The organism is Enterococcus mundtii, from assembly GCF_013394305.1.
Lineage (GTDB): Bacteria > Bacillota > Bacilli > Lactobacillales > Enterococcaceae > Enterococcus_B > Enterococcus_B pernyi.
Window position 1 is genome coordinate 1,260,001 of record NZ_AP019810.1, and the last position, 57,671, is coordinate 1,317,671.

General features: G+C 39.0%; 45 protein-coding genes, 1 rRNA gene and 1 pseudogene (2 of these 47 only partly in view). 10 read left to right on the forward strand and 37 right to left on the reverse strand.

All coding sequences use genetic code 11. The features are described from left to right. The 11 genes from HZ311_RS06005 to HZ311_RS06050 form a co-directional block, all read right to left on the reverse strand. A 16S ribosomal RNA gene (locus HZ311_RS06005) occupies positions 1 to 756 on the reverse strand; it reaches 805 nt to the left of the window's first position. 595 nt (positions 757 to 1,351) lie between these two features. Beyond that, positions 1,352 to 2,914, reverse strand: a complete 1,563-nt coding sequence (locus HZ311_RS06010; RefSeq protein ID WP_137072889.1) for a glycoside hydrolase family 43 protein — start codon at positions 2,912 to 2,914, stop codon at positions 1,352 to 1,354. Next, positions 2,901 to 3,326, reverse strand: coding sequence for a DUF4064 domain-containing protein (locus tag HZ311_RS06015; protein WP_137072891.1), 426 nt, complete (start codon positions 3,324 to 3,326; stop codon positions 2,901 to 2,903). The genes HZ311_RS06010 and HZ311_RS06015 overlap by 14 nt, the downstream gene beginning before the upstream one ends. Then, positions 3,327 to 4,232: a pectinesterase family protein gene (locus HZ311_RS06020; RefSeq protein ID WP_137072893.1), complete on the reverse strand. Its 906-nt coding sequence runs from the start codon at positions 4,230 to 4,232 to the stop codon at positions 3,327 to 3,329. It lies immediately after the preceding gene. Further along, entirely contained in the window at positions 4,232 to 5,113 is an 882-nt protein-coding gene (locus tag HZ311_RS06025) for an alpha/beta hydrolase family protein (RefSeq protein ID WP_062806091.1), read from the reverse strand. Before HZ311_RS06025 ends, HZ311_RS06020 begins: the two co-directional genes overlap by 1 nt. A gap of 5 nt (positions 5,114 to 5,118) precedes the next feature. Beyond that, positions 5,119 to 6,438, reverse strand: coding sequence for a glycoside hydrolase family 28 protein (locus tag HZ311_RS06030; RefSeq protein WP_178946533.1), 1,320 nt, complete (start codon positions 6,436 to 6,438; stop codon positions 5,119 to 5,121). Beyond that, complete coding sequence (locus HZ311_RS06035; RefSeq protein ID WP_010734178.1) at positions 6,435 to 7,538, reverse strand: glycoside hydrolase family 88/105 protein; 1,104 nt, start codon at positions 7,536 to 7,538, stop codon at positions 6,435 to 6,437. Before HZ311_RS06035 ends, HZ311_RS06030 begins: the two co-directional genes overlap by 4 nt. A 78-nt stretch (positions 7,539 to 7,616) precedes the next feature. Further along, on the reverse strand, positions 7,617 to 9,125 hold the full coding sequence (locus HZ311_RS06040; RefSeq protein ID WP_137072897.1) for an extracellular solute-binding protein: 1,509 nt from the start codon (positions 9,123 to 9,125) through the stop codon (positions 7,617 to 7,619). Beyond that, positions 9,122 to 9,253: a hypothetical protein gene (locus HZ311_RS16040; protein ID WP_269153470.1), complete on the reverse strand. Its 132-nt coding sequence runs from the start codon at positions 9,251 to 9,253 to the stop codon at positions 9,122 to 9,124. Before HZ311_RS16040 ends, HZ311_RS06040 begins: the two co-directional genes overlap by 4 nt. Positions 9,254 to 9,280: 27 nt before the next feature. Then, positions 9,281 to 9,763: a YesL family protein gene (locus HZ311_RS06045; protein WP_232092504.1), complete on the reverse strand. Its 483-nt coding sequence runs from the start codon at positions 9,761 to 9,763 to the stop codon at positions 9,281 to 9,283. A 15-nt stretch (positions 9,764 to 9,778) separates the two neighbouring features. Beyond that, positions 9,779 to 10,750, reverse strand: a complete 972-nt coding sequence (locus HZ311_RS06050; RefSeq protein ID WP_178946534.1) for an ABC transporter permease — start codon at positions 10,748 to 10,750, stop codon at positions 9,779 to 9,781. A 285-nt stretch (positions 10,751 to 11,035) separates the two neighbouring features. Between HZ311_RS06050 and HZ311_RS06055 the strand changes: the two genes are divergently transcribed. After that, the gene (locus HZ311_RS06055; RefSeq protein WP_023520460.1) at positions 11,036 to 11,908 is read left to right on the forward strand and encodes a carbohydrate ABC transporter permease; all 873 of its coding nucleotides are present in this window, start codon (positions 11,036 to 11,038) and stop codon (positions 11,906 to 11,908) included. Positions 11,909 to 12,073: 165 nt separating this feature from the next. Here the strand turns inward: HZ311_RS06055 and HZ311_RS06060 are convergent, their stop codons facing one another. Continuing rightward, positions 12,074 to 14,263: a helix-turn-helix domain-containing protein gene (locus HZ311_RS06060; RefSeq protein WP_178946535.1), complete on the reverse strand. Its 2,190-nt coding sequence runs from the start codon at positions 14,261 to 14,263 to the stop codon at positions 12,074 to 12,076. Between the two features lie 372 nt (positions 14,264 to 14,635). Between HZ311_RS06060 and HZ311_RS06065 the strand changes: the two genes are divergently transcribed. From HZ311_RS06065 to HZ311_RS06080, 4 genes are read left to right on the forward strand one after another with little or no spacing between them, the layout of a single operon-like run. Continuing rightward, positions 14,636 to 16,048, forward strand: coding sequence for a tagaturonate reductase (locus tag HZ311_RS06065; protein WP_137072903.1), 1,413 nt, complete (start codon positions 14,636 to 14,638; stop codon positions 16,046 to 16,048). A gap of 5 nt (positions 16,049 to 16,053) precedes the next feature. Next, a complete protein-coding gene (locus HZ311_RS06070; RefSeq protein WP_137072905.1) occupies positions 16,054 to 17,559 on the forward strand; it encodes a UxaA family hydrolase in 1,506 nt (501 codons plus the stop codon). Between the two features lie 45 nt (positions 17,560 to 17,604). Further along, the gene (uxaC, locus tag HZ311_RS06075; protein ID WP_010734170.1) at positions 17,605 to 19,008 is read left to right on the forward strand and encodes a glucuronate isomerase; all 1,404 of its coding nucleotides are present in this window, start codon (positions 17,605 to 17,607) and stop codon (positions 19,006 to 19,008) included. Positions 19,009 to 19,010: 2 nt separating this feature from the next. After that, positions 19,011 to 19,697, forward strand: a complete 687-nt coding sequence (locus tag HZ311_RS06080) for a rhamnogalacturonan acetylesterase (protein WP_023520464.1) — start codon at positions 19,011 to 19,013, stop codon at positions 19,695 to 19,697. Between the two features lie 109 nt (positions 19,698 to 19,806). Here the strand turns inward: HZ311_RS06080 and HZ311_RS06085 are convergent, their stop codons facing one another. From HZ311_RS06085 to HZ311_RS06095, 3 genes are all read right to left on the reverse strand, one after another. Beyond that, a complete protein-coding gene (locus tag HZ311_RS06085) occupies positions 19,807 to 20,337 on the reverse strand; it encodes a hypothetical protein (RefSeq protein ID WP_023520465.1) in 531 nt (176 codons plus the stop codon). A gap of 172 nt (positions 20,338 to 20,509) precedes the next feature. Continuing rightward, entirely contained in the window at positions 20,510 to 20,851 is a 342-nt protein-coding gene (locus HZ311_RS06090) for a YlbF/YmcA family competence regulator (protein ID WP_010734167.1), read from the reverse strand. A 67-nt stretch (positions 20,852 to 20,918) separates the two neighbouring features. Continuing rightward, the gene (locus HZ311_RS06095; protein ID WP_023520466.1) at positions 20,919 to 23,093 is read right to left on the reverse strand and encodes a PBP1A family penicillin-binding protein; all 2,175 of its coding nucleotides are present in this window, start codon (positions 23,091 to 23,093) and stop codon (positions 20,919 to 20,921) included. Between the two features lie 209 nt (positions 23,094 to 23,302). Here HZ311_RS06095 and HZ311_RS06100 point away from each other — a divergent pair, with 209 nt between their 5' ends. Then, entirely contained in the window at positions 23,303 to 24,157 is an 855-nt protein-coding gene (locus HZ311_RS06100) for an RluA family pseudouridine synthase (protein ID WP_137072911.1), read from the forward strand. 164 nt (positions 24,158 to 24,321) lie between these two features. Further along, positions 24,322 to 24,783, forward strand: a complete 462-nt coding sequence (locus tag HZ311_RS06105) for a GyrI-like domain-containing protein (protein WP_023520468.1) — start codon at positions 24,322 to 24,324, stop codon at positions 24,781 to 24,783. A gap of 42 nt (positions 24,784 to 24,825) precedes the next feature. Here the strand turns inward: HZ311_RS06105 and HZ311_RS06110 are convergent. The 5 genes and pseudogenes from HZ311_RS06110 to HZ311_RS06130 all read right to left on the reverse strand — a co-directional run bounded on the left by HZ311_RS06110 (position 24,826) and on the right by HZ311_RS06130 (position 30,367). Continuing rightward, a pseudogene (locus HZ311_RS06110) lies at positions 24,826 to 25,096 on the reverse strand (type II toxin-antitoxin system RelE family toxin). Then, entirely contained in the window at positions 25,086 to 25,319 is a 234-nt protein-coding gene (gene relB, locus HZ311_RS06115) for a type II toxin-antitoxin system RelB family antitoxin (protein WP_010734162.1), read from the reverse strand. Before relB ends, HZ311_RS06110 begins: the two are co-directional and overlap by 11 nt. A gap of 186 nt (positions 25,320 to 25,505) precedes the next feature. Next, positions 25,506 to 26,378 (reverse strand): ROK family protein, encoded by an 873-nt coding sequence (locus HZ311_RS06120; protein ID WP_023520469.1) that lies wholly within the window; start codon positions 26,376 to 26,378, stop codon positions 25,506 to 25,508. Between the two features lie 3 nt (positions 26,379 to 26,381). Further along, positions 26,382 to 29,063, reverse strand: coding sequence for an alpha-mannosidase (locus HZ311_RS06125; protein WP_178946536.1), 2,682 nt, complete (start codon positions 29,061 to 29,063; stop codon positions 26,382 to 26,384). Positions 29,064 to 29,077: 14 nt separating this feature from the next. Beyond that, positions 29,078 to 30,367 carry a glycoside hydrolase family 125 protein gene (locus HZ311_RS06130; protein WP_178946537.1) on the reverse strand — a complete coding sequence of 430 codons (1,290 nt, stop codon included), beginning with the start codon at positions 30,365 to 30,367 and terminating at the stop codon, positions 29,078 to 29,080. Positions 30,368 to 30,517: 150 nt separating this feature from the next. Here HZ311_RS06130 and HZ311_RS06135 point away from each other — a divergent pair, with 150 nt between their 5' ends. Together HZ311_RS06135 and HZ311_RS06140 are read left to right on the forward strand one after the other, a co-directional pair. Then, positions 30,518 to 31,585, forward strand: coding sequence for a GntR family transcriptional regulator (locus HZ311_RS06135; RefSeq protein WP_137072917.1), 1,068 nt, complete (start codon positions 30,518 to 30,520; stop codon positions 31,583 to 31,585). Then, complete coding sequence (locus HZ311_RS06140) at positions 31,566 to 33,719, forward strand: GH92 family glycosyl hydrolase (protein ID WP_023520472.1); 2,154 nt, start codon at positions 31,566 to 31,568, stop codon at positions 33,717 to 33,719. The genes HZ311_RS06135 and HZ311_RS06140 overlap by 20 nt, the downstream gene beginning before the upstream one ends. Positions 33,720 to 34,004: 285 nt before the next feature. Here HZ311_RS06140 and HZ311_RS06145 read toward each other — a convergent pair whose 3' ends face one another. The 10 genes from HZ311_RS06145 to HZ311_RS06185 all read right to left on the reverse strand — a co-directional run bounded on the left by HZ311_RS06145 (position 34,005) and on the right by HZ311_RS06185 (position 44,846). Then, entirely contained in the window at positions 34,005 to 34,106 is a 102-nt protein-coding gene (locus HZ311_RS06145) for a putative holin-like toxin (protein WP_071867541.1), read from the reverse strand. Between the two features lie 360 nt (positions 34,107 to 34,466). Next, positions 34,467 to 34,568: a putative holin-like toxin gene (locus tag HZ311_RS15755; protein ID WP_226077204.1), complete on the reverse strand. Its 102-nt coding sequence runs from the start codon at positions 34,566 to 34,568 to the stop codon at positions 34,467 to 34,469. 208 nt (positions 34,569 to 34,776) lie between these two features. After that, complete coding sequence (locus HZ311_RS06150) at positions 34,777 to 36,231, reverse strand: response regulator transcription factor (RefSeq protein WP_010734156.1); 1,455 nt, start codon at positions 36,229 to 36,231, stop codon at positions 34,777 to 34,779. Beyond that, on the reverse strand, positions 36,221 to 37,966 hold the full coding sequence (locus tag HZ311_RS06155) for a sensor histidine kinase (protein ID WP_137072919.1): 1,746 nt from the start codon (positions 37,964 to 37,966) through the stop codon (positions 36,221 to 36,223). Before HZ311_RS06155 ends, HZ311_RS06150 begins: the two co-directional genes overlap by 11 nt. After that, positions 37,959 to 38,573 carry a YesL family protein gene (locus HZ311_RS06160; protein WP_137072921.1) on the reverse strand — a complete coding sequence of 205 codons (615 nt, stop codon included), beginning with the start codon at positions 38,571 to 38,573 and terminating at the stop codon, positions 37,959 to 37,961. Before HZ311_RS06160 ends, HZ311_RS06155 begins: the two co-directional genes overlap by 8 nt. A 253-nt stretch (positions 38,574 to 38,826) precedes the next feature. Beyond that, complete coding sequence (locus HZ311_RS06165) at positions 38,827 to 40,287, reverse strand: ABC transporter substrate-binding protein (RefSeq protein ID WP_010734153.1); 1,461 nt, start codon at positions 40,285 to 40,287, stop codon at positions 38,827 to 38,829. Between the two features lie 25 nt (positions 40,288 to 40,312). Beyond that, the gene (locus HZ311_RS06170; RefSeq protein WP_023520476.1) at positions 40,313 to 41,233 is read right to left on the reverse strand and encodes a carbohydrate ABC transporter permease; all 921 of its coding nucleotides are present in this window, start codon (positions 41,231 to 41,233) and stop codon (positions 40,313 to 40,315) included. 11 nt (positions 41,234 to 41,244) lie between these two features. Further along, positions 41,245 to 42,192, reverse strand: a complete 948-nt coding sequence (locus HZ311_RS06175; RefSeq protein ID WP_010734151.1) for an ABC transporter permease — start codon at positions 42,190 to 42,192, stop codon at positions 41,245 to 41,247. A 253-nt stretch (positions 42,193 to 42,445) separates the two neighbouring features. Further along, positions 42,446 to 43,165: a pseudouridine synthase gene (locus HZ311_RS06180; RefSeq protein ID WP_137072923.1), complete on the reverse strand. Its 720-nt coding sequence runs from the start codon at positions 43,163 to 43,165 to the stop codon at positions 42,446 to 42,448. A 31-nt stretch (positions 43,166 to 43,196) separates the two neighbouring features. Continuing rightward, positions 43,197 to 44,846: a putative polysaccharide biosynthesis protein gene (locus tag HZ311_RS06185; RefSeq protein ID WP_010734149.1), complete on the reverse strand. Its 1,650-nt coding sequence runs from the start codon at positions 44,844 to 44,846 to the stop codon at positions 43,197 to 43,199. A gap of 478 nt (positions 44,847 to 45,324) precedes the next feature. On the opposite strand from HZ311_RS06185, the gene HZ311_RS06190 reads away from it, so the two are divergent. Next, positions 45,325 to 46,827, forward strand: a complete 1,503-nt coding sequence (locus HZ311_RS06190) for a UDP-N-acetylmuramoyl-L-alanyl-D-glutamate--L-lysine ligase (RefSeq protein ID WP_137072925.1) — start codon at positions 45,325 to 45,327, stop codon at positions 46,825 to 46,827. A 792-nt stretch (positions 46,828 to 47,619) separates the two neighbouring features. Here HZ311_RS06190 and celB read toward each other — a convergent pair. The 7 genes from celB to leuS form a co-directional block, all read right to left on the reverse strand. Then, complete coding sequence (gene celB, locus HZ311_RS06195; RefSeq protein ID WP_023520478.1) at positions 47,620 to 48,975, reverse strand: PTS cellobiose transporter subunit IIC; 1,356 nt, start codon at positions 48,973 to 48,975, stop codon at positions 47,620 to 47,622. Next, a complete protein-coding gene (locus tag HZ311_RS06200) occupies positions 48,976 to 49,494 on the reverse strand; it encodes a hypothetical protein (RefSeq protein WP_019722565.1) in 519 nt (172 codons plus the stop codon). Between the two features lie 20 nt (positions 49,495 to 49,514). Continuing rightward, positions 49,515 to 49,835, reverse strand: coding sequence for a PTS cellobiose transporter subunit IIA (locus HZ311_RS06205; protein WP_137072931.1), 321 nt, complete (start codon positions 49,833 to 49,835; stop codon positions 49,515 to 49,517). Between the two features lie 12 nt (positions 49,836 to 49,847). Beyond that, positions 49,848 to 51,827 (reverse strand): BglG family transcription antiterminator, encoded by a 1,980-nt coding sequence (locus tag HZ311_RS06210; RefSeq protein ID WP_023520480.1) that lies wholly within the window; start codon positions 51,825 to 51,827, stop codon positions 49,848 to 49,850. Between the two features lie 20 nt (positions 51,828 to 51,847). Continuing rightward, the gene (locus HZ311_RS06215; RefSeq protein ID WP_010734143.1) at positions 51,848 to 52,162 is read right to left on the reverse strand and encodes a PTS cellobiose transporter subunit IIB; all 315 of its coding nucleotides are present in this window, start codon (positions 52,160 to 52,162) and stop codon (positions 51,848 to 51,850) included. 159 nt (positions 52,163 to 52,321) lie between these two features. Next, entirely contained in the window at positions 52,322 to 56,005 is a 3,684-nt protein-coding gene (locus tag HZ311_RS06220) for a hypothetical protein (RefSeq protein ID WP_137072933.1), read from the reverse strand. Between the two features lie 567 nt (positions 56,006 to 56,572). After that, on the reverse strand, positions 56,573 to 57,671 hold the final stretch of the coding sequence (gene leuS / locus HZ311_RS06225) for a leucine--tRNA ligase (RefSeq protein WP_178946538.1). 1,316 nt of this gene lie beyond the right edge of the window; 1,099 of the gene's 2,415 nt are visible here — the last part of the coding sequence; its start codon lies off the right edge, out of view; it ends in the stop codon at positions 56,573 to 56,575.

Sequence of the window (57,671 nt, forward strand, 5' to 3'; positions counted from 1 at the left end):
AGAGCCGCCTTCGCCACTGGTGTTCCTCCATATATCTACGCATTTCACCGCTACACATGGAATTCCACTCTCCTCTTCTGCACTCAAGTCTCCCAGTTTCCAATGACCCTCCCCGGTTGAGCCGGGGGCTTTCACATCAGACTTAAGAAACCGCCTGCGCTCGCTTTACGCCCAATAAATCCGGACAACGCTTGCCACCTACGTATTACCGCGGCTGCTGGCACGTAGTTAGCCGTGGCTTTCTGGTTAGATACCGTCAAGGGGTGAACAGTTACTCTCACCCTTGTTCTTCTCTAACAACAGAGTTTTACGATCCGAAAACCTTCTTCACTCACGCGGCGTTGCTCGGTCAGACTTTCGTCCATTGCCGAAGATTCCCTACTGCTGCCTCCCGTAGGAGTTTGGGCCGTGTCTCAGTCCCAATGTGGCCGATCACCCTCTCAGGTCGGCTATGCATCGTGGCCTTGGTGAGCCGTTACCTCACCAACTAGCTAATGCACCGCGGGTCCATCCATCAGCGGCACCGTAAAGCGCCTTTCAAAACGAAACCATGCGGTTTCGATTGTTATACGGTATTAGCACCTGTTTCCAAGTGTTATCCCCTTCTGATGGGCAGGTTACCCACGTGTTACTCACCCGTTCGCCACTCCTCTTTTCCCGGTGGAGCAAGCTCCGGTGGGAAAAGAGGCGTTCGACTTGCATGTATTAGGCACGCCGCCAGCGTTCGTCCTGAGCCAGGATCAAACTCTCATAATATGCTAGTTCCTCACAGCGAAAGCTGATGTGGAACTGTAGTTCGAAATTTACTTTCGAACATCATATAGTTCATTTGTTAAGCTCAATTGTTTGCTAGCATATTGCTTGCTTGTTAAAAATGTTTGTTGTCTTGAATTGAATCAAGACGCCCTACACATTTGGTTTGTCTTACTTTGTTCAGTTTTCAAAGGTCTACGTGATAATTGAAACACAACTGTCTCAGCTTATCATTTGTGATTGCCTTAGCAACTTTTATATCTTAGCAAACTCTCGAATGATCGTCAACTATTTTTTAAAAGTTTTTTGAACTCGTTTTTCACGAGATCGTTTTAGCAACTCACTTATCATAACTCACCGTTTGTTATTTGTCAACATGTTTTTTTGTTTATTTCTTAATAAAATCAACATCTAAAAACTCATCTCTCATAACCAACTTCGTTATATTATCACATGGAATTATGATTGTCAATAAAACTTTTAAACAAATTTCATGATTGTTTTCATGTTTCAGCAACGTTGACTATACTATCATTAAAAAAAAGATTGGTCAAGGTAAAATTTAACTTTCACTGCACCTAATCTTTTTTTATTTATTTCATTCCATTTCTATTTCCTGATAGTTGAAATAATCAAAATCAGCATAGCTCCCTCCTCTTACGTTTAAATCATGCACACCAATACCAACAAAGTTTCCTGTAAAACCACCTGTTAGTGTCTGCACATCAATTTCAGCACCGATTTTTTTCCAGTCTTGCGAACGTTTCACATAAAATTGTCCAAAAGTCTTTTCAACAACTACTTTAATCACTGTCTCTCTTCCTCTTAGCGGATAAATTTCAGGCCTAATCGTAACATGACCGTCAACTGCACTAAGTAATCGGAGACACTTCCCTATCTTTTCATCCCAGGTCATACAGCAATAATAATAATTTTCTTCATTTAAAAAAAGAAGCAGCCCAGCCATTTGGTTGAAGTGCTTTGGCTCATATTCCATCTTAGTTTGTGCAATAAATGAAAACGTTGTTTGCCGTATCGCTAATAAGTGTTGGTCAAACGTTGACTGCAGTGATTCTCCTGCGAGCATTCTTAGATAGCCATATCGGCTAGTCAAATCGCACCAAGTTATGTTTGGTAAACAACGACGAGCGTTCCAACTTTTTTTCATTTCACCTGCAAAATCATCAAAAAAACAAGCATTGATCTTTTGGATCACTTTCTCTTGTGTTGGAATGGTGACGATCTCTCTTGGTTCATTTCCTCCTTCTTTTATCCGCAACCAATAGTCTTCCGTCCAATACACTTCTTGAATAGCTGTTTCTCTACCTAAGATAGCAACACCTTCGATAGGGCGAGTACAAAGATGGACTATATACCATCTGTCGAATTCTGTTTGAACTAAACTTGCATGTCCCGCACATTGTAAACTTGAGCTTGGATAACCACTTGCTGTCAACATTGGATTTTGGGGATCGACTTTGTATGGTCCTAACAAATCACGACTACGACACACGGTAACAGCATGTCCACTACCAGTACCACCTTCAGCAGTCAGCAAATAATAGTAATCATTGACATAGTAAAGATGAGGTGCTTCGGTCTTTGCGAGTTCGGTTCCTGTAAAGATCGTGTGAATCGACCCGACTAGTTGTTTTTGTTTTGCATCATATTCTTGAATGACGATCCCTGCTGATTTATTAGGTGTAGTTAGTCGAAAATCCCAGATTTCATTCAAAAGCCATTTCCTACCTGTACGTGGATCATGAAAAAGCGAGGGATCAAAACCACTACTATTTAGATAGATTGGACTTTCCCAAGGTCCATTGATATCCTCTGCGATCATCATGTAATTGTGGGTGTCTTTAAAAGGACGTGTTACGCTTTTAACCTCTGTATAAATAAGATAAAATCGCCCAGCTGAGTAACTGATTTGTGGCGCCCAGATACTTCCATTGATTGGATGACCCTTTAACGATACTTGATCAGTTAAAATATCTGTTTTATGTTCCCAATTAATCAGATCTGTCGATTCATATACACGAATACCTGGTAACCACTCAAAAGAAGAAACGATCACATAATAAGAACTACCCACTTTCAAAATATTCGGGTCCGGATTAAATCCTCGAATGATTGGATTGACTACTTTACTTTGAAACATTTGATCTACACCTTTGCTCTATTTTTTGGCGATACATACTTGAACCCGCTGCTAATAGATAGAAAAAGACAAAAGGGTACGCAATGAATTGTGTACCGAACAACAGCAGGACTCCTGAAATCAAATAAATGAGTGCCGCCATCGGACTTGCTTTTCCCTTCAACGATAGATAAAGAGCCAGACACAGCCCAACCAATGAGAGGAATAGGCTAACGTTAAACACCCCCGTCATGCTCCGTAGTGACTCAAAGGTTTCTTTTACACTACCAAAGCCCTCTAATGAGAGAGCTTGGTATGTTTCTCGGAAATTTGAAAGAGACATTTGATTGAAGGTCACAGCAATCCCACCAAAAAACAACAAAGCGGTAGACCCACCGATCAAGCCAAAAGTTATTTCCCATTTTTTCGTCATCTAATCGACCTCCGTTTCCACAGTAACCCATGATTCGCGACAAATTCCCCTTTGATACCTATTATTTTTTTCATAAAAGCGTGCTGTTTGTCTGTATTGTTTCTCATCCCAGTCATGCCAGCCACTTTGGTAGACATGCGCTCCTACATCACACTCTTCAAATGTCACCTGAGCATACGGACGCCAAGGTCGACCTAAATAGATAGAAGGTGCCTCGTAATCTGCGATGATTGCACACCTAAAAAAAAGAAAACCTCGTTCTTGTTCTTTTACCGTTGAAGCGGCTGTGATATAACCATTAGAAGAACTAACCAAACTGTGGATGAAACAGCGGTAAAACAACGCATCTGCCCCACCGAAAATAAAGTCCACCGTCCCTTCGATCCAACATCGTTCATAAGATTGCCGACAATACTTACGCTCCTTTAACACTGGGGTAAAAAATGGGCGACCATCTTTTTGAATCGGAGGCAACGGTCCTGTGCATAATGTATCTTGTTGCCCGCACAACCGACAATTGATCAACTGGACTTGATGGGCATAATTGAATAGCGCGACTGCTTGACCTACTTGTTCTCCTGCACCAGCGTTATTGATGATTTGTATATTTTCGAGACGAATATTTTCTCCTTCAAGAAATAGTGTCGCGGTTCGAAATGTTTCTCTTGCTTCACCAGATGAAAGTGTTTGTTTCGCAAAACGGCATCCAACAATCTTTACTTCTCCTTGTCCAAACATTTGGAAATTTGACAGCCGACATTCGATATATTCATGATAGACCCCTTCTCGAATGATCATGGTCTTTTTTACGTAATTCGGCAATGAGCTAAGATGAGCAATTCCTGCTTGAATGGTCTGATAGTCTGCTTTTCTTGGAATCGGGTCGATCACGATTTCTGTCTTCATTATAGGTACTCCTTTAAAAATGCTTGCCACTTCATTCGCATATCACGTGTTTCAAAGTGTCCACCATTTAAAGAGTATCCTTGAAAATTCGTTGGCACTCCCAATTGTTGATAATACAAATCTAGCTGTTTATTCAAGCGACAGACGCCTTCTGTTGGACACATTCGATCGTTTTTCCCTACTATAGTGAGGCGTTTACGAGGAGCAATTTTTTGCTGAATAGCTAGGGTCGTATACTCCGTCAATAAATCAGGAACATAATAATAGTAACCGTGGTAGTCTAACATTTGATGTTTCAAGAGTGTTTCAACCTCTACTTGGCTAGCTAGGTCAATACATACTTTCACACGTTCATCCAATGCACTTGTCCACCAACTTAATAGTCCACCCATAGATAACCCGATCGTTGCGATACGTTGTGTGTCAATATCTTCTCGTGTTTCCAAGTAGTCGATCAAGCTTAGCACATCAAAGATCCGCATTCCCCAAAGTGTTCGTCCTGTTAATAAGAATCGCTTAAAAAGTTCACTTTCAGCAATTCCGCCGCGTTCTTCAAATCCCCAAGCATCAATCGCCCATATACCATACCCCATACTCGTCAAGGCCTTTGCAAACGAAGGTTCTACAAAATAGGATGCACCTGCTAGTAATTCACTTTTTCCTAGTGAAAAATCACCCCCATGTGAATGCAGATAGATCACAGCAGGCAAAGGTTCCTTCTTTTTTACTGGATAAACATAAATGGCAGAAACAGGTTCAAGATCATTTAATATCAATTGATAATACTCAATTACTTGATCATCGATGATTTTTTGTGATAAACAGCTACCACTCGGTCTCAAGCAACGTGCGTCTTTCCCTAAGTACTCGATCAACTCCATTTTATTTAAGTTCCTTCTATAACAGATACATTCTTTTTATCCAACTCTGTCGATCGCATACGTTTAATTTCGATATCTTCCGAATCTTCAATCATGATTGCTGGTCCTTCATGATGATCGATCGTGATCTGCTGGAAAGAAATATGCTTACCAAACCGCACATAAAATCCTTGTTGGCGCATGGGTTCTAAACCTGTCATCATAGCTGGCACGCCCGCTTTTGCATCTTTTGCCATTGATATATCGACATGATCGAAAGAAATGTCTTGAACCGCTTGTTCTGCTAGACCATAAATAAATCCCGCGGAAGCATGAACATTTCGAGCAGTGATCGATGAAAAATGAACACGTCGAACTTGTGGCGTTCGCTCATCGATTGGATACACTTCCTTGTCCCAGACATAAGGATCTTTGCCACGAGGCCCGCAAAAATAATAAAGATTGATGACAAACGGACACAGTACTTGATCCATGATCAAATTAGTTACTCGGACATCTTCGATCATTCCACCTCGACCTCGGCGTGTCTTTAATCGAATTCCACGATCGGTTTGTTGGAATACACAGTTCGAAATCGTTACATTCCGAATCCCGCCACTCATTTCACTGCCCAAAACTACGCCACCATGACCGTGTACCATCGTACAATTAGTGATCGTGATATTTTGACAAGGCACTTTATTAACGACATCCTCTGTCCCTGCTTTGATCGCAATACAGTCATCGCCCACATCAATATGGCAATTACTGATATGCACATTATGACAAGACTCTGGATCAATACCGTCTGTGTTCGGCGAATCAGCAGGATTACAAATGACTACGTGATCGATAGTCACATCTTGGCAATGATTCGGATGGATCGTCCAACTTGGTGAGTCGACCAACTGGATATCACGAATCGTTACTCGTCGACAATGATCAAAACCAAGCAATTTTGGTCGCGGGTACTCAAGTGTTTCATGCTCCTCTCGAAAAATGCGCCACCAGTTAGGACCACTACCATCTAATTTCCCTAAACCAGTGACAGCAATATTTTCTGCATGTTGCGCATAGATACATGAAGCATAGACCTTTTTAGGTACCCCCTCCCAGCTGGATAAAATGGCTGAATACTGGGCTGGGTCATCTGTAAATTTCAATACTGCTCCAGGAGAAAGATACAACTCCACATTACTTTTCAAGCACAATGGCCCCGTTAAAAACTGCCCACTTGGAATGGTTACTCTTCCCCCACCTGCTTCTACTACTTGATCAATGGCTTGTTGGATCACCGTCGTGTTGAGTATATCGACTGAGGCACCTAAGCTTAAAATATTTATCACCTAGATACACCTTCCACTTCTACTAAGGCTTGCAAAAAAGCCCCAACACCTTTTTGATCATTACATACGATTGGCTCACTAATATAGTAGGCATAAGAACCATCTCTTTGGTCCGCCCCGCCTAGACCTGCAACTTGGCAATTTTTATTCAGATTCAACCAGCCTTCTTTTGTTTCCAAAACAAATTCATCAAATAAGCCTTGATAAGATTTTTTCAACTGAGGAAACCACACTTCCTTCTCCAATATTCCTATGCGAATCCCCTTTGCCATCGCATAAACGAACATGCTGCTTCCTGAAGCTTCTAGATAATTACCTTTACGGTTCGTTTCGGTTGTTACTTGGTACCAGGTGCCAGTTTCTGATTGATAAGGTAACAATGCTTCTAATGTGGATGTCAGAATCCGCCCCAATAATCGACAATCCACTTCTTTATGCAACAACTCGTAAGTATCAACACACGCCATCAAATACCAACCAATTGAGCGGCTCCAAAAATGATGAGATAATCCAGTTTCTGTATCCGCCCAAGGTTGGACCTTTTTTTCATCCCACGCATGGAACAATAAATTCGTTTTTGAGTCGAACAATCGCTGATAACTGATCTCGAATTGACATAAAACATCTTGATAGTCTTTTTTCGACGTAAAGGTTTGGATATATTCCGCATAAAAAGGCGCTCCCATGTACAATCCATCTAACCATATTTGCCAAGGATAGATTGCCTTATGCCAAAATACACCTTCAGATGTTCGTGGGTGATTCAACAATTGTTTGGCGCAAGTTTCTGCTGCTTTGCGATATTTCTCATCTCCTGTTTCTTTATAGAGTATAAAGAACAGTTTTCCGGTATTGATATGGTCGATATTGTATTCTTCTAATTCATAGCCTTTGATCGATCCATCTTCTTGTACGAAGTAATCAATGTTTGTTTGGATGAAGTCTAAGTACTTCTTCTCCTTTGTTTTCAGCCATAACAACTGAAATCCTTTCAAAACAACGCCATAATCATAAGACCATTTTTGTTTATATCCTTTATCTAGATACAAATAGGGTGTACGCGCCATAATACTATCTGCTAATTTCTCTGACCAATTCAATCTTCTTCCTCCAATCAATCATTTTAAGAGAGAAAGGGTTGCGGTTGGAAAGGTTACAGCCCTTTCTTGATATATCTACTATTGCTGTGCAGCTTTATAAGCCTCTTCGTATTCTTCAGCAATTTGATCGCCACCTTGGGCACGCCAATTGCTGATTGCTTGTTTGAATCCATCTTCATCTATTTGTCCCATAATATATTGGACAGTTGCATCGATCATGATTTTTTCGATTTCTGAACCGACTTCATTGTTTTTCTCTGAATCTAATGGAACCGTTGGATCTAACACAACAAACTGTTCATTTTCCTTGACTAATTGATTGGATAATTCTTTCTCTGGATCAGCATCTTTAAACGAAAATGTGACTTCACTTGGTCTTGAACTAGACAATGGTTGCACTTCCTGTTGCCAAAGGTCCATGTCGATATATTCGATTGCGCCATCGTCTTGCAATTGGTAATGTGTTCCTTCAATACCACCTGTCATCAATTTATACATATCTTCTTCTAATAAATCATCGACAAACTGAAGTAATTTCTTCAATTGTGCTTCATCTTTGACCGAGGATTTAGGAAATGCCAATAATCCCCCTACGCCATTTCCTTCTGACCACACATGATAATCCCCATCTTCACCATCTGATATTTTATTTACTGGCACAAGCTCCATCTCTGGTTGAATATCTTTCCCCATATTTTTTAGGTTTTTGATATCGATCATCCCGGTATAGATCCCTGTCTTACCTTGTGCAAATTGTTCCTGTTGGTCTGTCTTTTGAGTCACTGCAAAGTCTTGCGCTAAGTAACCGTTTTCAAATAAATCTCTAGAAAAATCCATCGCTTTCTTATATTCAGCTGTATCAAATTCGGGAGTAAATTTCCCGTTGCTCTCTACTTTCCAACCATTTGGTGCGCCGTAATACGAAGTGAATAATTTGAAGCTTGTATAACGGATATCACTTGGCGCGCGATCGCCAAAACCAACCGTATCATCGACACCATTGCCGTCTGGATCATTTTCTGTGAATTGTTTTGCTACTTCATAAAGTTCATCCAATGTATCTGGTACTTCTAAGCCTAGATTATCTAACCAATCTTTCCGGATAACTAAACCTGCACGGGCATAGTCTTTTTGCATAGGTACGCCATACAATGCACCATCGATACTTGCCGCTTCGATTCGATCCTCTGATATTTTACTTAAATTTTTATAGTCAGCTAAATAATCAGACACATCCCAGAAAACACCGGACTTCAATGCATTTCGTACAGAGGAATTTTTTAGCATAGCAATTTGTAGTGTCACGATATCTCCCAGCTCATTTGAAGCTAATGCAGTGGTCAACCGTTCCTCTTTTGACGCATCAGGAATCCAGTTAAACGTCAATTCTGTATTGGTTTTCTCCTCGATTTTATCAACGATCGTATCATTAGGTGGTGAAGCTGTATGTAAAATGTTCAACCACGTGATTCGCGTTTTCCCATCCTCTGTATCTGCGGATGTGTCACTTGAATCATTGCCACAAGCTGACAAAGCAAGTATGCTGAGTAAACCGATCCCTGCTGTTACTAACGTTTTTTTCTTCATAATTGTTCTCCTTCACTGAATGTATTTTTATCTATTGCTACTTCTTTCTTTTTAAGACGATCAAATAGTTGCACCGCTGTCCAAGTGATGGCAAAAAAGAAGAAGCTACTCCCCATGAACGTCAACATACCCGGCATCAAGCGAATAATTATCGCTTAACTGCCAATAATGATCAACAGTAAAACGAGTGAATAATGTAACTGAGAAAAACCGAATAAAAAAGCCATTTTGATTTTATAAAACATCCCTTGCCATTGGTAATGGGCCATAATTGGGAAAATATATAGTGCAGATAACACGTAAAAAAAGCTAATGACCAAAATCACAACGCGTAAATACCAATTTTGGATATAGGCAAGATCTACGTATAAGACGAAAGCAACTGAAAAATACAACCAACTGATCAACAACGTTTCTTTGTAGTTTTCTTTAAAATAGTGAAAGTACGTCTGTGTCAGTGGAAAATCCTCAGATGAGCGTAACCACTCCCGGATTACTGAGACCATTGCGTAAGACGCTGGACCAAAAGTGAATAGTCCGAGACCCAAAACAACTAATATTCCCCACAAAAAATTTAAGTAAATGAGTTGCAGGAGTCTGATTAATTTTTTATTTGTACTCTCTAACTTTTGCAACATCTGTTTGCTCCTTTTCTAGTACACACCGTCTTCACCCAGTTTTTTTGCTACCTTGTTCGCAAGTATGACCATAAACAAGCCTACTACACCTTTGAACAAGCCCATTGAAGTACTAAAACTTAATTGTCCATTTTTCAATCCAGCAGTATAGATATATGTATCAAAAATCTCTGCCACACTGCGATTCAACGAATTGAGTAGTAAGTACATATGCTCAAATCCTAGGTCAAGTGTTTGACCTATTTTCAAAATCAACAAGGTAATGATCACTGGACGGATCGCAGGTAATGTCACATGCCATGTCTTACGTAAACGTCCTGCGCCATCTATTTCGGCTGCTTCATATAATTGCGTATCTACTGCGGTAATCGCAGAAAGGTAAATGATTGTTGACCAACCGAGTTCTTTCCAAATCACCTGTCCAATGTAGACTGTTCGTGTCCAATCAGGTGATGTCAAAAAACTTATTTTATCTAACCCAATACTGGCCAAAAATTCATTGATGACTCCACCGTCCACATTTAAAAAAACATAGGTGATCGAGACGATGATGACCCAAGACATGAAATGTGGAATGTAAATGATTGTTTGGATACTATTCTTGAATCGCTTGCTGGTTACTTCATTCAATAGAAGCGACAGAATGATCGGCATTGGGAAAAAGACAAAAATATTCAGTCCAAACAAAATCAGCGTATTCCTCAACAACATAAAAAATGTTGGCTCAGTAAATAAACGAATAAAGTGCTTGAAACCAACCCAAGGACTCCCCAGAATCCCCAGATAGGGTTGATAGTCTTGGAACGCAATCACTAAGCCACCCATAGGTAAATATCTGAAAACAATGAAATAAAGGATTCCTGGAAGAATCATCAAGTACAAAAATTTATTCGTTTTGATTCCAGCAATCGTCTTCCTTCTTCTTTTTGTTCGTTCTTCCTTTTTTGATAAAGTAATTGAACCTAGCTCTCTTTTTACACTCTCCATAAGCCCTCCTTGTTAAACATTGTGTGACTTTATTCGCTATCCACAGCATAAAGGAAGAAAAGTGATTCCGTATATAATCATTTTCACTGACGTAGGTAACTGGCGATCATCACTTGATTAATCACTTTTCTGCTTCATCTGTTTGATTTTTTAGGAAATGCCCGTTCCATCTATATGAAACCTCCTGATTTACCCTCCCTAAAAAATGATTATGTACGTAATTTCAAGCAGATGATAGATTGGAGGTACAAAAATACTTATGGTTTAAAGAAGGGTTCTCTCTAAATGAAAAAAAAGGTTTCGCTTGGAGAAAAAAGCTTTACGATTTTTAATTCTATTTTTCTACTATTATTAGCTTTGATCTGTATCGTACCGTTTTTAAATATCATCGCCACTTCATTTGCTTCTACACAAGAAGTCGTAGCAAAAAAATTCATCCTTTTCCCGACTACGTTTTCTTTAGATGCCTATCGTTACATCTTATCTACACCAACGATTTTTCGAGCTTTAGCTGTTTCTATTGGTGTTACTGGGCTTGGGACAGTCGTCAGCATGTGCGTGACTTCATTGATGGCCTATGGATTATCACGTAAATATCTTTTTGGGCGAGGCTTTTTTAACTTTATGGTTGTCTTCTCCATGCTCTTTAGTGGTGGAATGATCCCGACATTCTTAGTGGTGCGCTCTTTGGGGTTGATCAATTCGTACTGGTCGATGATCCTACCTGTAACTGTCAACGCCATGAACATGATCATCATGCGTAACTTTTTTCAAGCTTTACCTAATAGTTTAGAAGAATCTGCCAAAATGGATGGCTGTACTGATTTTGGGGTCTTTTTCAAAATTATGTTGCCTCTTGCTTTACCTTCTATTGCGACGATTTCACTTTTTTATGCTGTGACCTATTGGAATACTTATATGACGGCGATTTTATACATTAACGATTCCTCAAAATGGCCGATCCAAATCTTGTTACGTCAAATTGTGATCGTGTCAAGTGGAATGCAAGCAGAAAGTAGTGCTGTCGATATCATCCCGCCGGCACAGACGATCAAAATGGCCGTCATTGTAATTGCTACAGTGCCAATGTTGGTTGCTTATCCGTTTGTTCAAAAGTACTTTGTGAAAGGGGCATTGGTCGGCTCTGTCAAAGGTTGACCCTTTCACACTTAAAGATACGCGTAAAAATAATTATTCATTTAAATAGCACGATCTAAGAAAAATTCATTTTTCAAAGATCGTGCTATTTCTCGCAATCGAAACAACTATTTTTCCTAAGTAACTTATGTAGGACTTTAATGATCGACGTTCACTAAGTTGTCCTCAACGGTTTTTCTTACGGTACTCATCAGGAGTGACGGATTCTTTCTTTTTGAAAAAGCGAATAAAGTTTTGTGAGTTACGATATTTGAGTCTTTCTGCAATTTCTTTCACGGATAACGTCGTTTCTTTCAACCATTTCTTAGCGATCTCTAAGCGGTAGTTCTGAATGAAATCTCCAAAGTTTTCACCGGTTTCTTTCTTGAACACATTACTCAAATAGTTAGGATTATAGTGCAGACGGTCTGCCACCATGTCTAGTGATAGATCACGATCGTATTCGCTACAGATGATATGGATCATTTTTTCTGATAACGATTTAAACTCTTGCTCCGTGATTTCTTGAGCACTTTTTGTGATTGGTTGAACAAATTGTTCTAACAGCAATTGTTCAAGTTCTTGAGAATGATAAGTATGTAATACCTTAACATATATTTGCTTCAATTCTTCAAACTGCGTAATATTCACACCCAATAGTTGTCCCAACTGAACAAATTCATTGACTAACCGAATAGCTACAACTTCTCGATTCAATCGATTTTTATTTTGAGTGAACATCTCAATGATCAATTCGTGAAGAAGGTGACTGACGTGTTCGTCTCCTGAACGGATGGCTTCAAATAAACGATTTTGTTGTTTCAACGGATATTTGATCAATGTCTTCTCCTGCTGCTCTGAGATGATTTCATGGTAGAACACAATTGAATTTGGTCCAGTGTTTACCCGATGGTATAAGGCTTCTTTCGCTTGGTCGACAGATTGCTTACTGTCATTGAGCGTAGTAAAACATTCACTGATCCCAATGCTAACAGTCAATTTGAGATATTCTTGAATCATTTTTTGGATCTGACGACAGTGATCCATTACTTTTTTATTCGCGAATTCTTCTTCTTTAGGAATTCGATAAATCGTTGCTTGCATTTCTTCGTTTAGCACGATAGGAATCATTCGTTCTTCTTTAGGAACGATCTCAGCAATCATTTGGTTGATAGCCAATAGCAATAAATCTCGTTCTCCTCCATGGCTGTCTTCTAAAAGATCGATCTGCACGATTGCTGTATAGTAACATTCATTTTGCGAGTCGTAGTTGAACTGCCGTAACCGTTGATCCAACTCCCGTTTTTCCACACGATTTCTAAAGAGACTCAAGACAAATAATGTTTCTAGTTGTGGTTTCTGAGTAATCAAATTTGCACTCAATAGTTCATTTTCACCAATTACTTGGCTCACTGACTGAACAACGTTCTCTAGTTTCTTTCCAGATAAGCCTTCCGAATGAAGATTCAATCGGTCTTGAATCTGGCTGATAGGACGAACATATCGCTCAGAAAAGATATAGGACAAGCCCCCTACTAAAATGATCAAAGTAAAGGATACAGTAGCTAATCCGATTTGCAAGTTTCGGACAGTCGTACCTATAGTTGCAGGATCGATCTCTAATTGATACTGCCATTGATTGTAATCAGATTGGAGCAAGATGAAATTCCGACCATTTCTTTGAACCACTGTTGGTACATTCGCTTCGATATTTTGGACTGTTATCATCCCTTCTCTTGATGATTCAGCATCAGTAAAAAGTATCTCTGCTCCATAATAGATCGTTAAGCGGTCTTCATTGCTTCGTTCAATGATTCGTTTCAGTGCCTGATGGTCGATCGAAGCAAAACCTAGCGCATACTTTTCACTGACTGCTTTAGGTAATGCAACAACCATTTCAATTCCATCTGGTTGTTTCGTCCAAAAAACTTGTTGATCCTGATGGACGTACTGGGCTTTTAAATCAGTCACTTCTTGTGGTGATAGTTGATTCAGCGACCCATTCACGACACCCCAACCGCCTTCTAGGCTGACTAACTTGAACGCATTTTCCTCCATTGCGATCGTTTCAATAAAATTAAGTTCTTTTCGTACTTCGGAATAAATAGTGTAGTCGGTATGATTCAAAGGAGATTGAAATATTTCGGAGAAGTTTTTAGTGGAGCCGTATGTAGCGAAAGAGTATTCAATCGTCCGAAACTTCCATTCTACATTTGTTTTGATTTGTTTCAATAGATTTTGTTTATCTAATAAGTAGTTCTCTTCAATCGATTCATAGGTGTTGGTATAGATAAACAAACTAAAGCCAACGACCAGTACCACACCGATAATAAAAAGCGGCATAAACATTTGATAAAACAACATTTTGTTCCTCATTTAGCTTTCTCCCCCTCCAGAATTAAAAGGCTTACATTTTATGTAAAATTGATTATCTTCTAAAGCAATGAGTATCTTCACTCTTTCAGATTAACATACTACTATTTAAAAACATAAGTTTTTTTGAAAGAGCAAAACCTAACGATAGCAAGCTATATTGACTAAACCTTCCATTCATATTACGATGAATGCGCTACCAAAAAAATTGAACCTAGCATGAAAATCAAAAATAGATTTAGCTACAAAAAAAAACATAAAATCTGTCAAAAAGAAGCATGAAACCGTCATAAAAATAACAAGCATTGATAATTCTCGTTTCGTTCCAGAGATTTTTATCATAAAATTTTTGTCTCACAGAAAGGAAATCATTCGATGGAAAGATTAACTAAAAAGCAATACCCTAAAAACCAAGCTACAATTACTTGTCTACAGTTTGGTGAAGGAAATTTTATGAGAGGATTCGTTGATTGGCAACTTCAGCAGTTAAACAATCAAGGACTCTATCAAGGAAATGTTGCAATCGTCCAGCCACTAGCTCACGGCTTAAGTGACAAGCTGGCTGAACAAGATCAGCTCTATACGGTTCTACTTCAAGGGTTAATTGATGGCAAAGTCATCGATACGACAGAGCCGATCACTGTGATCGACCGTACGCTCAACCCTTACGAGCAATGGCAAGAATTCCTCGCATTGGCAGAAATCGATGAATTAGCCTTTGTTTTTTCTAATACGACAGAAGCTGGTATTAGTTATCATGAAGCCGATACTCGAAATGATATCCCTCCAACAAGCTTCCCCGCAAAATTGACTGCCTTTTTGTATCATCGATTCAAAATGAATAAAAACGGACTTACGATCATCCCATGCGAATTGATTGATCGCAATGCAGAGCTTTTAAAAAAATTCGTTTTACAGTATGCAAAAAATTGGCAGCTTGAAACAAAATTTGTCAATTGGCTACACCAAGAAAATCATTTTTATTGCAGTTTGGTGGATCGGATCGTTCCTGGATTCCCGAGAGATGAAATCGATGAATTGCACCAACGATTGGGATATGACGATCAACTGTTGGTCAAAGCTGAACCATTTATGTTGTGGGTGATCGAAGCACCAGAGGAATTGAATGAACGCTTACCATTGAAAAAAGCAGGTCTGAATGTTGTTTTGACTGATGATTTGACGCCTTATCGTGAGCGGAAAGTCCATCTACTCAATGGTCCTCATACTGCAATGGTGCCGATTGGTCTACTGTCAAACGTCTCAACAGTCGAAGAAGTCATGAAAGATCCTCTGCTATCCGATTACATCAACACATTAGTGACTAGTGAATTGATCCCAATGTTACGCTTACCCGAAGAAGAATTGCTGGCGTACGCTAGACAAATCAACGAACGGTTCTTAAATCCTTTTGCACATCATCAATTACATGCGATTGCTTTGAACAGTGTTGCCAAATTTCAAACACGATTACTACCTATTCTAAAAAAATACATTGAAAAAAGGGAAGCGCTCCCTTCCTACCTGACTGTCTCATTTGCTGCCTTGATCTTGCTTTATCGTTCCGATCATTCGAAAATCCAGGTAAACGATGACCCTATGGTACTCGCTAGCTTCGCTGAAGCTTGGGCTGAGCCAGAGACTGCTGTCCTTCAACTATTGAAAAATCCAACGCTTTGGGGCGAAGATCTATCCGTACTTCCTGATTTAACAGAAACAGTTTCACTTTACGTGAAAGAGATCGATCAAAAAGGCATTCGTAACGTATTACATGAATTGAAAGGATGAAAAAAATGACTGATCCAGATTTCTCCACTCGAATCATCCAATTACACCCACAGGACAGCGTTGTCGTAGCTACTACCACGATTCCAACGAATACAACACTTCGCTTCGATGATGTTACGTTAACTACCTTTGAAGAAATCCCCTTAGGCCATAAAATTGCTTTGTCTGATTTGAGCGCAGGGACTGATGTGATCAAGTATGGCTATCCGATTGGTCATCTCTTGACGGATGTCAAAGCGGGGCAATGGATACATACGCATAATATCAAAACAAATCTTTCTGGTGAGGAAAGCTACCAATACCAACCAAAATCACGCCCCATCGTCTATCCACAAGAAAATCGCACCTTTCAAGGCTATCTTCGTGAAGACGGACAAGCTGGGATTCGCAATGATCTCTTTATCGTTCCAACCGTTGGCTGTGTCAATGGAATTGCTGAATTGATCATCCAAGAGTTTAAAAAACGGCATGCAGCTGACAATCCTTTCGATCATCTCACGATTTTAAAACATCCTTATGGTTGTTCTCAACTAGGTAAGGACCATGAGAATACGAAAAAGATCTTAGCTGATGCCATCCATCACCCGAATGCTGGCGGTGTGCTTGTATTTGGATTAGGTTGTGAAAATAATACGATACAAGAATTAAAAGCTAGTTTAAATAAATATAACAAACAACGAGTAAAATTTTTAACTGCCCAAGATGTCACTGATGAAATAGCACATGGCGTATCATTACTTGAAGAATTAGCAGAAATCGCACGAAGAGATTTCCGTGTTCCTGTTCCTCTGGATAAACTAACGATCGGTTTGAAATGTGGTGGTTCGGATGGATTGTCAGGGATTACTGCCAATCCATTGCTAGGTGCCTTTTCTGACTATTTGATTTCACAAGGAGGTAGCACGATCTTGACGGAAGTGCCTGAAATGTTTGGTGCCGAACAAGTACTGATGGCACGAGCAGAAAATCAAGAAGTCTTTGAATCGATCGTTCGTTTGATCAATGATTTCAAACAATATTTTCTCTCTTATAATGAACCAGTCTATGAAAATCCTTCTCCTGGAAACAAAGCAGGCGGTATCTCTACCTTAGAAGACAAGTCACTTGGTTGCACCCAAAAAGCAGGAAATTCAACGGTAGTCGATGTGTTAGCCTATGGTGATAAAGTACGTAAAACTGGGCTGAGTTTACTGGAGGCACCCGGTAATGACCTTGTTGCCGCATCTGCGTTAGCTTCTGCTGATTGTCAACTCGTCTTGTTCACCACAGGTAGAGGAACACCTTTTGGTTCTTATGTTCCCACGCTGAAAGTATCAACTAACACACCTTTATTCGAACGAAAACAACATTGGATGGACTTTGATGCTGGTGAATTATTGACTCAATCCATGGCAGAGGTCTTACCTTTATTTATCGATAAGATCATCCGTGTTGCGAGCGGAGAAGAGACAAAAAATGAAGCCAACGACGTAAGAGAACTAGCTATTTTTAAAAATGGTGTCACACTTTGATTTTTCTTATCACTACCTAATCTGAAATTGAAAGAAGTGAAGTAAATGTTTTTATCTGATGATTTTTTATTAACCAATCAATGGTCAAAAAAACTGTACCATTCATCTGCTGAAAAAATGCCGATCATCGACTATCACTGTCATCTATCACCAAAAGAAATTTATGAGAACAAACCTTTCACTAATTTGACAGAAGCCTGGTTGAGTGGCGATCATTACAAATGGCGTTTGATGCGAGCTTGCGGGGTTCCTGAAGAAAAAATCACTGGTCACGCCTCAGATTACGAAAAATTTTATGCTTGGTGTCAAACGGTGCCGAAAATCATAGGCAATCCTTTGTATACTTGGACACATCTTGAATTGAAACGTTTCTTCCAAATCGATTTACTGATCAATGAAGAAAATGCCCTTAACATTTGGGAACAAGCAAATAAACGTTTAGCTGAACCAGCGTTTCGGCGACGAGAGATGGCGAAAAATGCGAAGGTGACTGTCATTTGCACAACAGATGACCCCATCGACGAATTAGTTTATCACGAATTATTGGCAAAAGAAGAACCTGATCTCAAAGTATTACCAGCATTCCGTCCCGATGCTGCGTTAAATCTCACCCACGAGGGGTTTTCTGAATGGTTGTCAAAATTGTCTCACGTAATTGGCAAACCAATCGCTGATTACACTTCTTTGATCACCGCATTGAGTCAAAGGATCGACTATTTCCATCAGCATGGCTGTCGCCTATCGGATCATGGATTAGATCGCTTGTCCTATCATACAGCTTCGGAAAATGAGCTTGAACAGATTTTCCAGAAAGCATTGACGAAAGAAACACTGACACAAACAGAAATTGATGCTTATCGAACGGAAACACTCAACCGGCTGATCACTTTATATCATGCGCATGGTTGGACGATGCAGTTGCATCTCCATGCTTATCGTAACTGCAATACCCAAGCATTCACACGCTTAGGGCCAGATACTGGTTATGACGGAATCAACGATCAACCACTAACCAGCCACCTGCAACAGTTATTGGATCATGCCGATCAAACCAGTCAATTACCAAAGACAATCCTTTATTCACTCAATCCAAATGATTATCCCTTACTTCTTGCTCTGATGGGTTGCTTTCAAAAGGAAACCGCCGGAAAACTTCAACTCGGTTCTGGTTGGTGGTATAACGATACCCGAGCAGGCATGCGTGAACAGATGACACAACTTGCTGATGGCGGTGTTTTAGGAAATTTCGTCGGTATGTTGACGGATTCTCGCAGCTTTCTCTCTTATACACGACACGAGTATTTCCGACGCGTTCTCTGTGAGCTGATCGGTGAAATCGTGGAACGAGGTGAAGCGCCCGAAGACATCCATCTTTTAGGAACCTTAGTGGAAGATATCTGTTATACAAATGCGCGAAACTATTTCGGTTTTTTTGAGGAAGAAGAATGACTATGCAAACGATCCATATCGCAGGCGACTCCACTGCTTCGATCAAACACATGACTGCTCGACCAGAAACCGGCTGGGGAGAAGTTCTTGGTAAATACTTCCAGCCTAAGATTCGGGTAAACAATCAAGCAAAAAATGGCCGTAGTTCAAAATCATTCATTGAAGAAGGACGATTCACTCGCTTGAAAGAAGAATTTCAAGCGGGGGACTTTTTGCTGATCCAGTTTGGCCACAACGACCAAAAAATCACTGAAGCAAAAGGAACAGAACCATATGGTGGGTATATAGATGCACTTGCTATCTATGCACAAACAGCCTTATCCTCAAATGTACAGCCAATTTTCTTGACCCCTGTCACGCGACGCCTTTACTTGAAAAATGGGCAATTAGATCCGAACTGCTTAGGAGAATATCCAAAAGCAATGAGGCAATTCGCAGAAAAAAATAACTACCCCATTTTGGATGTTTTCACTCGTTCACAAGCAACTCTTCAACAGTATACGCAAGAAGAAACAAAAAAGTTCTACTTGCATTTACCAGTTGATACTTATGAAAATTATCCCTCAGGACTTTGTGACAACACTCATTTTAGTCCAGAAGGCGCTGCTTTAGTCGCTCAACTCGTCGTTGAACTACTAAAAGAAACTGATCTTCCATTAGTAAATTATCTTGATACTCCTCATATCTAAAACTTGATTCAAAGGATTTACAATTTTACCCAGACAAAGCAAAAACTTAAAGCATACAATATGCTTTAAGTTTTTGTTTTGTCTATTAAATTAGGACTCAATGATACGATCAAAGGCTTTGTGTTCGATCATTATTCTTTTGTTTTTCCGCTAATGAAGGTCTTCTAGCCGTAATTGCCAAGCTGACGCCCTCTTTTAATTTTTCAAACATAAAAAGATCTTTGTTTTCTACTTGTAGACTTTGGCGGATTTCTTGGAAGATCATTCGTTGGTCTTTCACTGTATAACGTGCATATTCGTGAATATAGCGATGAGTTACCATAAATGAAAGAAGAGCAAAAGGCGTGTGATTCTTTTGTTTTTCTGTTAACCGCTGATATATGACTCGATCCAGTTTTTCTGCCCAGATCAAACTGTTTTGATAATGCTCGAAATGCGTTTTTGTGGATACCCAACGAAAATTTTTATCATAGGCCCATGAATCTTCGACAAGCTGATGTTTCAATTTTTTTAGTGTCTGTAGTAACTCTTTTGTTCGTTTATGTAGGATAAATTGATTGAAAAGGGCTAAGTCAAAAGGTTTCGTAACATTCAATTCTTTAATAGGTGCGGTAATTTCGATCGTCATTTTCTTTGGCATAGGTTCACATCCTCTCGTTTGTTTATCGGTGCCTTTCTGCAACTTAATGATAACAAAGGATGATCCTTGCCTGTCCATCACTTTTTCTTCTGAAAGAAAAAATTGTTTTTCATAAAAAAACTGGCATGAAATCCTTTAGAGATTTCATGCCAGAAAGTTATTTTGTTGGTGACTATTCGCTGTACAAGTCGCGTACTGGTGTCATGATGATACGGTTTAAATCGTTGATGATCGTGCTGAACCCTTGTTCTTTTTGCATCAAGTCATTGATGACTTCTTCTGTTTGGATTTTCATTGCCATTTCTTGCGCTCTGGCAGCATCTTCATCGCTGAATTCTTGTCCGCTCATTTGTTTTTCTTGTAATTCGATCTGCATCGCTTGGAAATCTTTGAACAGTTGGTGTGCTTCTTCATTCGCTTTTACTTTTGCATAAGCTTCTTCTAGCTCTTTGAATTCTTTTAGTTCACGAATCTCACGTTCGATTTGATTTGCACTATCATAAATATTTGACATACGACGGCCTCTTTTCTTCTATTTAATAAACTCTATTGTAACATGAGGTGATTTGTTTTCAAAGTGCCTACTCTCCTTGGAATCGACGCCATAGATCTCGTGTTGCATCACCGATACCTTGTACGCCTTCTCTCAGCATATCGCCAAAATTCCTTAGGCCATCTTTTGCTTGTTCGCCATAACGATCTAAATTGTCTTGCCAGTTCCCCTGATTCTCTTCATTGGTTTGTGAATTATCTGGTACTTGATCTGCTGGGACGACTTGACCGCCGGTAGCATAGGCATCCGCAACATTGAATCTTGTTTGCTCGGTGTAAGGCAAGATGCCTTCTGCTGCTGATTTGAAGACTTTCCCCACCACATTGCCACTTGTACCTTCTAAATAGTGAAGTTCACTCGTTTCTTCAAATCCCAACCAAGTAGATATGACTACATCTGGTGTATATCCAACGATCCATTGGTCATTCGCTTTTGTAGCATCAAAATTCGTTTCTGTCGTTCCTGTTTTCCCTGCCACCGTATAACCATATGGATTCGCTGCAACACCCGTTCCATTAGAGAACGTACCTAGTAACATGCTGGTCATTTGATTCGCCGTTTCTTCGGAAATGACCTGCTTTGGTTTACTATTGGTATTATCAACGATGACTGCTCCAGTAGAGTCAACGATCTTGGTGATCAAATGCGGTGTATACATCTTCCCATTATTGGCAAATGAACCATAAGCCCCCGCCATAGTCATAGGAGATACCCCATTTTTCAAACCACCTAACGCTAACCCATAATACTTGTCTGAATCAGCTAAAGGTAAGCCAAATTCTTTTGTCTTATCAAAGCCTTTTTGAAGACCGATCTCATGAAGTAGCCACACAGCTGGTAAATTCAAGCTTTGAGCAACTGCTTGATACATCGGTACTTCCCCTTGATAGGTCCCATCAAAGTTGTGTGCATCATAATAAGATTGTGGTTTATCTTCAAGAATACTTGACGGTGTATAGCCAGCTTCTAACGCAGGTGCAAACACACTGAGTGGTTTGATTGATGAACCAGGTGAGCGTTTCATCTGCGTTGCAAAGTTGAATCCTCTAAAGACATGTTCCCCACGTCGACCAACGAGCGCTGCAACCCCTCCTGTTTTCGGATCTAGTGCAACTGAACCTGATTGGACCATGGCACCATCTGTCGCATTTGGAGGGAATAACGCATCATTTTGATAAGTCGCTTCTAGTTGTTGCTGATAATTCTGATTCAATGACGTATAGATTTTATAGCCTTTGTTCATGACATCTGCTTCATCTAAGCCATATTCACTAACCGCTTCATCAATCACTGCATCAAAATAATAAGGATAACGATAACCAGACTCCGAACCAGTATACGTATCATTCAAATAGTGTGTGATGTCCGTCTGAGACTCAGCAGTTGCTTGTTCTTCACTGATTTTACCATTGTCTGCCATCACGCTTAACACCGTATTTTTCCGATTATTGGCATTTTCTGGATGATCGATTGGGTTGTAGATACCAGGACCCTTCAACATCCCCGCTAACGTAGCAGCTTCAGACAGCGTGACATTGTTAGCATCCACTCCAAAATAGCGTCTTGATGCATCTTGTACACCCCAAACCCCATTACCAAAATAGGCATTGTTCAGATACATCGTTAAAATTTCTTCTTTGCTGTACTTCTTCTCGATCTCAATCGCTAGAAAAAGTTCTTTCGCTTTTCTGTCAAACGTTTGATCTAGTGTAAGATACGCATTTTTGGCTAACTGTTGGGTAATGGTACTTCCGCCACCCCCGCCTGTACCACCAGATGTGATCATCCTTACTGCTGCTCTGGCAATCCCTTTGATATCAAAACCAGGATGTTGATAAAAATTCCGGTCTTCGGTCGAGATAACGGCATCTTGGATCAGTGGAGAAATCGCATCTAACTCCACATAAGACCCTTTTTGTGCATACAACGTCCCCGCCTCTTCGTTGTTTTTATCATAAATCACGGTCGACTGACTCAAACCAGATTTCAGTGTTTCAACATTCGCTTGTTTTGCTAATACAAATAGATAAATACTCGTGATCAATACGAAGATCAGTCCGATCAGTAAAATCAACTTGTTGATATGATATTTTTTCCAAATGCGCTTACGCCATCGATGGAATTGTCCGAGGTAAGGCTTAATCCATCGCCAAAAACTGATGAGCGCAGTTTTTATTCTTCTTAACATGCTCTGAAAATCCATTCACTTCTTCTCCTGTCTATTGATCTCATTCTTCTCATTTTAACATAACTAATTATGCGTGACGTCCTGCTTGAGATGTAGGTGTACGCTTTGTTTATTCACAATGTGGATAGTTTAGCATATGAAGTGAAGGAATTTTTCCATTTTTTTCTTAAATATCTGTTAAAAATGTTACAATGAATCTGAATTTCAATGAAAGGTGTGAGCATGTGGACATCACAATCACGTTACCTGAATCTCATCCAACCATGACGATTCGAGAATTATTAGAAAATGAGTGGCTTGTACCAAGAAAAGTCCGACACTTTTTACGTATACGTAAAAACGTCTTATTGAATCGCGAACCTGTTTTATTCCATCACGAAGCAAAAGCTGGAGATCAAATCACTTTGCACTTTGAGGAAACTGACTATAGTTACCAAGAGATCCAATTGGGGGAAGCAACAAAAGTCAGCGTGTTGTATGAGGATGAGCACTTGATCATCGTCAACAAACCAGTCGGTATCAAAACGCATCCGAATGAACCGACAGAAACGAATACGTTATTGAATCATCTGGCTGCTTACTTAAATCAAAAAAAGCAACGTCCATATGTCGTTCATCGATTAGACAAGGAAACGAGTGGAGCTGTTCTATTTGCTAAAAATCCTTTTATTTTACCTATTTTAGGTAGAATGTTGGAACAGAAAAAAATCTACCGCCGTTATCAAGCCGTTGTTTGGGGTAAACTTTCTCAAGATGTAACAATTACAGACAAAATCGGCAGAGATCGTCATGATCGTCGCAAACGAGTGGTTGATCCAAGAAATGGGCAACCAGCCATCACACATGTCCAAGTCGCCGAATTTTCGGCAGATAAAACAAATGTCTATTGTGTCTTGGATACAGGACGAACCCACCAAATCCGTGTACATTTAGCAAATCAAGGCCACCCCATTGTTGGTGACCCGCTCTATCAAACGAAGTCAGCGAAACGTTTGATGCTCCATGCGTTAGAACTCCATATGCCCCATCCATTTACACAAGAAAAAATCATTGCACAAGCATTGCCGGGACTATGGTAAACACTTGAAAATAGTCATAAACAAAAAACTGAGAATTGGGAACTTAATACGAGCCCAATTCTCAGTTTTTTTCTGTTTCTATCAAAAATATGAATTGACAGTAAGCGCATACATGCTAGACTTACATTAGTATGTATATAAAAAATATCAAGGAGATCATTCATATGAATATTGAAATAACTAACCTTTCGTCACAAATTGCTGTAGCAACCAAAGCGACTGCTGTTACTATGGAGAACATGACCGTTGCAATAGATACTGGCTATGAAAAATTGATGAACGCTGTTGCTGAACAAGGTGCCCAACTGATTGGCGCCCCCTACTGCGCTTATCTGAATAGCAACGAAGACTTTACCATCTTTGACATTGAGTTAGGGATTCCTATCAATACAGCTATTTCTGCAAGTGATGAGGTGTATATGAGTCAAACGTATGGTGGAAAAGCCGTTATCGCCACACATCAAGGTTCTTACGCCACACTTGAGGCAACATACGAGGCAATGCTGGTTTATCTCCAAGAAAATCATTTGGAAAGTACAGGCGTTTATTATGATTACTATCTAAGTAATCCGCTTGATACACCGGAAAACCAATTATTGACACAAGTTGTTTTTCCAATCAATTAAGTTCGGATTCATGTTGCTCCAAACCAGTCTCATTTGCAACAATTATTTCTTGTACATAATGCTTCTATGACCAATAGCAAATAGTTCAATTATAATTTCAGAGTCAATTATATTTGCTAGTATGCGATAATTCCCAATGCGGTACCGCCACTCACCACCTTGATTTCCAGTCAATCCTTTACCGTGTTGTCGAGGGGGTGCTGGTTCCTTCCAAATTTTTTCTAATCCAAGCAACGATTATTCTTGCCTGATTTCGATCCATCTTTCTTAACTGTTTCTGCGCTTGAGGCATATAGATAACTTTATACTTCAGCTAAGAACTTCTCCATGCCAGACTGAGAAATTCCCTTCTCTTTTTTCTTTTTAGAAAGTGCCATTGCATCTTTTAATAATTTTAAATCAATCTCATCTTCGATTTTATCAAGTACTGACGTCCTGTAAAGTTCCTTCAATGATGAGTTATGTACTTTAGCATATTCTGCTACTAGTTTGTTTTCATCATCTGGAATTCTAAAGGTAATTGTGGATTGCCCCATAATCTACCCCTCCGCTCTAATTTGTAACAACATCGTAATAAAAAATACATTCTTTTGTCAATACAACGTTAGTACGTAATATATAGAATAAAAAAGAACGGCTACCAATAATGACAGTCGTTCTCTATACCTATTTTTATTCAAGTTTCCATCTAAAAATTAAAAGTCGCTATTTTCTTCTTAGATTTATGCAAATTCATTTCCTTCTCGATGTGCCTTTTCCGCCAATAATAAACTGCCGATGATCCCACTTTCATTTGGCATGCCCCATTGAACAATATACTCCTCTACTGGCGGCGTTTCCATGTAACCAGCCATCAATGTCATAAATTGTTCTCTCACTTTTTGTAGTAAGTGTGCTTGATTCATGACACCACCACCTAAAATGATTTTTTCTGGCGCTAATGTCAATGTATAATTGACTAATGCTTGTGCAAGATAATATGCTTGGATATCCCAGACAGGATGATCCTCAGGTAAATTTTGTCCCTTGATTCCTGTACGTGCTTCGATCGATGGTCCAGCCGCTAATCCTTCTAAACAGTCTTTATGGAAAGGACAAGTTCCTTCGTAGTCGTCTTCTGGATGACGTTTGACCATGATGTGTCCCATTTCCGGATGCGCACTTCCAGAAAGAATATCGCTATTCAACACAACACCGCCACCAATACCTGTGCCGACAGTCAAGTAGATGCAACTGTTTTTCCCTTGCGCCGCCCCTTTTAACAATTCACCATATGCCGCAGCATTGACGTCGGTTGTCCATGCCAAAGGAACGTCGTATCGTTGTTTGATGCTTCCTAAGAAATCAAAATCTCGCCATCCTTGTTTAGGCGTAGCTAAGACATAGCCATAGCGATCATTCGTTGGATCAATACCGATTGGACCAAAGGAACCGATTCCAATTGCTTCTAATTCAAAGCGATCAAAGAAATCAAACACTAACGCCAATGTTTCCTCCGGTAAAGTTGTCGGTACACTGATTTTTTCAATGATTTCTCCCTGATCTGATACTGCACAAATAAATTTTGTTCCACCTGCTTCTATTCCACCATACATCAATTATTCCTCCTCAAAGCCGACTGTCCGAATCTCATAAGGTTGGAGCATTTCGTCAATCGTCTCTTGACATTCTTCTTCAAGGAGATTCAACCGTTTGCCTTTTTTGCCATTTTTCGTCAAATGCAACGATTCTAAATGACTAGACATATTGAATCCTCTCGCTACTAGTTTATCATTAAGTTTGCTTCGTTTCAAAGCAGTAATTGCAAACGTTCCCCCTTCAATTGATAAATATTGGTTTTTCGGTGATAGTTTGCCTACTTGATTGGACAATTGCTTTGTCGAAAATGGAATTTGAGCTGCATAAGCATGCTTGTAGGTGGCGAATTTCTCTTCTCCTGTATGGACCTCTAAACTGTAATCGAATTGGTGAACACCTAAACACTGTGCTTCCGGTGTTGGGAAATAACCCCAGTCGCCCATCTCACCGACGCAACGCAGTAATGTCACCGCAATGGTTTTTCCATCCAAGATTTCATATTCATTCAAACCAAAATTACCAATCGTTATCCCTTGGGTTGCATCGCCTAATTGGACAAAGGCATGTTGATGCTGGGGATTGGTCGGGTTCTCCCAACTTGCAGAGACTTGGTTTGGACGAGCTACAACTTCAAAAATACTATCTGCTTCGTGTTGTTCCACATGTAACTTCGTTGGGAATAAGACACGTAAGCGATGATCTTTCATCTGATTGTCGATGGTTGTTGTAAAATCGATCTTTTTGCTCTCTGCACGCAACGTAATCAGTGTTGTGATTGTCAGTGGCTTTGTTTCTTTTGAGCGTTGGGCTTGCCTAAAGCGGAACTCTCGTACCATTTGTTGCTCTTTTTCTAACCGATCATCTGCAGAAATAGGGATGTCAATGGTTTGAGTTAGTTTGATTTGAGCGATTTTAGATGTATCCTTGATGATCTCAACAGTACTTCTCGGTTGGTCTTTTGAAAGAATCGCTTGTTCATTCTCTGGTTGCTTGAAGATATATTCGTTACCGATGTCACCGACGTCTTCAAATGTCAATAACTCTTCAAATTCTTGCCCGCTCGTTTTATCCAATAAGGTCAATGTCCCATTTTGCTCAATGGATACATGCACGAATTGATTTTCAATACAGCGTCCTGCTTGAGTAATCATCGACTCTTGTTTTTCATCCGTTGCTCCTTCAACTAAAGCGAATGTTTCCCATGAAAATGCAGGCATTTCATCAATTGGTAGCTCAATCGTGACATATCTTGCCATATATGGCACTCTAAAGCGATCTTTCGGTAAATCATAGCCAAATGATACAACTTCTTCAGAAACCAAAGCTGGGATCTGTTTTTTTTCAGACGTTTCAACATGGTAGTATTTCTTAGGTTGTTCCGCCAATTCTTGATATAGCTCCTCTGGAATACCTTCTGCAAATCGTTTTCGTTCCAACTCTAAAGTGATTACGGCTGACCCTGTTTTGGGCATTCCTGCTGTATTGAAAATAACAAAAGGATAGCTTTGCTTCGAAAATCCACTGGTATCAATAGCTGTTGCCAGTTGATCCAATGCTTCTTGTGCTAAAAATCTCCCCACTTCATTGGCTTTTTCAAAACGCGGAATCATTTCTCGATGAACGGAGTCAACTGAGCATCCGCAAATGCTATCATGAGGATGATTTTGCATCAGTGTTTTCCAAGCGTAATCTAATTGATCGTGCGGATACCTTCCTGTCACTTCATATGCCATCGTTGCTAAAGGTTCTGTGACATTTTCAAGTTGACGTTGTACTTTTGTGTTCCACTGTTTGAGGTAAACTCTCGCAGAAGCTGTATTGGCTAACGTATACCAGCCATCGGTTTCTTGACTCGTCAATTCTCCTTCAACTGAGCCAAGATCCTGAGGAAGATCCTGTTGTACCGTTTCTAGATAATCAGTAAAATTGGAATGAATGAATTCATAGTCAGGATACAATTCATTGGCTAATCGAATTGCCTTTGATATATCTTTTTGTACAGGTTGATGATCCACTCCATTCATCATCAATAAATGGTTGGTTGACGCATATTGCTCGGCATCTGCTAACTTCTGATCCCAAAAACGAATCGCAGCTTCTTTCTCAGCTGGAATCTCATTCCCGTTACTGTACCAGTTGGCAAACAATAACCCAAAGATCTCCGTTTGATCAGGGCCTTTCCACCACATCTCAGAATATTGTGACGAATAGTTCTCAGCTTCTAGTACTTGATTATCAAAGCCTATCGGTTTCACCCCACGACCAAACGCAGCAGCTTCTAGTCCTACTTGCTTCATCATTTGTGGCGTTTGTCCCATATTGCCAAAAGTATCAGGGAAATAACCTAGCATGACCGGCGTTCCCCATTTGCGACTTTCTTCCATACCGATCAACATATTCCGAACATTTGACTCTGAGCTAATTAAAAAATCATCCTGTAAAATATAAAATGGTCCAATCCGTAATTTTCCTACATCGATGGCTTGTTGGATTGCTTCTCTTTTTTCAGGACGTACTTGTAGATAGTCATCTAAAATAATGGTCTGTCCATCTAAATGAAAGCTGTTGAAGTCTGGATCGGTTTCAAACAGCTCCAACAAATCATCCATTAACTCCACTAATCGCATGTGATGTTGCTCATATGCCATGTACCACTCACGATCCCAATGGCTATGAGAAATGATATACACTTTTTTCTTCATATCTATTCTCCTCCTTATTTTTCCACTCGGATATCAAAGTAATCCATGACTAATTCACAAAACATCATGTTTGCCCAAGAAAACCATTCTCTTGTGTAGTTTTGCGGATTGTTCACATCAAAACCTTCATGCATCAAGTGTGTCCCTGCATCGGTCGCTACTAGTAAATCAAGGATTCGTTCTTTTTCTTGTTTGTCTTCTGTCGTCATTCCTTCCATCGCTAGGGCGATTGGCCAAATATAATTCTCGGGCGTATGCGAAGAACCAATTCCTTTTGCATACTTCCCTTCATAAAAGTAAGGGTTCTCTTTACTTAACAAAGTGTTTCGCGTATTTATATAGTGTTCATCTGTACTGGAGCAATAACCCAAATAAGGTGCTGAAATCAAATTAGGCACATTGCTATCGTCCATTAATGAGGCATTCCCTAAGCCGTCTACTTCATACGCATAAATCGTTTCACCTTGTTGATTTTCGATTTTTCCATAGGTGGCAATCCCCTCTTGGATGGCTGTTTTTAAGCCGTTTGCTTTTGTAACGATTTCTTGGTCTTCAAGAATTGAGGTGAAAATCTCTTCCACATATCCTAGAATAACTACAGCAAACATATTGGATGGGACAAGATAGCCATATTGACAGGCATCATCGCTCGGACGAAATCCTGACCAAGTCATACCCGTGGGCGCAATCGCCGATCCACGTCCCTCGTTGACTAACGTATCTTCTTTTCTTGTGGTGTCTCTTGTAAAGGTGTAAGGCGATTGTCGATGGTCTTGTTCTACTTGAAAAACTTCTAAGATTTTTTGAATCCCCTCAATAAATGAGTGGTCAAATTGATCTGTACGTCCGGTATTCTTGTAAAGTAAATAAGCTAGTTGAACAGGGTAGCATAAAGAATCGATTTCATATTTTCTTTCCCAGATCCAATCGTTCATTTGAGTGTGATCGGTTTGATGCCCTGCGCCATTTGCTTGTTCATTGAACGCATTTGCATATGGATCGATCGTGATATAGTAAAATTGCTTTTTGACTAACCCACTGATCATGTCAGCTAAATCTTCATCCTCTTTCGCAATTACTAAATAAGGACGAACCTGCGCGGTGGAATCACGTAACCACATTGCAGGGATATCTCCTGTGAGTAGAAAAGTTGTCCCATCCTCTTGCCGTTTGACTGTGGTCAACAACGTATTCGCAAAAGCCGAAGAAAAATTCTTAGCCCAATCTGCATGCTCTTCTCCACATTTTTGTATGATGTCATCCATAAATTGCTTCACTGAATTAGGTATATCTTTATAAGCCATATTATATAAACTCCCTTTTGTTTGATATGTCATTATGAATTATACCTGCTCGTACTATAAATGTCTACGCTTTCAATGAACTTTTTTCTATTTACTTTTTCAAGTATTATGCTATGATTCAATTATGATATATCATTAAGAGGTGTAATTATGGAGCAACCATTATATAAAACAATATTTTTAGCGTTAGAAAAAGCAATACATGATGGAACTTTACCTGTCGACAGTCAAGTTCCCACTGAAAAAGAACTATCCCAACAATACAATGTTAGTCGGATCACGTCCAAACGGGCATTGTCAGAATTAGAACAACTAGGATTGATTTATCGTGTACGCGGAAAAGGAAGTTTTGTTAAAGCTCCCAAAAAAGGTGTTCCTTCACGTAGTCTCTCTACTCATAAAAGAATCTTATTTCTTTTGCCTTACTTGTCTGATTTATCCGTGGGTGACTTTACTCAGGGCTTGAATCCAATCATGCAAGAACATCAATTCGAGGTCATGATGACGACTTTAGATTTTTTAGAAACAAAGACAGCCAATGATTTGATACAAGAATTTGATGGCTTGATTTATTATGCTTTTGAAATAGATCAACATCTTGACTTGCTTTTTGAGCTTTCCTTAAAAGACTTTCCAGTACTCATGCTAGATAAAAAAATATATGAGTTACCTTTTCCAACTGTCTTATCGGATAACTTTCAAGGTGGTTCTTTAGCAACCAATCAATTGATTGAACAAGGTCACAAAAAAATCGCTTATCTTTTTGGTGATTTATCCCATCCACAATCCGTGAGACAACGCTATCTCGGTTATCTTGAAGCACTGAATAAAGCAGAGTTATCGTTCCATACTGCATTAAATGATCCAATGGCGACCACTAATGAATTAGCTAACTATATTCATACACATAACGTTACAGCATTTGTTTGTGAGAATGACTTAGTTGCAATTCAAGCAATGACTACGTTAAAACAATTGGGTTACACCATTCCCAATGATTTTTCCGTCATCGGGTTCGATGATATCCAAGCTGCTGCTTTAGTTGATCCGCCTTTAACAACGATTGCCCAAGATTTTCTCCAATTAGGCGAATTGGCGGGCAAAGCGATGATCCAGTGGTTACAAACAAAAGAAAAACCGGCTGACATCAAACATCCTGTTACTTTGATCCAACGACTATCGACAAAGGAGTATACACATGGACATTCAACAAATTGATACACGTCATGGCACTGCGAATCAAGCCAACTTTTCTAATGGGAATTGCCTGCCTTATACAGGCGTTCCTTTTGGTATGAACTATTTTGCCCCACAGACAAATGAACAAAGAGGTAGTTGGTGGTTTCACCCCGATGACCGGATTTTCCAAGGTTATCGTTTGACTCATCAACCTAGTCCTTGGATGGGGGATTTCAGCCACTTTTTGATGACTCCGTTCAGTGGAGTATTACAAGAACCCACGGTGTTCCATGCCCAAAGTTCGTATCGCCCAGAAGAATGTACTTTTTGTCCCACCCACCTTTCCATTGACCAATTGCGTTACGGTATTCAATCGACATTGATCCCTAGTATGTATGGTGGCATCCTTTCCATCACTTACCAACAAAATGATAGCGGTTTATTACTAGCGTTTCCTGGCCGTTTCCGTCTTACTGCAAAAGATGCCTACACATTAGAAGGCCAAGTCACTCATTTTGCGGGCGCAGAAGATCCGAATTTCACTTTTTATTTTGTTTTGGGCTTCGAACAGCCTCTGACAACTAGTGAACTCGAGTATTCTAGCGAACAAGCAGACACCGTAGCTCTTTATTTTGGTCATATCAAGCAACAGACGATTCGGCTAGGGACGTCATTCATTAGTAATGAACAAGCTCACCACAATTTGAAACAAGAGCAAGAAAAACAAGAAAAAGACTATCTTTTAGACAGTCAGGAGCAATGGCAAAACTACTTTGATCGAATCAAAATCAACCATCATGATCAAAAACAAATGCAAACGTTCTATCACAATTTATATCGGACATTCCTATTCCCACAAACTTTTTACGAAATTGATCCAGAAGGAAAAAAAATCCATTATGATACCACTAGTTGTACAGTAAAAAATGGGATTCTTTATACAAATAATGGGTTTTGGGATACGTACAAAACGGTTTACCCACTCTTTTCATTGATTGCGGTCGAAAAATATGAAGAGATGTTGGAAGGTTTTTTAAACAGTTATCGAGAAACTGGCTTCTTACCTAAATGGCTTTCTCCAGATGAACGAGGTCTCATGCCTGGAACATTGATCGATGCAGTGATCGCTGATGCTGCCATCAAAGGTATCGGCAGTCAGAATATGCCGGAATTTTTAGAAGCCATGAAAAAAGGAGCGACAGTTCAAAGTGATCAACAAAATTATGGTCGCCAAGGGACAATCGATTATTTAAAGTATGGCTACGTGCCAAACCATTACCATGAATCGATCAATCACACACTTGATTATGCCTACAGTGATTTTTGTATCAGTCAAGTTGCTCAAACACTAGCTGATGTTGAAACAACTCATCACTATCAGCAACAATCCATGAACTATCGCAATGTTTTTGATACAGAAACTGGTTTTATGCGTTCAAAAGACTGCTCAGGAAAATTCCGTCCTGATTTCTCCTCTATCTCTTGGGGCACAGATTACGCAGAAGGAAGTGCATGGCAAAGCAGTTTTGCTGTTTTCCATGACTTTGCAGGTCTGATCGAAGCGCATGGTGGAAAACAAGCTTTTGAGAACAAATTAGTTGAATTATGTAATCAACCGCCTAAGTTTGAAGTCGGTGGTTATGGGTTTGAAATCCATGAAATGAGTGAGATGGCAGCAACTGAATTTGGACAATTAGCCATCTCTAATCAACCAAGTTTTCACTACCCTTATCTTTTCCATTACCTTGGGAAACCCGAAATGGCACAACCTTTGATCAAACAGTTGCTTACGCAACTTTTCGATGCATCACCTACTGGCTATCCTGGCGACGAGGATAATGGCAGTATGGCCGCTTGGTATATCTTTAACAGTTTAGGTTTTTACCCAGTTACACCTGGAACCGGTGAGTATGTCATTGGTATCCCACTGTTTGATCAAGTGATTTTAACACTTTCAAACGGCAATCAATTGACTATCCATGCTACGCCTAACCAGCCCCAACAACAGTTTATTCACCATGTAAGTCGAGATGGCTACACTTATGAAAAGCTATATTTTACTCATAAAGATTTACTAAACGGTGGCACGATCAACTACCATTTAGGCATTGTTCCTCATACTAAAACTTATTCAGAGGATAGTTTGCCTTATTCTTTAAGTCGCCAAGAATAATATCAGTGGTTCAGCTAGAAAAGAAGCATGGTTAAGGAAGCTTACTCTTTAGTTAATTCCATTTGCCATCGTCTTCAGCACTAATTTTAGAGAATGTGCGACTCCATTAGGACTTTATTGAATGATTGATTTCACTCATGACTCGTTGTTTACAGATGACTCGTTGAGATGCTATACTAAAGAAAAGAAGCGATGCGCTAACATCACTCCAATGTAGCCGTTTTGTGGTAGCATGTTTTGAGCTAAAATAAACCCGTCAACTTCTGCTAAAAGTTTATGACGGGTTTATTTTTTATCTTTTTTGCTTATTGTCAACATAATGCCAACAAGCGCAAGCATCAACGATCCAAACTGGATCATCAATGCCAGTGCTTCCGCAACAGACAAAAGGCTACTCCCTTCGTTGAAGTAGGAAAATGCTCATAAGCATCACCCCCTGAGTAGCTACCATCATAAACAATCTACATAGTCCATTTTAACATAGAACCCATCACATATTTTATATTTTTTGTTTTTTTATATGATTGTTTTCACCTGTTCAATCATATAAAAAAAGAATATAAGAGAACTGTATTCGCACACACTATGTTTTTTTATCCATGACTCTTTATTTACAAATGACTCGCTAAGATGCTATACTAAAGAAAAGAAGCGATGCGCTAACATCGCTCCAATGTAGCCGTTTTGTGGTAGCATGTTTTGAGCTAAAATAAACCCGTCAACTTCTGCTAAAAGTTTATGACGGGGTTATTTTTTATCGTTTTTGCTGCTTGTCAGCATAATGCCAACAAGCACAAGCATCAACGATCCAAACTGGATCATCAATGCCAGTGCTTCCGCAACAGACAAAAGGCTACTCCCTTCGTTGAAGTAGGAAAATGCTCATAAGCATCACCCCCTGAGTAGCTACCATCATAAACAATCTACATGGTCCATTTTAACATAGAACCCATCACATATTTTATATTTTTTGTTTTTTTATATTATTTTTTTCACTTATTCAATCATATAAAAACAGAGATAATGAGATGTTAAATCTCAAGATCTCTGTTTTTTTTCAGATGAAACTTCCTTCTGTTTGACTTTGATTTTCTCGGTATTCTGAAGGCGACTGTCCAACGATTTTTTTGAATAATTTTGAAAAATAGGTCGTATTATTATAGCCGATTTCATTAGAGATCTCATTGATATTTTGATTACTATGGATCAGCAACCATTTTGCTTGTTCCATTCTTAAGTGATTCAAGTACGCAGAGAAGCTTTTTTTAGTTTCTTTTTTAAACAGTTGTCCTAGATACATGACATTTAGATGCAAATGTTCTGCGACTTCTTTCAAGGTTAAAGGTTCTTTATATTTCTCATGTAAGATTTGAAGAACTTTTTCGACATTTTGACTATATTTTTGATTATGCTGATTTTCCAATAAAGATAGTAGGAGTTGATGCAACTCTTGGACAGATTTTGCTTGATTGATTTTTTGGATGCCTGTTAAGTATTCATCATCTTCTAAACGGATCAGCTCACGATAGATATCCATAAATAATAAAAAACTGAAATGACGGATATCTTCAGGCGACATGACCGCCTGTTGGAATTGCTCGAAAAAGTCAGAGATCATTTGTTGTGCGAGCGCTAATTGACCACTTTTCAACACACGACTAAATGATACAAAATCAATTGATTGTTTAATTTCTGCTTGTTCGGCATAGAAAATACGTTGATTTTGATCCCCATAGAATTGATGTAGTTGTAAATTATCTTTAGCATGCTGGAAGCTTTGCGGTATCGTTTCCGGATCACAAGATTCATCCCCAATACTGATCAGCCAATTCTCACACATCAGCGACTGTTCAACAAAATGGCTAAACAATTCTACTGCCTCCTCCTGAAGCAACAAAACAAATAAAACAAGTTCTCCATAATTCCGTTGGTAATAAAAAGGTTCTTTTCTTTTTGTCAGCCACTGACTGATTGTCGTTTCAGCCTGCCTAGGTACTTGTGCAAGTAAGACACGTCGCTGACGCTTGCCTAGTTTTTCTAAAAGTTCTTCTTCACTAGGTTCATCCAATTCATCATTCAACCATTGGCTAAATAGAATTTCTTGGTACACTTCTTGTTGATTTTTTTGTTGTCTTCGATGATCCAAGCGTTTCTTGACGGTTTCAAGACTAGTAATCAGTTCTGCTTTATTGACTGGTTTCATCAAATAATTAACGGCGCCTAACTGCATCCCGCTTTTTAGATAATCAAATTCTTGATAGCCCGATAAGATCATAAATTCAAAAAAATGTTCTTTTTGAGCAGCTTCAATAAATTCTAATCCATTCATCTCAGGCATCGTTACGTCTGTGACAACTAGATCAATTGGCTGCGTCTCTAAAATCGATAGTCCCTGCATAGCATTTTCTGCAGTAGCAACAACGTTAAATCCTAAATTTTGCCAATTGATGATTTTTTGTAAGCCAGCTAAGATCATATATTCATCATCAACTAGTAGTACATTATAAGTCATCAGCAGCTCCCCTTTTTATTTTAAAAGTAATATGGATCGTTAATCCACCAGTTGCATTTCTAGCTAGGATCATCTGATAACTCGGTCCAAAACTAGCACGCAACCGTTCATTGACATTTTGTAAGCCGATCGATCCACTGAGTTCTACTTTGTTTTGCGCCAACTGTGCGCTGATTTCAGCTAATCGCTCTTCCGTGATTCCTTTGCCATTATCACGAATCAAAAGATGAACAAGTCCATTTTCTTCAAATACTTTTACACTCAATGCGTTATCAAAACGAGTAAAATCAACGCCATGTTTAAAATAATTTTCTACTAATGGTTGGATGATAAATTTCGGTGCTTCAATCTCTTCCAATGATGATTCAATCGTGAAATGATAGGCGATACGGCTAGGATAACGCATTTGATAGAGGTACACATACTTCTCACAAAAATCCAATTCTTCTTTTAAATGAATCGTCTTTTCCTGGTTGGTGTTATTACGTAATAATGCAGAGAAAGCATAGACAACATCTGCTAGTTCTTCACTACCTTCACTGATGGCATACATTCGAATATATTCCAATGTATTGTATAGAAAATGCGGATTGATTTGTGCTTGTAATGCGCGCATGTGCGCATCTTGTTGTTTGATTTCTAATTTGTAGATATCTTCCACATATTGATTGATACTGCCTAGCATCTCATTGATTCCGACTGATAGGTCTTTTAGCTCGTATTCAGTGATACTAGTATCCACACGAGTATCTAAATTCCCTCTAGCCACTTCATCCATGGCTTCCATGACACGATCGATTTGTTGAGAATAACGTTTGAACGTCTTGTATAAATATAAAAGCAATAAACCATCCAATAAAATGACGCCAATAATTAACGGTGCTAAGCTTTTTTCTGTTACTTGGCGAACCGTACGCTTATCTAATGTGGCTAAAATACGATAATCGTCGGACACCTCTTGCGATTGGATAAAATTCGATTTTTCTAATTTCTCCACTGGTAATGTAGAATCCGCTTGTAGGGTCTGATTGATCAACTTTTCCTGCTTAAAGATTCGTTCTTTGCCCAGTGCTCGATCATGAAATGTATACAACCGATTACTCGTTCCGGAAATCATGTAAAGAGATAATCCATTAAACGTATTTAAATTCGTCAGCGCTGCATCAAGTTCATCTTTATCAAACCCTACAAACATACTGCCAATTTCTGCGCCACCTTGTGTAATCGTCATTTTGATATAAAAAGCCTGTTTTAATTGTGGCGTTCCCTTCTTGACTATCCCGCCTTTGTTCTCTCTAGTGGACTCAAAATATTCTGGTAATTGGTTGAACACAAGGTACACACTACTTACCTCTTCATAATTGACATACATATCACGAACTACGTTAGGGAATGAAAGAAAATCAGCAGATTGTCGTTGTCGGTCGTACGCATACATCAAATATTGATCGATCGGTTTAGTTAAATAAGTGGTGGTATTCTCGATTTTATCTGAATCCCCTACAAATTGATCTTTGATCACTTTACTTAACGTTGTTTTATCACTAAGCGTTCGCAACGTACTTTGAACTGCGTCATTCACTACTTGTTGTGCTTGAATTTGTCTTTGGATGAATGTATGCACACTGATGATGATCGTTGCAATCATCGTCAAAGCAATCATCATGATCGCATATTTACGCAATAAACGGTTTAACAACGTTCCTTTTGAAAAGATAAAATCTAACCTATTCATATGTTTCCAACTGCAAGTCCAGATTTTCCCGCCATTGTTTGGTGATCGTTCCGTTCCAAACTGTAAGTAACCCAATCAAACCAAATAAAATCAACCCTTTATAATTCCACGTCACCCAAAGAATCAGACCACTGCCAAGGATGATTTTTAAGAAAGTTGAAAAACTTGCGAAACTGGAAATCAAGCTCAACTTCAGCAGATTTCTTAAAGTCATTTGATAGCCACTATCTAAAATCATACTATATTGATACGTCGCATAGGCGTACAACATGCTGAACAGTATAATAAAATCAACCACTAAGAAAAGAATCCCTTGAATCTGTACAGATAAATACAAGTTATAACTAAGCAAAAAAAGACAAGCCGAAAAAAGACCAAATAATTGATTTCCTCGCACGAAGGACTGTTTGAACATCTGCCAACTTTCGCTGATCATGATATCTTTATATTCGAAACCATGGAGATAAAACTGTTCATTGACAACTTTCCAAGCTGGCCCGATTCCTAAAACGACGCCGCCACACACAGCTAAGCCCCAAAAATACAATGTCAATTTCATGATGACCCATACGCGTATGAATACTGTTTCCAATGCTCTACCTAACACAGGACTTCCCCCCCTTTATTCTTCATCATATCCTATTATACAAAAACATACTGTAACATTGAGCATATTGGAACCTTTAAAACCAAATAAATGGTCTTCGAGGAGCAATACTTCGGTTATCAGCTAGATAACCGATAGTCCAGAAGTAGCTTCTTCGTAAATAAGGCGGAATCCACAAAAATGCAAGAGCAATTTCCGTGGATTCCGCCTTATTTCTCGGAGCTAGATACTTCCATCATAACTTCAGTATTGATTAATTGTTCTCTTGTCGGAATGTATCATATTGTTTTTGCATTTCTGTCAGTACTTTGTCGTATCCAGCTTTATCTAAGGCATCCATTAGTTTTGGTAAGGTTTCATCTGGATCGACAGTTCCAGTGTTCAATCCATCAAGGTATTGATTCATGACATTTGAGATATTACTCAATTCAGTTTTTACGCTGTCTGTATTAAAACTGAAGCCTAAGATTGGAGAAGTTTCAGCTTCTGCAATCGATTGATCTCTTTTAGCAATCATTTCATCGGTAATCGTATCTTGTGTATAAAGAATCTTATTGTTTCCAGTATTCCAAGCAGACATGTGCGTTTTTGGCTGATAGCCGTCTAATAATTTTACTTTGTCATCGCCAACTTTTTCCCATGCCTCTCCTTCGATTCCCCAAACCAAGCCGTTAAGCAATTCAGGATCGCTATTCAATAACGCTAAGAACTCTACTGATTTCTCTTTGTTTTTTGATGTATTAGAGACAACAAAATTTGCCATTTGCGCTTGTCCTGTTGATTTCAAAGGAACAGTAATTGGTTTCGATACTAATTCTTGATTTGCAGCATTTGTTAAAATCGTATCGCCGTAATCGTATGGTCCTTGTGTTTCTCCACGCATCAACCATGTATTACCTTCTAACGGATAATCTTTGTTACTAGTCGCTGCATCACTAGGGATCAATCCTTGATCATACCAACTATGCATCGTCCGTAACAGTTCGATGTAATTTTCGTTGTCATATTGATTAATGATCTTTGTTTTGTCGCCATTCAAATCAACCGCAAATGGCAAAGTATTTCCTAATGGATAATCGAAATCCCCTTGTACTTTAAATCCTTGCCCAATGGCAAAAGCCGCTGTATTCGGTTCTTTTTTATGGAATTCTTGTAAAACTTTTTCTGCATCTGCATACGTTTCAATACCATCAATCGATAAATTGTATTTATCTAATAATGGCTTATTGAAAGTCAACACTTGTTGTGCAAAGACATTGGCGTTTACAGGGAAGGCATATAATTTCCCGTTGACCAGATTGCCTTTGATATATGCTTCATCCAAAGAATCATACGCTTCTTTTCCATATTTAGGCGCTAATTCAGTCAAGTCTGCAAACGCGCCTTTTTGTGCATTTGATACGTAATTGTTGGCAAAAGCGATATCGTAATTTTCACCGGATGAGATGATGACGTTCATTTTCTTCTCATAGTCGCCCCAACCAATATAGTTGATATTGACTTTTACACCAATTTTTTCTTCAATACGTTTATTTGCGACTTCCATCAGCTGATCAAGGTTATCTGGTTTGTCACCGATCTGGTACATTTGTAATGTCGTCGTATCACTGGCCGCTGCATCGTCCTTGTCACCTGAACCGCCCCCACAAGCTGCTAAACTGATTGCTGTTAGTGCTGAGAATCCTGTAAAAGCTAATTTTTTCCATAACTTCATATCTTTTTCCTCCTATTTTAGTGCTTTATTCTTTGACGCCGCCAATCGTTAACCCTTTAACAAAATGTTTTTGGAAAAATGGATAGCTGATCGCAATCGGTAATGTTGAGATAACAACGATTGCCATACGAGCAGACTCTCCAGGAACAGAAGCAAGACCGCCGGCTAACTGACTACCTGCTCCAGCATTTTGAGTAAGATATTGGATATTGCTTTGAATCTTCATCAATAAATATTGCAATGGAACGAGATTATCGTTTTGAATATACAGTAACGCATTGAACCAGTCATTCCAATAACCTAAAGCTGCAAATAAACTGATTGTCGCAATTCCTGGAATCGCTAAAGGTAAGACGATTTGTACAAAAATCCGAAGTTCACTCGCCCCATCTATCCTAGCAGATTCAATGATCGAATCAGACACCGAACGTTTAAAGAATGTTCGCATCACGATAATATTGAACGGACTGACTGCCATCGGTAAAATCAATGCCCAAATCGTATCTTTCAGTTGTAATAAATTCGTCATCACTAAGTAGTTCGCAACCATCCCTGGTGAGAACAACATCGTGATCAAACAAAAAACTGTAAAGAAACGACGAAATGGAAAGTTGGATCGAGAAATAGCATAAGCATATAAAGAAGTTGCTGTACTATTGATCAACGTTCCTACTACTGTCACAAGAACAGTGACGAAAAGAGCCTGAAAAATTTTGTTTTGCATCTGGTCAAACAAAAAAGTATACCCAAATGTACTAAATGTTTTAGGCCAGAAACTATACCCTTGTGTGGACAAAATGGATTCATCTGTAAAAGAGATCGCAATTACAAAAATAAATGGTAACACACAAGAAAAAGCAAAAAGTGCAATCAAAATATTGGAGAAAAAGTTGGTGGTTTGACTAAACGAGCGGATCTCTACTCGTTGAACTTTCTTTTTATTCATTTTTCTCCTCCTTAGAACAATGCCGATTCGCTGTCAAAACGACGAGCAATCGTATTGGTGATCATTAATAAAACAAAGCCGACGACTGATTGATACAGCCCAGCTGCGGCCGTCATACCAAAGTCGCCAGTGGATGTCAGCCCATTATAGATATAAGTATCTAAAACTTGTGTCACTTCATAAAGCGCTCCGGAATTTCTTGGGATATTATAGAACAAACCAAAGTCCGCTCGGAAAATATTTCCAACTGCTAATATCGTCAAGATCGTCATCAGAGGGACCAATTGTGGAATCGTCACATGTTTGATTTGTTGCCACTTGCTTGCGCCATCCACCATCGCTGCCTCGTAATACGTCGGATCGATTCCCATAACTGAGGCAAAATAAATGATACTGTTATAGCCGATCCCTTTCCATGTTCCAATAAAGACTAGAATAAATGGCCAATATTTAGGATCATTATACCAATTGATTGTTTCTCTCCCACTTGCTGCCAACCATTGATTGAAGATCCCTTTATCTGGACTTAAAAACGCATAGACAAAGTAACTAATGATGACCCAAGAAAGGAAATAGGGAAGCAATGACATGGTCTGGTATACTTTTACCAATCGTTTATTTCGCAATTCACTCATAATGATTGCAAACACGACAGATATCAAAAGATTCAGTAAAATAAATGTCACATTATATAAAATCGTATTTTTGGTAATCAGAAACGCTTGATCAGAAGAAAATAAAAACTTGAAATTCTCCAATCCAACCCATGGACTCTCTCTTAAACTGGCAAGAAAGCCATCCGCAGAAATATGGAAATTTTTAAACGCAACGACATTCGCTAATACCGGGATGTAAAAGAAAAAAATCATCCAGATCATCCCAGGGATCGCCATTAAAACAAGCGCCTTATAGCGCCATAAATTCCCAAAAAAACCTTTTAACCCCTTCCTTTTTCTCATATAAAAACTCCTTTCACCTCATTCGCACTGTCATTATAGCGCTTTCAAAAGATATAATAAATGAACAAATCATAGGGAAAATGAAACAAATTATAGAGAAGATTGTAAAAGAATCATTTTGATCTGAGGTGTGAGACAGAAAAACGAAAAATAGCTGTTTTAGGTTGCCATCTATCATGATTTCAATAAATAAACAAAAAAACTTACAGGATTGAGTAGTATACCCCAATCCTATAAGCTGTGTTTTCAGGCTCTATTTACTTCTTACTTGTGCCAATTCATCTGGTGTCATTTGGCGATACTCTCCTAAAGCTAAATCTTCTGGCAGAAGAAAATTCCCCATACGTATCCGTTTCAAGTAAGTGACTTCTTTGCCAACGGCTTTTACCATCCGTTTGACTTGATGGAATTTCCCTTCATGTAAGATCAAGCGGATACGAGAAGTGATTGTTTCTTCATCGACTGAGTCAATGAACAGTTTTGCAGGCAGTGTCTGTTCATCTTTATCAATGAGTAATCCTTCTGCAAATGCTGACACATCTGCTTTCGTCATCACACCTTTGACCTCTGCCAAGTATTCTTTTTCTACGTGTTTTTTAGGAGAGAGTAATTGATGTGAAAACTGTCCATCATTGGTCAGGATCAACAATCCTTCTGTATCTTTATCTAACCGACCGACTGGAAATAGATCTTCCCGAAAATCTTCATCAGAAAGTAAGTCGATGACGGTTTGATCATGATTATCTTGAGTTGCTGAAACTACGCCAGCTGGTTTATTCAAGATATAATAAAAATCTTTTTGATAATTTAAGGATTCATCTAGATACACCACCGTGTCTTCGGTTTCTTTCACTTGATATTTATCACTTTTAATACAGTTTCCATTGACTGTGATCAAGCCTTTTTTGATCAGCCCTTTGACTTCTTTGCGGCTGCCAAGACCGATGTCAGCTAAAAATTTATCTAAACGCATGTGATTGTCCCCTTTTCAAGCAATGCCTGTCTTATTTGATACGTAACCGTCGGCGTAAACGAATCATCCCTTGACGTCCTAATAACTTATCTGCGAGACGAAGCTTCAGTGCCAGATACGTATATACCAAACCACCCACTCCGGCGACTAAAACAATTAATATTAGTGATTGGAACTTACTGTCTTGGCTCAAGAACATCCCGAAAATCATTTTCGTCAGCCCTGCTGCAAGGAGCATCAACAGAGTAAGAATAAAAATCAATAAGGTGCGACGCCATACAAATTTCCGATTGAAGCGAGCCACTTGATGGATTTTCTTTAGTATCAGTGAACAAGAAACGATAAAACCAATCATCGTTGCGAGCAATGGTCCATATACTTCAAAAATACGGATTGCTGGATACTGCAAGACTAATTTTACGAGAAACCCAACCAGTAAGTATTGGATCGCCGCTTTGTTTTCAAACATCCCTTGAAGCATATTCGATACAAGCATATAAAGTCCTAGAAAAAGACCGACAAAACTTGCTTGGATCAATACTTGGCTTCCTAATTGATCTGGTGTATAAAATAAAGTATTCAAAGGGTATGCCAAGAGCATCACACCACACGTTGCAGGAAACATAATAAAGGAAAACAACTGTAAATTACTGCTTGTTAATTTTGCTAGTCCACGACGATCCTTGATCGTTACCGCTTCCGTGATCAAAGGTAAACCTGTCGCAGCAATCGACGTCGCTAAAGCAATGACGACCATTGTCAACTTGTCAGGATTCGCACTGAAAATTGAAAAAAGATCCAATAATTGGGCATTGGAATATTCAGTGGTATCCGACATGATTTTAATAAATGTAAATTGATCGACTAATTTAAAAATCGTGATCCCTGATCCTACGATGATAAAAGGAATCGCTTCTTTGATCGTATCCAACAATAATTCTTTCGTGGCAATGGTCACTTGGTTTTCACTGTACTGCACACGAGCTGCTGTATACGCTTGATGTTTCTTCAAAAAATATAATAAGACAGCCAAGCTGACGATCATCCCAATAAATGCTGCAAAAGTCGATTGGGTCACCGCAGTTACGTAGTCCCCTGACAGGACTTTCATGATGATGAATGTAGAAAGCAACAGATAAAATACGCGCGCAATCTGCTCAACGATTTGCGAAAGTGCATAAGGCATCATTTCCTGATTCCCTTGGAAGTATCCTCGAATAACACTCATACAAGGAAATACTAATAGTGCTGCACTTAATGAGCGCATGATTGGAATCAATTCTTCCCCACCACCAGAGGCACGAGCTAACCAAGGCGAAGCAAAATACATAAATCCTGCAAAAAACACCCCTAAAACAGCCATCATTTGCATTGCTCGTAGAAACAACCGGTGAGACGTCCCGTATTCATTCAATGAATTGTAACGTGCGGTTTGTTTCGCAATGGCAGCTGGAATCCCCGCAGTTGAAATCATTAAGAATAACGCATAAATATTGTACCCCATATTGAATAATCCATTGGCAGCCTTTGCATTTTCGCCCATCCAAGCATACCAAGGAATAATATAGACTGCGCCCAGTAATCGAGAGATCATATTACTTGCAGTCATCCAAGCAGAACCTCTAGCCATTTTCTCTTGAACTGTCAAATTTTCTACTGCTGGTTTTCTTTGATTAGTCATTGATCAGATTCCAACTTTCTTCAAAACATTACTCATATTTTAAGTGTAAATCCACAAAGTAGCAATCTTTTTATCGGCTTTTTTTATTTTATATCAGTTAAAGTCTTTACATAATAACTGTTTTATTTTGATTACAGAATGCTCTTGTTCTCTATCCTCATTCTTTGGAAACTGGCTTATTTTTTACCAAGGGAGTATTTTCTGTTTTAACATCTTCATTCACCGAACGAAATTAAAATGTGAAAAAATCGCTTAATTTCTCAGTTGCTTTCTATTTATTTTATTATTTTTAATATATTGGGATTTCTGTAATGAATTATCTCCATCTATTTTTAGGTCCTTTCCTATTTTTCGGCCTGCCTATTTTTTTGATCTTGTCAACTAATTTTCATTTTTACTTAAATCGTCTGTTCACGAAAATACGTAACAAAAAATATGCTATAATAAACCAAATAAATACAAAGTGAGGGATGATTCAATGAGCTTCTCCTTAGAAGATATCCGCAACTTATTGTTAAAAGAAAATCTGTTAAAAGAATTTGTATCACCACAGGGGTGGCATCTGTATGCTCCAGAAAATAGAGTATTCAAGAAATTAAGTTATGACTCACGTCAGGTCGATGCTGAGACATTATTTTTTTGTAAAGGATTAAATTTTAAAGAAGAGTATTTAACTGCCGCAATTGCTCAAGGGCTTAATTACTACGTGGCTGAAGAACCTTATGAGAACGAAGCTTGTGGCATAATCGTGACCGATATTCGCAAAGCAATGGCAATTCTTTCCATGGCTTTTTATGATTATCCACAAAACAAGATGCTAGTCATCGGATTTACTGGGACTAAAGGTAAAACCACCGCTGCATACTTTACCAAGGCCATTTTAGACCATACGACTAACTATAAAACTGCCCTTTTTTCAACTATGAATACCACATTAGACGGCAAGTCTTTTTTCAAATCTCATCTGACAACACCGGAATCACTCGACTTGTATCGCATGATGGCTGAAGCAGTAGAAAACGGTATGACACATCTTGTCATGGAGGTTTCTTCTCAAGCCTACAAAACGCAACGTGTTTATGGACTCACTTTAGATGTCGGGATTTTCCTAAATATTTCACCCGATCATATCAGTCCGATCGAACACCCGACGTTTGATGATTACTTTTATTGCAAACGTCAACTGATCTTAAATTCAAAAAAAGTGATTTTAAATCGTGAAAGTGATTACTTTGATTTATTAGTGGAAACAGGACAAGTCCACGGTATTCCTGCCATCACTTACGGACGAGCAGATACTACAGACGTTCAAGTGAAAAGTTTAGAAAATCAAACGCAAGCGTTCGAATTGATCACACATGGTTCTGAATTACCTGTTGAAGCAGAATATACGATCAAATTAGCTGGTGGCTTTAATCAAGAAAATGCAGCTAGCGCAATCATTGCAGCGACATTAGCGGGTGCTTCGATTTCAGATGCCCAACAAGGACTAAGAGAAGCTAGGGTTCCCGGACGCATGGATCAGTTGACCCATAAAAACGGCTCCCATATATATGTTGACTATGCCCATAACTATTTAAGTTTAAAAACATTATTAGCATTTGCTAAGAGTGAGCATCCTAATGGCCGTGTGATCGTCGTTCTAGGAAGTCCAGGAAACAAAGCGATTTCCCGCAGACAAGACTTTGGAGAAGTCTTGTCAGAAACAGCCGATGTCGTTTTCTTGACCGCAGATGATCCTGCTTTTGAAGATCCACAAAAAATTGCAGAAGAAATCCATGCAGCGATCACAAATACAGCACTTGCTGTTCATTATGAAATGGACCGTCCGACTGCGATCCAACTAGCATTAGCAGAAAGCCAGCCAGAAGACTCTGTTGTGATTGCTGGTAAAGGCGTGGATGCCTATCAAAAAGTCGGTGGCGTAGATGAACCTTATGAAGGTGACTATGACATAGCAAAACGCTTGATTGAACAATGATTGATTTACAGAAAAAGCAGATTTTCTAATTTAGACACTTAACAACAACTAAAAAACCAACTCATCATGAGCTTTCCTTTTTTATGATGAGTTGGCTTTTTTAGTTGGTTAGTTCCATGATTTTTGACGTGAGGGGAAGTGAATGATTTTTTCTGTGGATTCTTGTCTTTCAATATTTTTGTATGAGCCTTTGCTTTCAAATTATCGAGAGACTGTCATTTCGAATCATCGGCTTTGCTTGTATAGATACTCAAGTTTTTTTGTTTATTGGATTTGTTTATTGGATTTGTTTCTTTCATTTCTTTTACTTGTCCTCCTTTTTCTAAACCTCTTTATTTCATACTTATGTCTAGTATACGGAGGATTTCCCACATATTTGTCCTTTTTTTTCTGTTATTTGATATAAATATCAAGCATCATTGAGTTGCCATCGACCATTTTTACATCTTTTTATGACTGTCCATATATGAACTAGGCTATTCCCCTTATTTTTAGAATGTTGCACTTTTGACTATCTTGGCAATTGAAATATCGTGGCTTGCTTTAAGAGGGGGAGCAACTGTTTTCTAATATTCCCTTGCCTTACTTTGATCGTGTTCTCCCTCTAGAAGTAACTTCGTAGGTTCTATTGACTAATAGATATCTATTTTTTTGTATACAAGGTTATTTTTACAAGCTTCCCCCAATTTTCTCATTATTCAACATATATAGGCTTTTCTTTTTTCATAACAACTCACTAAAAAACTCAGTTACCATCTCTAACGAATGGCAACTGAGTTTTCTTTTGAATCACTATGCCACTGAACCTTCTCTTGCTAATTCTGCGGCTTTTTCTTGTTCTTCAGTCAATAATTTATTGTCATAAAACTTGATGAATGGCAACCAGATGATAAAGCCGAGAATCGCACATAAGACGGCTAAGACAGCGGCTTTCCAATCACCTCCACTACCAACAAAGGCGCCGATCCCTACCGGTGAAGGCCAAGGCATTTGGGCTAACATTGGTCGAACAATTTCTAGTTTGATGGCAAAGTATGCTAATGATGCGGATGCCATCGGTGCTAAGAAAAACGGTACTGCCAGGTAAGGATTATAAACGATCGGCATCCCGAAAATGATTGGTTCATTGATATTGAAAATCCCTGGTACTAATGAAGCTTTTCCTAATACTTTTAACTGATCGGATTTTGCCATAAAAGCAATAAAGATAATTAATCCTAATGTCGCCCCAGAACCACCAACTGTTACATAAGAGTTATTAAATTCGCCGGCTAAAGGATAATTTGCACCTTGGGCATTCGCTGCCATGTTCGCTAAAACGATTGGTGTCAAGAATGAGGTAATAATGTTCGCCCCATGAATCCCTACGATCCATAATGCGTGGATCAAGAAATAAATGATCATGATCCCTATCCACGTATTCGTTAATTCTGTTACAAATCCAAATGGAATAGCGATCATTTTGAAAATATCTGTTCCTAACGCAACTAATGTGCCATTGACAAGCATCACCACAAAGGCAATCACAAACGTTGGGATCAATGCGGTAAAGGAACGTGAAACCCCAGGTGGTACAACATCTGGCATCTTGATGACCCAGTTGCGTTTTACACACATACAATACAACTCAACTGCAATGTAAGACATGATGATGGCGGTAAAAATGCCTGACGTACCCAGACGTTCGACAAATGCGCCCATACGTACCCCACTAACCACAGTTTCTGCATCGGTCATACTAGAGATCAAGCTGATTTTTCCGTCTGAAATGATCAACTCTGGAATACACATGAAGAAAGCAAAAACAGATAATAGCGCGCCAGTTAAAGGATTGACATTCAGTGCTTGTTCATCTCTTTCGATCGACGTTAATTCATAAGCAAATACAATAGCAAAATAAATAGATAATATCCCCATCGTCATCGTATTGACGATCATATACAAGTCGCTGACTTTAAAGAAAGTTGCATTGAAAAATCCTTCTAAAAACGGAAATGGTAACGGTAAAATATTCAAAACTAAAAACATCGAACCTACGATCGTAAAAGGAATCGACGCCATCCCAGCAGCCATTACTGCGCGTACGATCTTGAATTGTGCCACTTTCCCCATCGGTCCCATCAAATATTTCTGTAGAAAATCAAACATCTATTTACTCCCCTTTCCAAAATGTACTACACGTTCATACTCTTTGATTCGTTGATAGTGACGATCCGTATTTGCATGGATTTTATTCAAGCGTCGCTGACAAAACAGACAGATCAGTAGCCCACTAGCAATCACAAACAGAATCAATGCTTGTCCATTTGAACCATCCGCCATAAAAGGAAACAATTGAGAATATCCTGGTGAAAATACTGCTAATAGGAGAAATACATTGGTTACCGCTTGCAATCGGAAATAATTTCGAGTAACCGTTGCATTATTTTTATGTGTACGATAGAGTGCCACTTGTTCTGCGACGACTGGTAAAAGAAAGAATAATAGCCCTAATGGTACCCAAAACATCTTGCTACTCGCAAGGAGTAAGGAAACCAGCCAGTAAAGATTGGTAAAAAAGAAACCAGCTGTCAAATAGCGAATAATCAGATAGCGATTAAAATATAAGACTTTCAAACTAAATGCTTTTTTCTCTAACTCCCGTTGTTTTTTCTCAGCTTCACTCATTTTCCCACCTCCGTTCTTGTTTATTTTTGATATAAGTAACTCATCTCTTTTGCCACTTCCAACAAAGTCATCGTCGTCATCAGATGATCTTGCGCATGGACCATGATGATTTCCATTTCGATCTTTTGCCCACTTGCATATTCTTTCAATAAATGCGTTTGTGACCTATGGGCTTCCAAAATCTCCTGATTCGCTTCATTTAGCTTTTCTTCAGCTTCTGTGAAGCTTTCTGCTCGTAACAAAGCAAATGCCTCGTGGATCAATGTTCGTGCATTGCCACTGTGAAAAATAATATCAAATGCGGTCACTTGGAGCTCTTCACTCGTCATTTTCTCCGTCATCAAGACGCCTCCTTAGTAAATCATTTTCATAAATTGTTGATTAAAGTTTTCAAACGTTGGTTCAGCTAAAATCAGCTGCTGTAGATCCAATCGATCAATAAATTTTACGATTGCCTTCGTTACAACAGTGATTCCTTCATTCTCGATACAAGAAGGAGAGACTAGAAAGACAAAATGGAGCGCCCCTTGTTCATCCCATGCCATCCCATCAGGAATGATCCCCACTGCAATTTTAGCAGTAACCCCCACTGGGATCGCTGGATGCGGGACAACTACTTGTTCACTGAAAATGATTTGCCCCATTTTCTCACGACGTTTGATTTGGTGAGACATCTCAGACGTATAATTCTCCGTTTCATCTTCTTGTAAAAGTGCCAACAATTCAGCGATCACTTGATCTTTTGTTGGTGCTGAAGAATAGACTTTAAACCATTTTTTTGAAATCTGCTCTTCGTAAAATGCCCTCTTTTCTTTCATGAGTGAGACAGATTCTTGAGGCTTCACGAAACAACTTGGGCGATGTTCTTCAATCACTTTACGGATTTTTTGAACATCTTGATCATTCAAGAAAACACTGACATGAAGAACAGGGACTTTGAAAAACATCGTTGATAAATCAATGGAAGAAATAATCAAATCAACATTTTCTAACGACTGTTCATCGATTTCGTAATAGCCTTTCACTTGATTCACTGCAATATTTTTTCCAAATTCACTCAACACTCGATTTTTTAGCAATTGCGCACTTCCATAGCCAGTCGCACAAATGATCAATGCCTGTAGTTTACAATCTACCTTATTTTTTTCAATTGCTGCCATTAAATGAAGCGCTAAATACGCCCATTCATCCTCATTGATTTTATAACCTTTCAGCGAAGGCATTTGACCAAAATAGTGTTTGGTTAATTCAAATGCTCTCGGATCTTCTTTTTTGATTTCTTTTGTTAAAGGATTTTCCAGAGCGATTCCTCGCTCTAAGCGAACCAGCATCGGTTCTAAATGATTGAGTAAGCCATTCCTGAATTGATAATCCTCGACGATGGACTGCCCCAGAACCTGAGCTAACTCTTTAAGAACTGACATTAACTCTGTCACTAACTTCTGATTCTCCCTTTTATGATTTTGATTCGATTTAGCCATCAAATGTAACGCTAAATAAGCAATTTCATCTTTTGGGAAACGAACATTCATTATAGACTCGATCCGTCTGGTTATCTTCTTAGCTGCTTGATATTCGGTCTCATGGATTTCTTCTCCAGTGATTTCAGGTACTTGTATCTCAAAACCAGCTCGCATTCGCTTGATTGCCAATGCTAAATGTAACGCTAAATTTTGTATCACAAAATCGGACACCTTCAATTTGGATTCACGAATCTCGTCCAAGATGACGATCACTAATTCTTCAAAATTGATTTCCTTGAAAAATTGACTGTTACCGAGATATTCTTTTAAAGAATTGGTATACTTATTTCCAAAAAAGGTATCCATGATCACATGTCGCTTGTCCTGTTCTTGACCCTCGATCCACATTCCCTGCTTATGTTTCGACACAATTTTCAACGAATATTCGGCGATCTTCTCTTTGATTTCTTGGATATCATTCACTAAACTCGAACGGCTGATATATAACTCTTCTGCCAAATCATCGATCACGATTGCGCGATCTTCCAAAAGTAGTTTATTTAAAATGTACTTTTTTCGATCTTCTGAACCATAAAACTCAGTCACCTGATCACCATATTCGACAGTTACTTCTCGTTGCTTTAAAAACAGGGCAAAAGCAAGCTTGTTGATGATCTCTAGTTGATACCCTTGCCCTTGCTTGGCGATGAGTCTTCCGCCATTGTTTTCGATCACTTCATTCAATGTTTTTAAATAGTTGCGAATCGTACGGTCAGATAATAATAATTCAGAAGCGAGGTACTGGCTCGTGAGGTATTCTCCTTGATGATCAATCAATTGCCGCAATAACTCTTTTTCTGTTTGTTTCATTATTATCTTCCCCTATTCGTCTATATATTTTCCTCAATCAGCTCCGCTAATTTTTGGATACCTGTAGGGATAGGAACATACGCTTGGAATGGTATACTTACGACCGGTTTCCCTACTGTTTTTCCTAGTTTAACAAATTTATCCAAGTACATTGTTGTTTGAGGACTGATCAAGAACAAATCGAAATCACTTGTCTTGATTTGGTTGTCCCCTTCAGTTGCAGAAACCGCATCAACAAATACTTCTTCCCCTTTTCCTTTAAAATATTCTGTTGTTTTTGATGCCATCATCGAAGAAGACATTCCTGCGGCACAAATAATCAATGCTTTTTTCATTACGATCACTCCTCTAATTTTTTAATTGGATTTCTTATATTCACTATAAAATGAAATCGCTTTCTTTTCAAAATAGATTTTTCCGTATCGCTTAGGAAAATAGTTATAAGATTACGTACAAAAAAGAAGTCACACAGTTGTGCAACTTCTTCTTATCAATTACTGCGCATGGAAATTCAAACGCATACTGTAGATTGGATTCAAGGGATCATCCAAGCCTTCAAAATCAAAGTTTTCACCAACTGTGCCAAATAATGAGAAGGAGAAAGAAGCACTATGCCCTTCGATCGTTCCTAATTCTCTGCGGTTATTGAGGTTTTTTCCTGATGAGATCAACATGACTTGATTGTCATTCAAATTGTTTTTTACCCCAAGATCGATTTCTGTTAGTTTTTCCGTAGCGGATTGACTAACGACCGAACTCACTGACACTTGGACCGCTCGTTCCGCATTGTTTTGGATCTGATATGTTGGTGAGACGATACCATTGCTTTCTTTACTTTCTGCAAAGGATACGTTCACAGGAATCGTCACATCAATGTACTCGGACGTATCTTCTAGAATCGTGACTTGACTGTTCAGTGTCCGAACATTGCCCGCTTGGTCTGTTAAGGTGATCGTTACACCATGATCGCCTACCGCTAAATCCGCAAATGCGACATTATTTTCATACGCAACTTCGACTTGAATATCTGGTGACAATGACCAGTTATCCGTTGGATCCCCATCTAGAAATTCACGAGCATCTGGTACTGTTTGTCCTTTTGTGAACACCAATGGATCTTTTAATGTTCCGTCGGGTGCTGTGGTATCTAGTATCCGTGGCATGATATTTTTAAAGACATATTCATTCCCAGCTTCATCGGTTGCTGTGAGATCCATGTAATAGGTATTGTATTCAGTATTCGGCTCTAAACTATACAAGGGATACTGACTTTTCAATTGAATATTTTCTAACTCTGACCAATTGTCCGCTAAATCATTGATCAAGGAACGCAACTCTTCTTGAGTAAAATCTCGATAACGATCGGCCTCAAAAACGGTCCAAGTTCCTTTGACGCTTCCTGTCGGCGCTTGCGTATCGATCACTCGATAGTTCACAGGATATTCCGTCTGATTGCCTCGGATATCTTGTAAACGGACTTTTGCATCATAGACGGTCATCGAAGGTGCAACATTGACGATACTCACAATTTCTCCTAAATCATTCCGCAAAGAAAGATCGATTTGATCTGAGGCCGTCGTATTATCCAATGGGTCTTCAGTAAAGAACTGTAATAGATCGTCTCTCGTCAATTCATCTTTTCTTCGTGCTTGGAAATCGACAGGTTGGGTTACGACATTTCCTGTCGGTCCTTCGTTGTCTCCTGCTTTGAATTTGACTTCGTGAGGACTTGACTGATTCCCATGTCCATCCGTCAACCGGATGTAACCGATATATTCCTTGAATTCTAAATCATCTAACTCAAACTCGTTGCCTTCACTATCCACTAATTCAATGACAATATTCTGTGGCAATGTCCAGTTATCACTAGGATCTCCATTTAAGAACTGCAACAAGTCTGTTCGTGAAAAAGTATTAGCTGTATGACTCGAAAAGTCGATGACTTCATTTTTAAAATTGGCTGTTGGAGCGGTAGTATCCACTATCCGTGTCATGGTATTTTTAAAGACATATTCATTCCCAGCTTCATCGGTTGCAGTGATGTCCGTCGGATGATATGAATTCGTTGAATTAGGAGATAAATCAAACAAGTGTCGGTGATTTTCTAACTGAATATTTTCTAACTCTGACCAATTGTCCGCTAAATTATTGATCAAGGAACGCAACTCTTCTTGAGTAAAATCTCGATAACGATCGGCCTCAAAAACGGTCCAAGTTCCTTTGACGCTTCCTGTCGGCGCTTGCGTATCGATCACTCGATAGTTCACAGGATATTCCGTCTGATTGCCTCGGATATCTTGTAAACGGACTTTTGCATCATAGACGGTCATCGAAGGTGCGACATTGACGACACTCACAATTTCTCCTAAATCATTCCGCAAAGAAAGATCGATTTGATCTGAGGCCGTCGTATTATCCAATGGATCTTCAGTAAAGAACTGTAATAGATCGTCTCTCGTCAATTCATCTTTTCTTCGTGCTTGGAAATCGACAGGTTGGGTTACGACATTTCCTGTCGGTCCTTCGTTATCTAGTGTAAATTTGACTTCTTGTAAGTTTGATTGATTTCCTCGCTCATCTTCTAAACGAATATAACCTGTCTGGATAGCATCTGATGATTCTAAATTTTGTAAGTTTATCACTGTACCATTTTCGTCAACGAGTTGAATAATGATATTTTCTGGTAAGGTCCAGTTATCATCAAGATCATCATTTAAAAACTGCATGAGATCTGTTCGCGAAGGAATCTCTGTTGTCACTTCAGAAAGATCGATTGTCTCTGTTTGTACTGTTCCTGTTGGGGCTAATGTATCAACAATAGAGATTCTTGTTGGTGAAACATAGCCAGCATTTAACGATTCATCCGTAATGGTAAAGCCAGTTTGATAAGATGTACCTGGTCTTAACTCGGATAAGTTCCGTTCATAAGTCACCTTTATGTTTTCTGGATATGTCCAATTATCACTAAGTGTATTTATTGCGGATCGGAGCTCTTCTTGAGTGAAATCGCGATGTCGATTCGCTTGAATGGACGTCCACGTCGTTTTTGCTGTTCCAGTAGGAGCTTCGGTATCTACGACTGTTGCGTTTGTCCAAAATTGTGTAGGACCTGCGGTCGAATTGTTATTTTGAAGATACACTGGTATTCTATTACTGTAACCAGGATACCAGCCGCCTCCCAAACTAACCGTGGAATAACTCCAACTACCTGTACTCGGTAATGTATGGAACCAGCCTTGAATGACTGATTGAGGAAGACTCTGACTTCTCGTCGCCTGAACAGTCACATTTTCATAAACACCCACTGAAGCAACCGGATTGATAGTCAAGTGTCCAATTGTTTCCCCTGTATAATTGAGCTCCATCACTTTCCTTGGTGTAGCAATATTCGGAAACTGCGTTGCGACAACCGTTGAACCTAGCGCTACATTTCCACGAATATCTAATGATATCGCTGTATTCCCTGTTTGTGTTCGTGTAACTGTGAAATTGATGGTTGCAGTATAGTTAGTATTCTTTATCACTGTTGCAGAAACCTCAATAGCTGAATTACTTGATACTATATTATTCAAATTATAAGTATTTTGGTGGGTCGAATGATTGCCGTAGTACATCTGTGTGTAAAATTCGTCCGGCATTCCTGCAGGACTGTCAGTCGCAATTGACGAAATCCATCCATTACTGCCGTTGATTCTTTCAACTAAAGAGTGAGTCGGTACAGTAACTGCGAATGTTGTGGATGAACCTGCAGCTGTATTTAAATCGATTGTTCGATTAATTGCATTTTGTAAGATATTTTCTAGATATGAACTTCTACCGTGATTAGTCAACTCTCTAACATTTTCTGTAGACAAATTCAATCGCCCCAAATAGCCAGATAAAAGACTTTCATCAAGTGGAGGCACTGCTTGTGGTTCCACTGTCTCTAGGGACTCCTCTGTCACTTCTGCTTGTGGTTCAGGTTCCTTCGGTACTTCTGGTAGCTCTTCGTGAATCATTGATTCTTGTTCTTCGACCATTTCGGTTGTTGCTCCAGACAAGTCGCTTTCTGGTTGTTCTTGTGTAATCTCTGCACTAGCTGTCGGTTCATTTTCTATAGCCATTACTACTGAAGGCATCAACACATGTTGAAACAACAGAAACGATGCAGCGATAATCCTTATTTTTTTTGCTTTCAAAGTTTCTCTCCTCTCTCTTATTTTTTGACAATACATTTCATCATCGATCTTTTTGGATAAAAAGAACATTATAAATAATCGTCTAAAACAAACTGCTTGATTATAAATTCTCTGCAAAGTACAGCTGTAGAAAAAGATATGTAGTTAGCTAAGGCCCCCTTCACAAAAAATATTGCTAGCAAAAGCAAGATCATTTATATGAAATCAATCATCCACTCCTCTCTACAAAGTAAAAAAATATACACATCCTATAGACATTATCTATAATTTTAAAATACTAATAAAATCTTTTTTTACCGTTAGCAAGGTAAAAAAACATCCTACACATGAACTTCAGTTGATAACTATTTTTTTGACTTTACCTTTTCTTATTCTACACTAGATAGTTACTATTCCTTGAACAAAAAGGGATAACTATTACATAGAGTAAAAATATGAAATCATCACTGATAATAAAATTTCCCTCCGATGGAAATTTATAAAAAAAACCACATTCTCATGAAATCCAAATGATTTCCATGAGAATGTGGCATCTCGTTTTTATTTTTTTCTATTGGTATTTAATTGTTAATTTGCGACGATGTTGACTAATTTATTGGGAACCACGATCACTTTTCTGATTGTTTTTCCTTCTAGTTGTTCGTTGATACTCTCATCGTCCATCGCTGTTTTTTCTAGTTCTTCTTTTGATAAGTCACGTGCGACACTGGCTTTTGCACGAACTTTTCCATTGATTTGGAAGACGACTTCTACTTCATCTTCAATCAAAGCAGTTTCATCATAAGTCGGCCATGGTGCATAAGAAAGATCTTGTTCATTGCCTAGGATCGCCCATAGCTCTTCACCGATATGTGGCGCGATCGGCGCAAGTAATTGTACGAATCCTTCAATATATTCATAAGGTAAGGCATCGACTTTATATGCTTCATTGACAAAGACCATCAATTGAGAAATCGCTGTATTGAAATGTAGATTTTCGTAATCTTCTGTGACTTTTTTAACTGTTTGATGATATACTTTGTCCAGTTTACCGTCATTCAGTGTCGTGATGCGATCACGCATTTTATTATTTTCATCCACGATCAAACGCCAAACACGATCTAAGAATTTACGGCTACCCTCTAAGCCATTTTCACTCCAAGCAATCGATGCGTCTAATGGTCCCATGAACATTTCATAAAGACGTAACGTATCCGCACCATATGCTTCCACGACATCGTCAGGATTGACGACATTACCACGAGATTTAGACATTTTTTCGTTGTTTTCTCCAAGGATCATTCCTTGATTGAACAATTTTTCAAAAGGCTCTTTTGTTGGTACCACGCCAATATCGTAAAGGAATTTATGCCAGAAGCGAGCATACAATAGGTGAAGTACCGCATGTTCTGCCCCACCGATATAAATATCTACTGGTAACCATCGTTCTAGTTTTTCATAGTTAGCTAATTCTTTTTTATTATGTGGATCGATATAGCGTAGGTAATACCATGAGCTTCCTGCCCATTGTGGCATCGTATTCGTTTCACGACGGCCTTTTTTACCTGTTTCAGGATCAACGACATTGACCCACTCGTCAATGTTTGCTAATGGTGACTCCCCTGTGCCACTTGGTTGGATATTGCTTGTTTTTGGTAAACGTAGTGGTAATTCTTCTTCTGCTACT

Bases quoted from the DNA above. Each gene is read 5' to 3' on its own strand.
- HZ311_RS06010 (WP_137072889.1), bottom strand. From the start codon at position 2,914: ATGTTTCAAAGTAAAGTAGTCAATCCAATCATTCGAGGATTTAATCCG.
- HZ311_RS06015 (WP_137072891.1), bottom strand. From the start codon at position 3,326: ATGACGAAAAAATGGGAAATAACTTTTGGCTTGATCGGTGGGTCTACC.
- HZ311_RS06020 (WP_137072893.1), bottom strand. From the start codon at position 4,232: ATGAAGACAGAAATCGTGATCGACCCGATTCCAAGAAAAGCAGACTAT.
- HZ311_RS06025 (WP_062806091.1), bottom strand. From the start codon at position 5,113: ATGGAGTTGATCGAGTACTTAGGGAAAGACGCACGTTGCTTGAGACCG.
- HZ311_RS06040 (WP_137072897.1), bottom strand. From the start codon at position 9,125: ATGAAGAAAAAAACGTTAGTAACAGCAGGGATCGGTTTACTCAGCATA.
- HZ311_RS16040 (WP_269153470.1), bottom strand. From the start codon at position 9,253: ATGTTGACGTTCATGGGGAGTAGCTTCTTCTTTTTTGCCATCACTTGG.
- HZ311_RS06045 (WP_232092504.1), bottom strand. From the start codon at position 9,763: ATGTTGCAAAAGTTAGAGAGTACAAATAAAAAATTAATCAGACTCCTG.
- HZ311_RS06050 (WP_178946534.1), bottom strand. From the start codon at position 10,750: ATGGAGAGTGTAAAAAGAGAGCTAGGTTCAATTACTTTATCAAAAAAG.
- HZ311_RS06055 (WP_023520460.1), top strand. From the start codon at position 11,036: ATGAAAAAAAAGGTTTCGCTTGGAGAAAAAAGCTTTACGATTTTTAAT.
- HZ311_RS06060 (WP_178946535.1), bottom strand. From the start codon at position 14,263: ATGAGGAACAAAATGTTGTTTTATCAAATGTTTATGCCGCTTTTTATT.
- HZ311_RS06065 (WP_137072903.1), top strand. From the start codon at position 14,636: ATGGAAAGATTAACTAAAAAGCAATACCCTAAAAACCAAGCTACAATT.
- HZ311_RS06070 (WP_137072905.1), top strand. From the start codon at position 16,054: ATGACTGATCCAGATTTCTCCACTCGAATCATCCAATTACACCCACAG.
- uxaC (WP_010734170.1), top strand. From the start codon at position 17,605: ATGTTTTTATCTGATGATTTTTTATTAACCAATCAATGGTCAAAAAAA.
- HZ311_RS06080 (WP_023520464.1), top strand. From the start codon at position 19,011: ATGCAAACGATCCATATCGCAGGCGACTCCACTGCTTCGATCAAACAC.
- HZ311_RS06085 (WP_023520465.1), bottom strand. From the start codon at position 20,337: ATGCCAAAGAAAATGACGATCGAAATTACCGCACCTATTAAAGAATTG.
- HZ311_RS06090 (WP_010734167.1), bottom strand. From the start codon at position 20,851: ATGTCAAATATTTATGATAGTGCAAATCAAATCGAACGTGAGATTCGT.
- HZ311_RS06095 (WP_023520466.1), bottom strand. From the start codon at position 23,093: ATGGATTTTCAGAGCATGTTAAGAAGAATAAAAACTGCGCTCATCAGT.
- HZ311_RS06105 (WP_023520468.1), top strand. From the start codon at position 24,322: ATGAATATTGAAATAACTAACCTTTCGTCACAAATTGCTGTAGCAACC.
- relB (WP_010734162.1), bottom strand. From the start codon at position 25,319: ATGGGGCAATCCACAATTACCTTTAGAATTCCAGATGATGAAAACAAA.
- HZ311_RS06120 (WP_023520469.1), bottom strand. From the start codon at position 26,378: ATGTATGGTGGAATAGAAGCAGGTGGAACAAAATTTATTTGTGCAGTA.
- HZ311_RS06125 (WP_178946536.1), bottom strand. From the start codon at position 29,063: ATGAAGAAAAAAGTGTATATCATTTCTCATAGCCATTGGGATCGTGAG.
- HZ311_RS06130 (WP_178946537.1), bottom strand. From the start codon at position 30,367: ATGGCTTATAAAGATATACCTAATTCAGTGAAGCAATTTATGGATGAC.
- HZ311_RS06135 (WP_137072917.1), top strand. From the start codon at position 30,518: ATGGAGCAACCATTATATAAAACAATATTTTTAGCGTTAGAAAAAGCA.
- HZ311_RS06140 (WP_023520472.1), top strand. From the start codon at position 31,566: ATGGACATTCAACAAATTGATACACGTCATGGCACTGCGAATCAAGCC.
- HZ311_RS06150 (WP_010734156.1), bottom strand. From the start codon at position 36,231: ATGACTTATAATGTACTACTAGTTGATGATGAATATATGATCTTAGCT.
- HZ311_RS06155 (WP_137072919.1), bottom strand. From the start codon at position 37,966: ATGAATAGGTTAGATTTTATCTTTTCAAAAGGAACGTTGTTAAACCGT.
- HZ311_RS06165 (WP_010734153.1), bottom strand. From the start codon at position 40,287: ATGAAGTTATGGAAAAAATTAGCTTTTACAGGATTCTCAGCACTAACA.
- HZ311_RS06170 (WP_023520476.1), bottom strand. From the start codon at position 41,233: ATGAATAAAAAGAAAGTTCAACGAGTAGAGATCCGCTCGTTTAGTCAA.
- HZ311_RS06175 (WP_010734151.1), bottom strand. From the start codon at position 42,192: ATGAGAAAAAGGAAGGGGTTAAAAGGTTTTTTTGGGAATTTATGGCGC.
- HZ311_RS06180 (WP_137072923.1), bottom strand. From the start codon at position 43,165: ATGCGTTTAGATAAATTTTTAGCTGACATCGGTCTTGGCAGCCGCAAA.
- HZ311_RS06185 (WP_010734149.1), bottom strand. From the start codon at position 44,846: ATGACTAATCAAAGAAAACCAGCAGTAGAAAATTTGACAGTTCAAGAG.
- HZ311_RS06190 (WP_137072925.1), top strand. From the start codon at position 45,325: ATGAGCTTCTCCTTAGAAGATATCCGCAACTTATTGTTAAAAGAAAAT.
- celB (WP_023520478.1), bottom strand. From the start codon at position 48,975: ATGTTTGATTTTCTACAGAAATATTTGATGGGACCGATGGGGAAAGTG.
- HZ311_RS06200 (WP_019722565.1), bottom strand. From the start codon at position 49,494: ATGAGTGAAGCTGAGAAAAAACAACGGGAGTTAGAGAAAAAAGCATTT.
- HZ311_RS06205 (WP_137072931.1), bottom strand. From the start codon at position 49,835: ATGACGGAGAAAATGACGAGTGAAGAGCTCCAAGTGACCGCATTTGAT.
- HZ311_RS06210 (WP_023520480.1), bottom strand. From the start codon at position 51,827: ATGAAACAAACAGAAAAAGAGTTATTGCGGCAATTGATTGATCATCAA.
- HZ311_RS06215 (WP_010734143.1), bottom strand. From the start codon at position 52,162: ATGAAAAAAGCATTGATTATTTGTGCCGCAGGAATGTCTTCTTCGATG.